Source organism: Streptomyces sp. NPDC050388 (assembly GCF_040655635.1).
In the GTDB taxonomy this organism is placed as follows: domain Bacteria; phylum Actinomycetota; class Actinomycetes; order Streptomycetales; family Streptomycetaceae; genus Streptomyces.
This window is the reverse complement of sequence record NZ_JBFAKH010000021.1, coordinates 1-57,671: the sequence shown is the minus strand read 5'-3', so window position 1 is coordinate 57,671 and position 57,671 is coordinate 1. Positions and strand designations below refer to the sequence as shown.

49 protein-coding genes and 2 pseudogenes (1 of these 51 running past the window's edge) are annotated in these 57,671 nt (G+C 70.7%); 15 read left to right on the top strand and 36 right to left on the bottom strand.

What is annotated here, in order from left to right:
* Positions 1–319, bottom strand: partial view of a hypothetical protein gene (locus AB0I73_RS14695; RefSeq protein WP_363037244.1) — the beginning only. Its footprint begins 1,265 nt before the window's first position; the window shows 319 of its 1,584 coding nt (coding positions 1–319); it begins with the start codon at positions 317–319; the stop codon falls past the left edge of the window.
* A 266-nt stretch (positions 320–585) separates the two neighbouring features.
* On the opposite strand from AB0I73_RS14695, the gene AB0I73_RS14690 reads away from it, so the two are divergent.
* The gene (locus AB0I73_RS14690; protein WP_363037242.1) at positions 586–1,788 is read left to right on the top strand and encodes an amino acid deaminase/aldolase; all 1,203 of its coding nucleotides are present in this window, start codon (positions 586–588) and stop codon (positions 1,786–1,788) included.
* Between the two features lie 25 nt (positions 1,789–1,813).
* On the opposite strand, the gene AB0I73_RS14685 is transcribed toward AB0I73_RS14690, so the two are convergent.
* Entirely contained in the window at positions 1,814–2,719 is a 906-nt protein-coding gene (locus AB0I73_RS14685; RefSeq protein ID WP_363037332.1) for a DUF2510 domain-containing protein, read from the bottom strand.
* Between the two features lie 176 nt (positions 2,720–2,895).
* On the opposite strand from AB0I73_RS14685, the gene AB0I73_RS14680 reads away from it, so the two are divergent.
* Positions 2,896–3,537, top strand: coding sequence for a gamma-glutamyl-gamma-aminobutyrate hydrolase family protein (locus AB0I73_RS14680; RefSeq protein WP_363037240.1), 642 nt, complete (start codon positions 2,896–2,898; stop codon positions 3,535–3,537).
* A gap of 49 nt (positions 3,538–3,586) precedes the next feature.
* Here AB0I73_RS14680 and AB0I73_RS14675 read toward each other — a convergent pair whose 3' ends face one another.
* The 5 genes from AB0I73_RS14675 to AB0I73_RS14655 form a co-directional block, all read right to left on the bottom strand.
* Positions 3,587–4,525 carry a LysR family transcriptional regulator gene (locus tag AB0I73_RS14675; RefSeq protein WP_363037238.1) on the bottom strand — a complete coding sequence of 313 codons (939 nt, stop codon included), beginning with the start codon at positions 4,523–4,525 and terminating at the stop codon, positions 3,587–3,589.
* A gap of 30 nt (positions 4,526–4,555) precedes the next feature.
* Positions 4,556–5,284: a helical backbone metal receptor gene (locus AB0I73_RS14670; protein WP_363037236.1), complete on the bottom strand. Its 729-nt coding sequence runs from the start codon at positions 5,282–5,284 to the stop codon at positions 4,556–4,558.
* Entirely contained in the window at positions 5,281–5,850 is a 570-nt protein-coding gene (locus tag AB0I73_RS14665) for an XRE family transcriptional regulator (RefSeq protein WP_109380448.1), read from the bottom strand. The genes AB0I73_RS14670 and AB0I73_RS14665 overlap by 4 nt, the downstream gene beginning before the upstream one ends.
* 427 nt (positions 5,851–6,277) lie before the next feature.
* Positions 6,278–8,902, bottom strand: coding sequence for an ABC transporter permease/substrate binding protein (locus AB0I73_RS14660; RefSeq protein WP_363037235.1), 2,625 nt, complete (start codon positions 8,900–8,902; stop codon positions 6,278–6,280).
* The gene (locus AB0I73_RS14655; RefSeq protein WP_109380449.1) at positions 8,895–9,983 is read right to left on the bottom strand and encodes a betaine/proline/choline family ABC transporter ATP-binding protein; all 1,089 of its coding nucleotides are present in this window, start codon (positions 9,981–9,983) and stop codon (positions 8,895–8,897) included. Before AB0I73_RS14655 ends, AB0I73_RS14660 begins: the two co-directional genes overlap by 8 nt.
* A 239-nt stretch (positions 9,984–10,222) precedes the next feature.
* Here AB0I73_RS14655 and AB0I73_RS14650 point away from each other — a divergent pair, with 239 nt between their 5' ends.
* From AB0I73_RS14650 to AB0I73_RS14635, 4 genes are all read left to right on the top strand, one after another.
* Positions 10,223–11,152, top strand: coding sequence for a 5'-3' exonuclease (locus AB0I73_RS14650; RefSeq protein WP_363037330.1), 930 nt, complete (start codon positions 10,223–10,225; stop codon positions 11,150–11,152).
* A gap of 93 nt (positions 11,153–11,245) precedes the next feature.
* Positions 11,246–12,103 carry a siderophore-interacting protein gene (locus tag AB0I73_RS14645; protein ID WP_363037232.1) on the top strand — a complete coding sequence of 286 codons (858 nt, stop codon included), beginning with the start codon at positions 11,246–11,248 and terminating at the stop codon, positions 12,101–12,103.
* 159 nt (positions 12,104–12,262) lie between these two features.
* A complete protein-coding gene (locus AB0I73_RS14640) occupies positions 12,263–12,550 on the top strand; it encodes a hypothetical protein (RefSeq protein ID WP_363037230.1) in 288 nt (95 codons plus the stop codon).
* Positions 12,551–12,569: 19 nt separating this feature from the next.
* On the top strand, positions 12,570–13,523 hold the full coding sequence (locus tag AB0I73_RS14635; protein ID WP_363037228.1) for a pseudouridine synthase: 954 nt from the start codon (positions 12,570–12,572) through the stop codon (positions 13,521–13,523).
* A gap of 180 nt (positions 13,524–13,703) precedes the next feature.
* Here the strand turns inward: AB0I73_RS14635 and AB0I73_RS14630 are convergent, their stop codons facing one another.
* From AB0I73_RS14630 to AB0I73_RS14550, 17 genes are all read right to left on the bottom strand, one after another.
* On the bottom strand, positions 13,704–15,269 hold the full coding sequence (locus AB0I73_RS14630) for a cytochrome P450 (protein ID WP_363037226.1): 1,566 nt from the start codon (positions 15,267–15,269) through the stop codon (positions 13,704–13,706).
* 91 nt (positions 15,270–15,360) lie between these two features.
* Positions 15,361–15,981 carry an ATP/GTP-binding protein gene (locus AB0I73_RS14625; protein ID WP_363037224.1) on the bottom strand — a complete coding sequence of 207 codons (621 nt, stop codon included), beginning with the start codon at positions 15,979–15,981 and terminating at the stop codon, positions 15,361–15,363.
* Entirely contained in the window at positions 15,962–16,366 is a 405-nt protein-coding gene (locus AB0I73_RS14620) for a DUF742 domain-containing protein (RefSeq protein ID WP_363037222.1), read from the bottom strand. Before AB0I73_RS14620 ends, AB0I73_RS14625 begins: the two co-directional genes overlap by 20 nt.
* Positions 16,363–16,770 carry a roadblock/LC7 domain-containing protein gene (locus tag AB0I73_RS14615; protein WP_363037220.1) on the bottom strand — a complete coding sequence of 136 codons (408 nt, stop codon included), beginning with the start codon at positions 16,768–16,770 and terminating at the stop codon, positions 16,363–16,365. The genes AB0I73_RS14620 and AB0I73_RS14615 overlap by 4 nt, the downstream gene beginning before the upstream one ends.
* Complete coding sequence (locus tag AB0I73_RS14610; protein WP_363037218.1) at positions 16,767–18,401, bottom strand: ATP-binding protein; 1,635 nt, start codon at positions 18,399–18,401, stop codon at positions 16,767–16,769. Before AB0I73_RS14610 ends, AB0I73_RS14615 begins: the two co-directional genes overlap by 4 nt.
* A gap of 538 nt (positions 18,402–18,939) precedes the next feature.
* Positions 18,940–21,795, bottom strand: a complete 2,856-nt coding sequence (locus AB0I73_RS14605; protein WP_363037216.1) for a DEAD/DEAH box helicase — start codon at positions 21,793–21,795, stop codon at positions 18,940–18,942.
* Positions 21,796–21,835: 40 nt separating this feature from the next.
* Positions 21,836–22,726, bottom strand: a complete 891-nt coding sequence (locus AB0I73_RS14600) for a diacylglycerol kinase (protein ID WP_363037214.1) — start codon at positions 22,724–22,726, stop codon at positions 21,836–21,838.
* Positions 22,727–22,757: 31 nt separating this feature from the next.
* Positions 22,758–23,711: a twin-arginine translocase subunit TatC gene (tatC, locus tag AB0I73_RS14595; protein WP_363037212.1), complete on the bottom strand. Its 954-nt coding sequence runs from the start codon at positions 23,709–23,711 to the stop codon at positions 22,758–22,760.
* Between the two features lie 48 nt (positions 23,712–23,759).
* Positions 23,760–24,047: a Sec-independent protein translocase subunit TatA gene (gene tatA, locus AB0I73_RS14590; RefSeq protein ID WP_055596761.1), complete on the bottom strand. Its 288-nt coding sequence runs from the start codon at positions 24,045–24,047 to the stop codon at positions 23,760–23,762.
* A 241-nt stretch (positions 24,048–24,288) separates the two neighbouring features.
* Positions 24,289–24,483 carry a hypothetical protein gene (locus AB0I73_RS14585; protein ID WP_109380462.1) on the bottom strand — a complete coding sequence of 65 codons (195 nt, stop codon included), beginning with the start codon at positions 24,481–24,483 and terminating at the stop codon, positions 24,289–24,291.
* Positions 24,484–24,517: 34 nt separating this feature from the next.
* Positions 24,518–24,811 carry a hypothetical protein gene (locus tag AB0I73_RS14580; RefSeq protein WP_363037209.1) on the bottom strand — a complete coding sequence of 98 codons (294 nt, stop codon included), beginning with the start codon at positions 24,809–24,811 and terminating at the stop codon, positions 24,518–24,520.
* Between the two features lie 61 nt (positions 24,812–24,872).
* On the bottom strand, positions 24,873–25,868 hold the full coding sequence (locus tag AB0I73_RS14575; RefSeq protein ID WP_363037207.1) for a WYL domain-containing protein: 996 nt from the start codon (positions 25,866–25,868) through the stop codon (positions 24,873–24,875).
* A gap of 17 nt (positions 25,869–25,885) precedes the next feature.
* Entirely contained in the window at positions 25,886–26,839 is a 954-nt protein-coding gene (locus AB0I73_RS14570; RefSeq protein WP_109380465.1) for a WYL domain-containing protein, read from the bottom strand.
* Between the two features lie 161 nt (positions 26,840–27,000).
* A complete protein-coding gene (locus AB0I73_RS14565; RefSeq protein ID WP_363037204.1) occupies positions 27,001–27,372 on the bottom strand; it encodes an FKBP-type peptidyl-prolyl cis-trans isomerase in 372 nt (123 codons plus the stop codon).
* A gap of 60 nt (positions 27,373–27,432) precedes the next feature.
* Complete coding sequence (locus tag AB0I73_RS14560; RefSeq protein ID WP_363037202.1) at positions 27,433–28,434, bottom strand: FKBP-type peptidyl-prolyl cis-trans isomerase; 1,002 nt, start codon at positions 28,432–28,434, stop codon at positions 27,433–27,435.
* A gap of 135 nt (positions 28,435–28,569) precedes the next feature.
* Positions 28,570–29,931, bottom strand: coding sequence for a Pup--protein ligase (pafA, locus tag AB0I73_RS14555; RefSeq protein ID WP_363037200.1), 1,362 nt, complete (start codon positions 29,929–29,931; stop codon positions 28,570–28,572).
* A 9-nt stretch (positions 29,932–29,940) separates the two neighbouring features.
* A complete protein-coding gene (locus tag AB0I73_RS14550; protein WP_363037198.1) occupies positions 29,941–31,200 on the bottom strand; it encodes an MFS transporter in 1,260 nt (419 codons plus the stop codon).
* 129 nt (positions 31,201–31,329) lie between these two features.
* On the opposite strand from AB0I73_RS14550, the gene AB0I73_RS14545 reads away from it, so the two are divergent.
* Positions 31,330–32,346, top strand: coding sequence for a LacI family DNA-binding transcriptional regulator (locus tag AB0I73_RS14545; protein WP_363037196.1), 1,017 nt, complete (start codon positions 31,330–31,332; stop codon positions 32,344–32,346).
* Positions 32,347–32,411: 65 nt separating this feature from the next.
* Here the strand turns inward: AB0I73_RS14545 and prcA are convergent, their stop codons facing one another.
* The 6 genes and pseudogenes from prcA to arc all read right to left on the bottom strand — a co-directional run bounded on the left by prcA (position 32,412) and on the right by arc (position 38,275).
* Positions 32,412–33,179 (bottom strand): proteasome subunit alpha, encoded by a 768-nt coding sequence (prcA, locus tag AB0I73_RS14540; RefSeq protein ID WP_109380471.1) that lies wholly within the window; start codon positions 33,177–33,179, stop codon positions 32,412–32,414.
* 64 nt (positions 33,180–33,243) lie between these two features.
* The gene (gene prcB, locus AB0I73_RS14535; RefSeq protein WP_363037194.1) at positions 33,244–34,089 is read right to left on the bottom strand and encodes a proteasome subunit beta; all 846 of its coding nucleotides are present in this window, start codon (positions 34,087–34,089) and stop codon (positions 33,244–33,246) included.
* Positions 34,041–34,232 (bottom strand): annotated as a pseudogene (locus AB0I73_RS14530) (endonuclease domain-containing protein); the annotation flags it as partial. The pseudogene AB0I73_RS14530 and the gene prcB, both read right to left, overlap by 49 nt.
* A 123-nt stretch (positions 34,233–34,355) precedes the next feature.
* Positions 34,356–34,574: a ubiquitin-like protein Pup gene (locus AB0I73_RS14525; RefSeq protein ID WP_109380473.1), complete on the bottom strand. Its 219-nt coding sequence runs from the start codon at positions 34,572–34,574 to the stop codon at positions 34,356–34,358.
* 188 nt (positions 34,575–34,762) lie between these two features.
* A complete protein-coding gene (dop, locus tag AB0I73_RS14520) occupies positions 34,763–36,274 on the bottom strand; it encodes a depupylase/deamidase Dop (RefSeq protein ID WP_363037191.1) in 1,512 nt (503 codons plus the stop codon).
* Positions 36,275–36,508: 234 nt separating this feature from the next.
* On the bottom strand, positions 36,509–38,275 hold the full coding sequence (gene arc, locus AB0I73_RS14515; RefSeq protein WP_202279065.1) for a proteasome ATPase: 1,767 nt from the start codon (positions 38,273–38,275) through the stop codon (positions 36,509–36,511).
* A 245-nt stretch (positions 38,276–38,520) separates the two neighbouring features.
* On the opposite strand from arc, the gene AB0I73_RS14510 reads away from it, so the two are divergent.
* Positions 38,521–38,826, top strand: coding sequence for a ferredoxin (locus AB0I73_RS14510; RefSeq protein ID WP_109380477.1), 306 nt, complete (start codon positions 38,521–38,523; stop codon positions 38,824–38,826).
* A gap of 70 nt (positions 38,827–38,896) precedes the next feature.
* On the opposite strand, the gene AB0I73_RS14505 is transcribed toward AB0I73_RS14510, so the two are convergent.
* The 3 genes and pseudogenes from AB0I73_RS14505 to AB0I73_RS14495 all read right to left on the bottom strand — a co-directional run bounded on the left by AB0I73_RS14505 (position 38,897) and on the right by AB0I73_RS14495 (position 42,351).
* Entirely contained in the window at positions 38,897–39,484 is a 588-nt protein-coding gene (locus tag AB0I73_RS14505; RefSeq protein ID WP_363037188.1) for a hypothetical protein, read from the bottom strand.
* A 216-nt stretch (positions 39,485–39,700) separates the two neighbouring features.
* A complete protein-coding gene (locus tag AB0I73_RS14500) occupies positions 39,701–40,603 on the bottom strand; it encodes a tRNA (adenine-N1)-methyltransferase (RefSeq protein WP_109380479.1) in 903 nt (300 codons plus the stop codon).
* A 57-nt stretch (positions 40,604–40,660) separates the two neighbouring features.
* Positions 40,661–42,351, bottom strand: a pseudogene (locus tag AB0I73_RS14495) (site-2 protease family protein).
* Positions 42,352–42,593: 242 nt separating this feature from the next.
* On the opposite strand from AB0I73_RS14495, the gene AB0I73_RS14490 reads away from it, so the two are divergent.
* Together AB0I73_RS14490 and AB0I73_RS14485 are read left to right on the top strand one after the other, a co-directional pair.
* The gene (locus AB0I73_RS14490; RefSeq protein WP_363037185.1) at positions 42,594–43,571 is read left to right on the top strand and encodes a RecB family exonuclease; all 978 of its coding nucleotides are present in this window, start codon (positions 42,594–42,596) and stop codon (positions 43,569–43,571) included.
* 14 nt (positions 43,572–43,585) lie between these two features.
* Positions 43,586–44,257, top strand: a complete 672-nt coding sequence (locus AB0I73_RS14485) for a response regulator transcription factor (protein ID WP_363037183.1) — start codon at positions 43,586–43,588, stop codon at positions 44,255–44,257.
* Positions 44,258–44,359: 102 nt separating this feature from the next.
* On the opposite strand, the gene AB0I73_RS14480 is transcribed toward AB0I73_RS14485, so the two are convergent.
* From AB0I73_RS14480 to metH, 3 genes are all read right to left on the bottom strand, one after another.
* The gene (locus tag AB0I73_RS14480) at positions 44,360–45,964 is read right to left on the bottom strand and encodes an ABC transporter substrate-binding protein (protein WP_363037181.1); all 1,605 of its coding nucleotides are present in this window, start codon (positions 45,962–45,964) and stop codon (positions 44,360–44,362) included.
* A 445-nt stretch (positions 45,965–46,409) separates the two neighbouring features.
* A complete protein-coding gene (locus AB0I73_RS14475; protein ID WP_363037179.1) occupies positions 46,410–47,138 on the bottom strand; it encodes an HAD family phosphatase in 729 nt (242 codons plus the stop codon).
* Between the two features lie 136 nt (positions 47,139–47,274).
* Positions 47,275–50,796 (bottom strand): methionine synthase, encoded by a 3,522-nt coding sequence (gene metH, locus AB0I73_RS14470; protein ID WP_363037177.1) that lies wholly within the window; start codon positions 50,794–50,796, stop codon positions 47,275–47,277.
* A 293-nt stretch (positions 50,797–51,089) separates the two neighbouring features.
* Here metH and AB0I73_RS14465 point away from each other — a divergent pair, with 293 nt between their 5' ends.
* The 5 genes from AB0I73_RS14465 (at position 51,090) to AB0I73_RS14445 (ending at position 57,569) form a co-directional block, all read left to right on the top strand.
* Positions 51,090–51,854 (top strand): IclR family transcriptional regulator, encoded by a 765-nt coding sequence (locus AB0I73_RS14465; protein WP_363037175.1) that lies wholly within the window; start codon positions 51,090–51,092, stop codon positions 51,852–51,854.
* A 425-nt stretch (positions 51,855–52,279) separates the two neighbouring features.
* The gene (locus AB0I73_RS14460; RefSeq protein ID WP_109380488.1) at positions 52,280–53,074 is read left to right on the top strand and encodes an MIP/aquaporin family protein; all 795 of its coding nucleotides are present in this window, start codon (positions 52,280–52,282) and stop codon (positions 53,072–53,074) included.
* Positions 53,075–53,184: 110 nt separating this feature from the next.
* Positions 53,185–54,720 (top strand): glycerol kinase GlpK, encoded by a 1,536-nt coding sequence (gene glpK, locus AB0I73_RS14455; protein WP_363037328.1) that lies wholly within the window; start codon positions 53,185–53,187, stop codon positions 54,718–54,720.
* Between the two features lie 29 nt (positions 54,721–54,749).
* Positions 54,750–56,366, top strand: a complete 1,617-nt coding sequence (locus AB0I73_RS14450) for a glycerol-3-phosphate dehydrogenase/oxidase (protein WP_363037173.1) — start codon at positions 54,750–54,752, stop codon at positions 56,364–56,366.
* A 216-nt stretch (positions 56,367–56,582) separates the two neighbouring features.
* Complete coding sequence (locus tag AB0I73_RS14445; RefSeq protein WP_363037171.1) at positions 56,583–57,569, top strand: PAC2 family protein; 987 nt, start codon at positions 56,583–56,585, stop codon at positions 57,567–57,569.
* The last annotated feature ends 102 nt before the right edge of the window (positions 57,570–57,671 follow it).

The window sequence follows — 57,671 nt, the reverse complement described above, 5'->3', positions numbered from 1 at the left end:
GGGGCCGGGACGACGCGGAGCCGGAAGGCGAGGGGCCGGAAGACGAGGAAGCGGCGGGCGGCGGTGCCGTCGGCCGACGCATGTCGAACGCGCCCGTTCCGCCCGAGGTCCTGCCCTTGGGCGGAACCGGCGCGGTGTCGTTCGCCGGTCCCCCGGCGGGTGTCCCCGGGGGCGTCTCCTCGGCGCCGGTTCCCGGCTGCCGCCGGTCCGGCTCCCGGGCGTCGCCGTCCGGTCTGCCCGACGGGCGCGGCGGCGTGGACGGTGGCGGAGGGGTCGCGGGGCGCGGAGGGTGGGAGGCGCGCTGCGCTTCCGTGCTCATGCACCCCCCGTTTCGTCGTGCCCGGACCGTTTCCTCGCGGCGGGCCGGTGTCTGCCGCCGGGCCCGGTGCGAAGCCGTCCCGGGCAGAGATACCCGCACGGGTGGAACGTCATCCCGGCACGAGCCTTCGTCCGGCATGGTTCTGCCGGGCGTGCGCGTCACTCTACGGCGTGATCCCGATCGAACGGGAACCAGTCGGCAGGGCCGCGGCATCTGCCCGGAACATCCCCCTACCCTGCGGTAATCCCGTCTGGCAGGCTTCGTTCATGACTGTGCGCGCCTCCGACCGGGCCCGTTACGACCAGGCCACCGCCCATCTCGACGCCCCGCTCGCGATCGTGGACCTGGACGCCTTCGACGCCAACGCGGACGATCTGCTCCGCCGGGCCGGCGGGAAACCGATCCGGGTGGCCGGCAAGTCCGTTCGCTGCCGTGCCCTGCTCGAACGGGTCCTCGCCCGGGAGGGTTTCGCGGGGGTCATGTCGTTCACTCTCGCCGAGTCCCTGTGGCTGGCCCGCTCCGGTTTCGACGACATCCTGCTCGCGTATCCCTCCGCCGACCGCGCGGGCTACGCCGAGTTGGCCTCCGATCCCGAAGTCGCCGCCGCCGTCACCGTCATGGTCGACGACCCTGCGCAGCTGGACCTGATCGACGCCGCGCGCGCGGGCGGCGGTGAAGTGGTGCGGGTCTGCCTGGAGTTGGACACCTCGCTGAAGCTGCTCGGCGGCCGGGTGCGGGTCGGGGCGCTGCGTTCCCCACTGCACTCCCCCGCACAGGTCTCCGAGATGGCACGCGCGGTGGTCCGGCGCCCCGGGTTCGAACTGGTGGGGATCATGGCGTACGAGGGCCATGTCGCGGGCGTCGGCGACGCGGTGGCCGGGCAACCGCTGCGCTCCCGGGCCGTGCGGCTGATGCAGGCCGCCGCACGGCGGGAACTGGCCGGGCGGCGTGCGGCGGTGGTGCGGGCGGTACGGGAGGTCGCACCCGATCTGGAGTTCGTCAACGGCGGCGGTACGGGCAGTGTGCAGTTCACCGCCGAGGAGGACGCGGTCACCGAGGTCGCGGCGGGTTCGGGGCTGTACGTGCCGCGGCTGTTCGACAACTACACGTCGTTCACCGGGCGTCCGGCGGCGCTCTTCGCCCTGCCCGTCGTACGGCGGCCGGGCGTGGGCGTGGTGACGGTGCTCGGCGGCGGGTACCCGGCCTCCGGCGCGGCCGGCGCCGACCGGCTGCCGGTTCCGTATCTGCCCGAGGGCCTGCGCTACGACCCGCGGGAGGGGCCCGGCGAGGTCCAGACGCCGCTGCTGGGCCCGCCCGCCGACGATCTGCTGATCGGCGACAAGGTGTGGTTCCGGCACGCCAAGGCGGGCGAGCTGTGCGAGCGGTTCGACGCGCTGCGGCTGATCGAGGGCGGCGAGGTGACGGCGACCGTGCCGACGTACCGCGGCGAGGGCATGACGTTCCTCTGACACCGGAGCCCCGGCCCGGCGCGGGTCACGGGCGGGGGCCGACGCTGCTGCCCACGCCGCCACCCGGGTCCGCGTCGCCGACCGCGCGGATGCCCTTGGTGATGCGGTCCATGTCGGACAGGGGCGGGGCGTCCTCACCGCTCTCGAAGACGTAGCGGACGACGATCGGCGACTCGGTGCCGACGCTGGACGGGAAGACCAGCGACTGCACGTGGCCGCCGGGCCCCTTGCCGGTCGTGACGCGCCAGCGGACGAGGTACCCGGCGCGGCCCGCCACCGCGACCGGGCCGGACCTGACGACCTCGTGGGACTCGATGCCGCCGTAGGGGCTCTGGTCGAGGGCGTCCTCCTCGAAGGCGTCCTCGGCCGCGTCGGAGATGTCCTCCTTGGCGAGCAGTTCGGGGGACGTCTCGTCGGTCGCGGTCACCGTGCGGGAGATGACCATGCCGGAGCGGCAGACGCTGCCCTCGCCGGGGCAGTCGTGGATGCCGGGGGTGGTCATGACCACGTCGTGCCGGCTGACGTGCTGCGGCCGGACCCAGCCGTCGAGGAGCGGGAAGGTGACGCCGTTGAGCTGGTCCTCGACGACGGCGGGGTCGCCGGCAGGCCCGGGCGCGGACTCCGGTGCGGACGGTGCGGGGGTCTCACCGTCCGGTGCGTGGGCGGACTCCGTTCCCGTGGGGCCGGTCCTGGTCTCCGGGTCGCCGTCGTCGCCCAGCAGCACCGTGCCGGTGACGACCGCGGTGACGAGCACGGCCGCCGCCGCGGTGAGGGCGATGGCCCGGGCACGGCCGGTGCCGCCGGGAGACGGGCGCACCGGCCCGCCGGGGACTTCGGGGGCGCGCCGGTGCTCGGTCCAGGCCGCACCGTCCCACCAGCGTTCCAGGTGCGGGGCGTGCGGGTCGGGATACCAGCCCGGTGCGGGCGTCATGCTCATCCGGGCACTGTAGGGGGAAAGCCGTCGCAGTCCCCAGTGCGATGGGACGTACGCCCCCGGGATCTCGCCGTTCACGAGGAGGCCGGTGGCATCGACGAAGGAGTACGGGCATGGTGGCCAGGCCGCTGATCGGCATCAGTACGTACGTGGAACCCGGGGTCCGTTGAGGTGTGTGGCGACTGGACGCCGCACTGCTGCCCCTCGGGTATCCGCGGCTGGTACAGCGGGCGGGGGGACTGGCCGCGATGCTCCCGCCCGACGCGCCCGAGCACGCCGCGGCGGCCGTGGCCGGGCTCGACGGGCTGGTCGTCGCGGGGGTCCGGACGTGGAACCGGTCCACTACGGCGCCGAGCCCGGCCCGCGCACCGGACCGCCCGCCCGCCCGCGCCCGGGACGCCTGGGAGCTCGCCCTGATCCGGGCGGCCCTCGACGGCCGTGTCCCGCTGCTCGGGATCTGCCGGGGCATGCAGCTGCTGAACGTCGCCCTGGGCGGCACCCTCGTCCAGCACCTCGACGGCCACGCGGAGGTGCCGGGGGTCTTCGGCCACCACCCGGTCAAGCCGGTGCCGGGCACCTTGTACGCCGGTGCCGTCCCGGAGGAGACCTCCGTACCGACCTTCCACCATCAGGCGGTGGACCGCCTCGGTGAGGGCCTGGTCCCGTCCGCGCACGCGGCGGACGGGACCAGTCGTATGCCGAGGCGATCGAACCCCCCGTCCGCCGACTGGGTGCTGGGCGTGCAGTGGCACCCGGAGAGGGACGAGGACCCACGCGTCGTACGCCACCTGATCCGAGCGGCCACAGCACTCTGACCCACCCGCCGCCTCCCTCGGCCCTCCCCGGTGCGCGGCGGGCAGGTGCTCAGCCGCGGGTCAGGGCCAGCAGGTCGCGGGCGGGCCCCGTGGGGCGGTGGCCGGTCGGCCAGACCGCGCGGAGGTCGCGGGCCAGGGCTATGCCGTGCACGGGAACGCGGATCAGACGGCGCATCGCCAGCTCCTCGCCGACGGCCAGCTCGCTGAGGACGGCCGGGCCGGCACCGCTCACCGCCGCGGCCTTCACGGCGGTCGTGGACGACAGCTCGATCAGCGGGCGGGCCAGCCCGCCCAGGGCGGTGTCCAGGACCTGCCGGGTGCCGGAGCCCTTCTCGCGCAGGATCAGCGGGGTGGTCGCCAGTTCCTCGGTGGCGAGCGGGCGACGGCGGCGGGCCCAGGCATGCGTCGGCGCCGTCACCACGATCAGCCGGTCGTGGGCGATCACCGCGGAGTCCAGGCCCGGCGGCACCGTCACCCCCTCCACGAAACCCACGTCCGCCTCGTCCGACAGCAGCCGCTCCGCGACCGACGCGGAGTTCCCGGCCAGCAGCGACACCGCCGTGTCCGGCCGCTGCGAACGCAGCACGAGCAGCCAGCCCGGAAGCAGGTACTCGGCGATCGTCATGCTCGCCGCCACCCGCAGCCGTGAGTCCCGGCGGTCCCGCAGTGCCTGCGCCCCCGCGTCGAAGGCCTCCGCCGCCTCCACGATCCGCCTGGCCCAGTCGGTGACCAGCGCGCCCGCGTCGGTCAGCCGCGACCCCCGCGGTGAACGGTCCACCAGTGCCACGCCGAGCTGCCGCTCCATGGACCGGACCCGGCTGCTGGCCGCGGGCTGGGTGATGCCCAGTTCGCGTGCCGCGCCGCCCAGGCTCCCGAGCCGTGCCACCGCCAGCAGCAGCTCCAGCGCCCCGAGGTCCGGCACCCGGTGGGTCAGGGTTCTGGCGCTCACGGACCTGGATCCCGCACGGTCGTCGCCCGTCTCGCTCATAAGGTCAGCTTATGCCCTGACGACGGTGCGTCAGCGGCGCGCTGCTCGCAGCTCCTGGGGCAGCACTGTCGCGGCTTCCGCCAACGACGGCCCGTACCAGGTGAGATGTCGACCGCCGACCAGCGCGCACGGCACTCCCGGGAAGGCGTCCGGGCCGTCGTCGGCGGTGAAGAGGTAGGGCTCGTCGGGCAGTACGACGAGGTCGGGGGCCGCCGCGCGCAAAGCCTCCAGAGGGACGCGGGGATAGCGTTCCCGGTGATCCGCGTAAAGGTGGTCGACACCGAGGCGGGACAGCAGATCGCCGGCGAAGGTGTCCCGGCCCAGCACCATCCAGGGCCGCCGCCAGACGGGCACGACCGCGGTCCGGCGCCTCTTCGGGGGCGCCACCGCGTCCCAGGCGGCTTCGGCCTCGTCCAGCCACCGGGGGCGCGCGTCCACACCGCACGCCGTGAGCACCCTGGCCAGCTCGTCGAAGGCCTGGGGCAGCGTCCGCACCTCCGTCACCAGCACCTCGAGGCCGGCCGCGCGCAGGTCGGCGAGGTCGGACGGGCGGTTCTCCTCCTCGTTGGCGATCACCAGGTCGGGGGCGAGGGCGGCGATCCGCTCCGCCTTCGGGTTCTTCGTACCGCCGATCCGTACGACGTCGAGATCGGCCGGATGGGTGCACCAGTCGGTGGCACCGACCAGGGCGCCGGGGGCGGAGAGCGCCACAGCTTCGGTCAGGGACGGGACGAGGGAGACGATCCGCGCGGAACTCATCGGCGCGGCTTGTCCCGGACCGCCTCGATGTGCTCCGCGACGGCGACGACGATCAGCCGGGTCTCCGCGACCGTGGCCCGCCACCGGTGCCGGACGCCTCCGGTGAGGTACAGGGTGTCGCCGCGACCGAGGCGGTAGGCGCGGCCCTCCGCCTCGATCTCCACGGCGCCGTCCGCCACGTACATCAACTGGTCGTTGCGGAACTGGAATTCGCGCCCGGCATCGTGGTCGCCGGTGAACTCGGAGGCGTGCATCTGGTGGTGACCGCGCACCAGGGACCGGACGCGCGGTTCGAGCAGCGGCTCGGTGTCCTCCGCGCGGACGACGTCGACGCTGCACGCCGGGTCGGCGGCGGCGAGCAGTTCCACCGCGGTGGTGCGCAGCGCGTCGGCGACCTTCTCCAGGGAGCTCTGGCTGGGACGCGCGCGCTCGTTCTCGATCTGGCTCAGGAACGGGACCGACAGGCCGCTGCGCTCGGCCACGACGGCAAGGGTGAGGTCCAGCGCCCGGCGTCGCCGCCGCACGGCCGCGCCCACCCGCAGAGGCTGCTCTTTGTGGTCGCCCATCGCTCCGGCTCCCTCCTTCGCCCGTCGTCCCGTACCCGGTGCGTGCGCCGCTGTCCGGCGCACTTCTTCTTTTGAGCTGTCTGCACCCTACGCATGTTCGGCAAACCGTTTCAGGCGCCTGTCACGTCGGCGCCCTGAGCGATCGCGTACGACCTCACGGTTCACGCCGGTCGGCGCCCGGCCTGTTCGGTTCGATGTGCGCAGGGTGCCAGGTGCTTCCGCCATTGTCGCCCGAAGTGGGGCGGGAGGTCACGGGGAGGTGCCCTGAGGCCGGAAGGGCCTCGCGGTGTGTGATGGTCCGGATGCTCACCGTGCTCCGGACGTGCCCGAGGGGCGGGCCCGGCCCCGCTGTCAGGTGCGGGGCCGGGCCCGCCCCTCGGGGCGGCCGGTGGCGGCCGGCGCGGTGGTCACCGCGGCGGCGTCACCCTCACTGCGGGGTCATGCGCTCCGGCACGTCCGGGTGTTCCTCCAGCCAGGCGGCGACGGCTTCCTCCTCCTGGCCCTGGCCGCGGTCCTTGATCTCCTTCTCGAGCGTGCCGAGTTCGTCCTCGCTCATCGTGAATCCCTTGATCCACTTCGTGAGTTCGGGGTACTGCTCGGGGAACTTCTTGCTCGCGATGGTGTGGATGGTGTTGTTCTCGCCCCAGGCGCCCTCGGGGTCCTTCAGCTTGGTCAGCTCGTACTCGCTGTACGTCCAGTGCGGCGACCAGAGGGTGACCGCGATGGGCTCCTTCTTGCTGTAGGCCCGCTTGAGCTCGGCCAGCATCGCCGGCGAGGAGCCGTCGACGACCTTGTACTCCTTGTCCAGGCCGTAGGCCGGCAGGACCTTGTTCTTGAGGAGGTCCATCTGGCCGGTGCCCGGCTCGATGCCGACGATCCGCCCGTTGAACAGGTCGGCCTTGCCCTTGAGGTCCTCGAGCGACTTGACGTCCTTGACGTACGAGGGGACGGAGACCTCCAGTGAGACCGGTTCGTACCAGGTGCCGAGGTCGGTGAGCTTGTCCTTGTTCGGCTCGTAGAAGTTCTTCTGGGAGTGCGGCAACCAGGCGTCGAAGTTGAGGTCGAGATCACCGGTGGAGAGGCCCGTGTAGACCGGCCCGACGTCCATCTGCTTCAGGTTCAGCGTGTAGCCGCGCCGCTCCAGGACGTTCTTCCACAGGTAGGTGATCGCGACGTCCTCCTCCCAGGGGAACCAGGCCACGTCCAGCGGACGCTTCGCCTCGGCGGGAGTGTCACCGGAACCGGACGACTGCACGGGCGCGAGCTTGTCGACGATGCCCGGGTTGTCCTTCAGCCAGGCGCGGACGGCGTCCTGCTGCTTGCCCTTGCCGGCCTTGTTGATCTCGGCCTCCAGGCTGGTGAGTTCCTCCTCGGTCATCGCGAAGTCCTTCAGCCACTTGCCGACGGTGGGGTGGTCGGCGGTGAAGTCCTTGCGGGCCAGGGAGTGCACGCCGTCGCCCTCGCCCCAGGTGCCCTTGGGGTCCTTCAGCTTCTTCAGGTCGAAGTCGCTGTACGCCCAGTGCGGGGACCAGAGCGTGACGACGATCGGTTCCTTCTTGCTGTAGGCCCGCTTGAGCTCGGCCAGCATCGCCGGCGTGGAGCTGTCGACGACCTTGTACTCCTTGTCCAGGCCGTACTCCTTGACGACCTTGTCCTTCAGCAGGCCCATCATTCCGGCGCTGGACTCGATGCCGGTGATCTTCCCGTTGAAGGTGCCGGCCTTGCCCTTGAGGTCCTCGAGGGAGTCGAAGTCCTCCATGTAGGCGGGCACGGCGAGTTCGAGCGACGTCTCCTCGTACCAGGTGCCGAGGTCCTCGAGCCGGTCGCCGTACTTCTTCCAGTACTCGGCGTGGGTGGTGGGCAGCCACGAGTCCGTCTGGAAGTCGATGTTGCCCTGCGCGAGCGCGGTGTAGAGCGGGCCGGCGTCGAACTGCGTGGCCTCGACCTCGAAGCCCCGCTGCTCGAGGACCTCCTTCCACAGGAAGGTGGAGGCGATGCCCTCGTCCCAGGGGATGTAACCGATGGAGATCTTCTCGCCCTTGCCGACGTTCTTGCCGTCGGCCGTGGTGTCCGTGCCACCGGTGGTGCCGCCGAAGATGCTCATGCCGCCGGCCACCAGGGCGAGGACGACGACGCCGATCACGGCGACCTGCGGGCGCGGCCGGTAGGACCAGATCTTGAGTCCTCCCTGTGCGACACGGGCCTTGGCGGCGGCGCGGCGGCCGAGCGGGGACACCTGGGTGCCCAGGGCACTGGTCATGCGGTCGAGGTAGATCGCCAGGATGACGATGGCGAGGCCGGCCTCGGCGCCCAGACCGATGTTGAGCTGGCCGATGGCCTCGATGACCGCGCCGCCCAGGCCGCCGGTGCCGACCATGCCGGCGATCGCGGCCATGGACAGCCCGAGCATGATCACCTGGTTGACGCCCGCCATCACGGTGGGCAGCGCCAGCGGCAGCTGGACGCGCAGCAGGGTGTTGCGGGGCGTGGTGCCGAACGCCTCGGCCGCCTCCACGAGGTCCTTGTCGACCTGACGGATGCCCAGCTCGGTCATGCGCACGCCGGGGGCGAGCGCGAAGATCAGGGTGGCGACGACGCCGGGGGCGGGGCCGGTCCCGAAGAACAGAATCGCCGGGATCAGGTAGATCATCGCGGGCAGCGTCTGCATGAAGTCCAGGACCGGCCGCACGACGGCGCTGACCCGGTCCGAGCGTGCCGCCCAGATACCCACGGGCACCGCGATGACCAGCGCGATGACGGTGGCGACGATGACCAGCGCCAGCGTGACCATCGAGTCCGCCCACAGTTCCATGGAATCGAGGAAGGCGAATCCCAGGAAGGTGAGGACACCGGCGAAGGTGCCGCGCAGCCAGAAGGCGATCACCGCGAAGATACCGGCGAGCAGCAGCGGTTCCGGTGCCTGCAGGACGGCGTTGACACCGTCGTAGGCGCCGGTGAAGACGGCCTTGAAGAAGTCGAACAGCCAGGTCACGTTGTCGAGCAGCCAGTCGACGCCGCTGTTGACCCATTCGCCGAGCGGGATCCTAGGCACGGGCCATCACCTTCTCGCCCTTGCCCCGCTGGGAGTCGCAGGTGCCGGGAGCGGCCTCCTCGTCACCGAGGAAGCCCACGAGCCGCTGCCGGGGCACGACCCCGACGACCGCGCCCTCGCCGTCGAGGACTGCCACGGGGTGCGCCGCGCGGGCGCTGATCGCGCACAGCTCGGTGAACGGCGTCCGAGGGGTCGCGGTCTCGCAGTCGCAGTCGGCCTCGTCGCCGCGCACCTCTTGGTCCATCACGGCGCCGGCGGTCAGCACCCGGGAGCGGTCGACGTCCTGGGTGAAGGAGGCGACGTAGTCGTTGGCGGGGCGGATCAGGATGTCCTGCGCGGTGCCGATCTGCACGATGCGGCCGTCACGCATCACCGCGATGCGGTCGCCCAGGCGCATGGCCTCGTTGAGGTCGTGGGTGATGAAGACGATCGTCTTCTTCAGCTTCTTCTGCAGCTCCACCAGCTGGTCCTGCATGTCGCGGCGGATCAGCGGGTCGAGCGCGCTGAAGGACTCGTCCATCAGCAGCAGGTCGGCGTCGGTGGCGAGCGCGCGGGCCAGACCCACCCGCTGCTGCATACCGCCGGACAGCTCGTCGGGCCAGGACTTCTCCCAGCCGGCCAGGCCACACAGAGCGAGCGCCTCGTCGGCGCGGCGTTCGCGCTCGGCGCGGGGCACGCCCTGCACTTCCAGTCCGTAGGCGGCGTTCTCGCGAACGCTGCGGTGCGGGAAGAGAGCGAAGTGCTGGAAGACCATGCTTATCTTCTTGGAACGGACGTCACGCAGTTCCCGGTCGGACAGCGCGGTGAGGTCCTCACCGCCGAAACGCACCTGCCCGGCGGTCGGCTCCGACAGACCGTTGAGCATGCGCAGCAGAGTGGACTTGCCGGATCCGGACAAGCCCATGACCACGAAGATCTCGCCCGGCTCCACCGTGAACGAGGCGTCGATCACGGCGGCCGTGGTCCCCTGGTCGCGCAACTCCTCACGGTCGGTCTCGTCGTTGCGCAGTCTCTCGACCGCCTGTCCCGGTCGTCTGCCGAACACCTTGTACAGATGCTCCGCTTCTAGCCTGGTTGACACGCGTACCTCTTGAGTCGACGGCAATGGAAGGAGCGACGCCCGGCAGTAGGCTCACGCGGTCTTGAACTGTCGAAGACAGTTGAACCTGCAACCGGCATCGCTCCGTGCCCGCGCCTCCCCTGTTTCAGCCAACGCAAACGTGTGTCCTGCTTCACAGAAGAAGCGCGTGACGCAACTCGTCGCGCATCCCGCACTCACCGTCACGCGGCTGCGGGGCGCTGTCGGTGGCGTACGGCATGATGCGGGACGTGACCGGACGACTCATGCTCCTCGACACCGCCTCCCTCTACTTCCGCGCCTACTTCGGCGTCCCGGACTCGGTCAGGGCCCCGGACGGCACGCCGGTGAACGCCGTGCGCGGGCTGCTCGACTTCATCGACCGCCTGGTCAAGGACCACCGGCCGGTCGATCTGGTGGCGTGCATGGACGCGGACTGGCGCCCGAAGTGGCGGGTGGACCTGATCCCCTCCTACAAGGCGCACCGCGTCGCCGAGGAGCGCCCGTCGGGCCCCGACGAGGAGGAGGTGCCCGACACCCTGTCCCCGCAGGTGCCGGTCATCGAGGCCGTCCTGGACGCCATCGGCATCGCGCGCGTGGGGGTCTCCGAGTACGAGGCGGACGACGTCATCGGCACGTTCACCGCACGGGCGCGCGGTCCGGTCGACATCGTCACCGGCGACCGCGACCTGTACCAGCTGGTGGACGACGCGCGTGGGGTGCGGGTGCTGTATCCGCTGAAGGGCGTCGGCACGCTCCAGGCCACCGACGAGGCCGTACTGCGCGAGAAGTACGGGGTCGGCGGCGCGGGGTACGCGGATCTGGCGCTGCTGCGCGGCGACCCGAGCGACGGCCTGCCCGGCGTGCCGGGCGTCGGTGAGAAGACGGCGGCCAAGCTGCTGGCCGAGTTCGGCGACCTGGCCGGGATCCTGGCGGCGGTGGACGATCCGCGGGCCCGGCTCACGCCGACCCAGCGCAAGCGCCTCACCGAGGCGCTGCCCTACCTGGCGGTCGCGCCCAAGGTCGTCCGGGTCGCGGACGACGTACCGCTCCCGGACGTCGACACGGCGCTGCCGCGGACGCCTCGCGACCCGGACGCCGTACGGGCACTGGCGGCCCGCTGGGGCCTGGGCGGGTCTCTGGAACGGCTGCTGGCGACCCTCGCGCGGTAGGGACCGAGCCGGGGCGGCAGCACGCGGGCAGGAGGTATTCCCTGGACAAAGCTGTTAGGTTAGGTAAACCTAACCGAACAACAGGGAGCCTCCATGGCAGAGCGACCGGGACGCCAGCCGCGCAAGCCGCACTCCGGGCAGGTGGTCCGCACCGAGCAGCTGACCCCGCACATGCGGCGCGTGGTGCTGGGCGGTGACGGCCTGGCCGACTTCTCGGCGGACACGGCCACCGACCACTACGTGAAACTGCTGTTCCCGGCCGAGGGCGTCACCTACCCGGAGCCGTTCGACATGAAGCGGATCCGCGAGGAGTTCCCGCGCGACCAGTGGCCGGTGACCCGGACCTACACCGTGCGCCACTGGGACGCCGAGCAGCGTGAGCTGACCCTGGACTTCGTGATCCACGGGGACGAGGGGCTGGCCGGCCCGTGGGCCCTGCGGGTCCTGCCGGGCGAGACCGTGTTCCTCATCGGGCCCGGCGGCGCCTACGCTCCCGACCCGGCCGCCGACTGGCATCTGCTGGCGGGCGACGAGAGCGCGCTGCCCGCGATCGCCCGGTCGCTCGAGGCGATGCCGAGCGGGGCCAGAGTGCATGCCTTCGTGGAGATCGACGGTCCCCAGGAGGAGCAGAAGATCGACTCCGAGGCAGCGGTCACCTGGCTGCACCGCGGGGACCGTCCGGTCGGCGAGGCACTGGTGGAGGCCGTGCGGGGCCTGGAGTTCCCCGAGGGCCGGGTGCAGGCCTTCGTCCACGGCGAGGCGCACTTCGTCAAGGAACTGCGCCGGCTGCTGCGGGTCGAGCGGCAGATCCCGCGCGAGGACCTCTCGATCTCCGGCTACTGGCGGCTCGGTCACAACGAGGACGGCTGGCAGGCCTCGAAGCAGGAGTGGAACACACAGGTCGAGGCAGAGCAGGAGCAGACACCGCGGCAGGCGACGGCAACCTCCTGACCCTCCGGACTCGAAACTCGAACCGGCGTCATCCGATCCGCCCGGCCGGGGCGGGTGCCCCGGGTTGCGGCGCCGGTCGGGTGAACCCTGGGCCCCGCGCCGCGGTGGGCGGCGTGGCGAGGCCGGCCGGGCCCGGGTGCTGACCGAGGATCCGGGCGCGTGGCAGACACCTTCGAAGAACTTGTGGCCAAGCAGCGCGCGGTGGACGAGGCGCATGTCCGCGTACGCCATCTGCAGGAGACCTATGGGCCGCCCACCCGGACCAGGTGGAGCGCGCAGCAGACCAGTACCTGGGAGACCGCCTGGCGGGCCTGGCGCGACCTCGCCCGTGACGTCCAGCTGGCGGTGAGCGAGTTCGCACGGGCCGAGGGAAAGCCGCGTCACGTGGTCGAGGCCGAGGTCAAACGGGCGGTACGGCGGGAGGAGGAGGGCGGGGCGGACGTGTAGCCCCGTAGCCTTGGCCCTCGTGAGACGCAGACGCCGGATCCTCCCGCCCTCCCCGCTGCCGCAGCGCGACGGTGTGGACCCGGTGCGGCTGCGGCTGCCCGCGGCGGGACCGGGGGCCACCGTGCGGGAGCATCTGGTGGCCCGGCTCCCGGTCGGCGCCGGTGTCATCGACGGCATGTTCGACGCGGGGCTGATCGTGGGGGCGGACGGGCGGCCCGTACCGGCAGACGCCCCGTACGCGCCGGGGCTGTACGTGTGGTTCCACCGGGAACTGCCCACCGAGGTTCCGGTGCCCTTCCCGCTGGAGGTCGTGTACCGGGACGAGCACATCGTCGTCGCCGACAAGCCCCATTTCCTGGCCACCACACCGCGCGGCAGCCATGTCGCCGAGACCGCGCTGGCGCGGCTGCGTCGCGAGCTCGGCATCCCCCTGCTGGGTGCCGCGCACCGCCTCGACCGGCTCACCGCGGGGCTGGTGCTGTTCACCGTGCGGCCCGAGGAGCGCGGCGCGTACCAGACGCTGTTCCGGGACCGGCGGATGCACAAGGAGTACGAGGCCGTCGCCCCGCACGATCCCTCGCTCGCCCTGCCCCGGACCGTGCGCAGCCGGATCGTGAAGGAGCGCGGGGTGCTGACCGCCCGCGAGGTCGCGGGTGAGCCGAACGCGCTCAGCCGGGTCGAGCTCCTGGACCACCGGGCGGACGGACTGGCCCGGTACCGGCTGGTGCCCGGCACCGGGCAGACCCATCAGCTGCGGGTGCACATGACCACTCTGGGCGTGCCGATCCTCGGCGACCCGCTGTATCCCGAGGTGACCGCGCCCGCCCCGGCCGGTGATTTCCGGCGTCCGCTGCAACTGCTGGCACGGACACTGGAGTTCACCGATCCGTTGACGGGTGTGGAGCACCGGCTGCGCAGTCGCCGGACGCTCGCGGCATGGACCTCGTACGAGCAGTGGACCACTGGTCGTTGACGCCCTCACCCGCGTGAGCGCAGGCGATTTCGGTCAGCACCGCTACGCGGCGCTCCCTCGGGTTCCTGCTTCCCAGGCCCTTGCCACCCGAAGGTGGTCCTGCAAGGCCTCCACAGGCCTGACTTCCCGCCCGGCCGGCGGTGGGTCCGTCACCTACGTCGTGGAGCACCGGGCACGTGTTCAGCAGCCGCCCCACCACCGCAGGAAGCGCTGCCAGGCACCGGGCGGGCGGGCGGGTTCGGCGGCCGCGGTCGCCGTCGGTTCCGCCACCGGCCCGGCGGGCTGCGGCACGGGCGGGGCCGGGGGCTGCGGCGCGGGCACGTCGTGGGGCCCGAACGGCTCCGGGCGGTCGGCCGCCCCGGGGCGGTCGGCGGGCGGCGGCGCGACCTGCTGCTCCGGCTCGGGGGTGCCGATGTGCCAGTTGGGCCGCGGGGTCGGCTGGTGGTCGTGGTTCGGCTGCTGGGTCACCTCCTGGGGCGGCCTGGGCATGAACTGGACGGGCAGCTCGATGAGATGCCGTGAGGCGATGGACTCGGCGTGGCGCAGGTCCTCGTCGTCGACGTCGAGTTCGAGGTCGGGCAGCCGCATCAGCAGCGCGTCGACGCCGACCTCGGCGATGGCGCGCCCGATGTCCTGCCCGGGACACTCGTGCGGGCCACCGCCGAAGGCGAGGTGGGAGCGGTTGCCCTGCATGTGGGCGGTGGGGTCCGGGCGGACCCGCGGGTCCACGTTGGCCGGTGCGGGGGCGAACAGCAGACCGTCGCCCTTACGGATGCGCTGGCCGCCGAGTTCCGTCTCCTGCTTGGCGAAGTAGGCGAAGACGGTACTGAACGGCGGTTCGTCCCACAGCAGTTGCTCGACCGCCTCCGGTACCGTCATCTGCCCGCCGTTGAGCTGGGCACGGAAACGCGGGTCGACCAGCACCGTGCGCAGCACGTTGGCGAGGAGGTTGGCCGTCGACTCGTAGGCGGCGATGAGCACCACCCGCAGGTGCTCCCTGATCTCGTCGTCGGTCAGCCCGGCCGGGTGGGTGACGAGATGACTGGCGAAGTCCTCCCGCTGCTCCGCCCTGCGGCGCGCGGTGAGCCGACTCAGGGCGCCCATGACGTACTCGTTGCTGGCGATGGCGGTCTCGGTGCCCCTGAGCATGTCACGGGCCGCCTCGACCATCCGGTCGTTGTACTCGTCGGGCATGCCCAGGACGTGGCACATCACGGCCATCGGCAGGTGCTCGGCGAACTGGCTGACGACCTCGGCCTCGCCCACTTCGCAGAACCGGTTGACGAGACGCTGGGTGCAGCGGTTGATGTGTCGGCGCAGACTGCGGAAGTCGATGGTCGACACGGCGAAGTCGATCACGCCGCGCAGCCGCTTGTGTTCGTCGCCCTCGGCGTGGGCGCACATCGGCTGCCAGGCGATGTGCGGCATCAGCGGGTGGTCGGGTTTGACCAGGCCGTCCCGGAGCGGGGACCAGATACGGCTGTCCTTGGTGTACTGCGCGGGGGTGCGCACCATGTGCAGGTTCTCGGCGTGGCCGAGGACCACCCACACGGGCACGTCGTCGTGGAGCAGCGCCGGGGCCACGGGGCCGTGTTCGGCGCGGAGTTCCTCGTACAGCTTCTTCAGGTCCGCCGACTCGTGCAGCCGGGGCAGCCCTCCGGGGCCCAGGCCGTGCGCGGGGCAGCCGGGGGGCGGGCCGAGCCGGGGGGCGTCCGTTCCGGTCGGGGAGTGGGATTCAGGCGTCACAGTGGTCGCTCCGGAAAGGGAGGGAGAGCAGGGGGCGGGGGTGAGGCGGTTCGGGGCACACGTCGCGAAGGGGCGGACCGGACGGCGGGTGTCAGGCGAGCGAACCCGTCATGGCCAGTGAGTGCAGGAACCGCATCAGCGTCATCAGGACGTCCCGACTGGAGGTCCGGCGTCGCACATCGCACTCCATGATGGGGACGTCCTCGGACAGGTCGAGCGCCGTGCGCAGCTCCTTCAGCGGGTAACGGGGCGCGTCCGGGAAGGAGTTGACGGCGACGACGAACGGCACCCCGCGTTCCTCCAGCCGGCCCATGACGTCGAAGCTGACTTCGAGGCGCCGCGTGTCGACCAGCACCACCGCGCCGAGCGCTCCCTCGAACAGCCCGTTCCACAGGAACCAGAACCGCTCCTGGCCCGGGGTTCCGAAGAGGTAGAGCACCAGCTGGTCGGTGATCTTGATGCGGCCGAAGTCCATGGCCACCGTGGTGGCCGTCTTGGTCGCGGACCCGAAGTTGTCGTCGACTCCGACGCCGGCCTGGGTCATGGTCTCCTCGGTGGTCAGCGGCTTGATCTCACTGACCGACCCGACCATGGTCGTCTTGCCGACCCCGAACCCGCCCACGACGACGATCTTCGCCGCGGCCTCGGCCGTGTGCGGCAGCTGATCCTCGGCCCGCGGGCCCGGGATGGTCTCAGAGCCTTTGAAGTCCATGCATCACCGCTTCGAGAAGGGAACGGTCGGGGAGCGCCTGACGGACGATCGGAGCGCGCGCCTGTACCAGTTCCGCCGTCAGCATCTCGGTGAGCAGCACGGTCACCACGCTGAACGGCAGGCTGAGATAGGCCGACAGCTCGGCCACGGACAGGGGGGCGGCACAGAGCCGGAGCAGTGCCGCCTGCTCGGGTGTGGCGGAGGGCGGCAGATCCTCGACCCGCGCCACGATCAGCGTGACGAGGTCGAGGTTCGCGCGGTTCCCGTCCGCCCCGGCGACGACGTACAGCCGTTCCGGGTTGGGCAGCTCGCCGTCCTCGGCCTGGGCCTGTTTCGGAGGGGGGCCCTCCCTGGGGGTGCGCCTCTGGCGTTGCGGAGGCGTCATACGGTCTGCCCGTTCCGGCGGGGCGGGCTGGTGAGGTGGGCGCCGATGCGGACGACGAGGTCGCGCATCATGGCCCCCATCCGCCCGGGTTCACAGGTCATGTCGGAGAGCACCGCGAGGTAGGCATTGGCGCCGGCGGCCATCAGGTAGAAGTAGCCGCCGTTGATCTCGATGATCACCATCTTCATCTCGCCGTCGCTGCGCGGGAGTTCCCCGGCGACGGCACCGGCGAGGCTCTGCACGCCGGCGCAGGCCGCGGCGACCCGGTCGGCGGCGTCCGGCTCGCCGCCGAAGCGGGCGATGCGCAGGCCGTCCGCCGAGAGCACCACGATCATCTCGACGCCGGGCACGCCGTCGGCGAGCTCCTTGAGCATCCAGTCGAAGTTGGCGCGTTGCTGGATCACTTCAGGTCCCCCTCGTCGTCGGCCTCGGTACGGGCCGGTTCGTTGATCAGATGCAGGTACGCGGTCGGGTTCCGGGTGAAGTCGGTGGGGTGGACGCCGGGTTCGAGGTCCTTCTTCAGGCCGTCCCAGAAGGCGTCGACCCACAGCCCGGGTTCGCGGTCGTCCTTCGGCTTCGCGGGCTCGGGTTCGGGCGTCGCCCAGGGGGACCGGACGGTCTCGCCCCGCTCGGCGGCCTCCCGTTCGGCCCGTTCGGCGGCGGTCTGTTCGGCGTACCGCTGGGACAACGGGGTCTTCACCCGACTGCGGCGCTGCGGCAGGCCGCCCGCGGTCCACTCGGTGACCACGGGGACCTCGTCCTCCATGGAGACGGTGGTGGGGACGGTCGGGCTGGTGGGGCGGCGCTTCTTGGGGGCGCGCTCGGGGCCCGGCAGCGCGTCGATCTGCATGGGCACCGCGGTCGCCCCGATGCCGTGGGCGAGGCCGACGCCGGGTTCGGTGGTCATCATGTCGCTCGGCACGATGAGGACGGCGCGGACGCCGCCGTAGGCGGAGGCCCGCAGCGAGACCTGCATGTCGTAGCCGGAGCAGAGCCTGCCGATGACGGCGAGACCCAGGCGCGGGCTCACCCCGAGGTCCTGGAGGTCGACGCCGGCCTCGGCCTGCTCCAGCTTGGTCTCGATCCGGGTCCGGGCCTGCTCGTCGAGGCTGACCCCGGCGTCCTCGATCTCGATGGCGACGCCGGTCTGCACCTCGATGGCGGTGACGTGGACCTTGGTGTGGGGCGGCGAGTACCGCGTGGCGTTGTCGAGGAGTTCGGCGACGGCGTGGATGACGGGCTCGACGGAGATGCCCTTGATGTTGACCTTGGCGATGGACTTCAGGTCGATGCGGCGGTACTCGAGGATGCGGGACATGGCGCCGCGCAGCACGCTGTAGAGGGCGACCGGCTGGGGCCACTGGCGTCCGGGACGGCCGCCGCCGAGTACGGAGATGGAGTCGGCGAGCCGGCCGATCATCGCGGTGCCGTGGTCGATGCGGAGCAGGTCGTCGAAGACCTCGGGGTTGCGGCCGTGGTCCTCCTCCATCTCCCTCAGTTCCTTGGCCTGTTGATGGACGATCGCCTGGACGCGGCGGGCGATGCTGACGAAGGAGCGCTGGGAGGAGTCGCGCAGTGCTTCCTCGTCGTCGATGATCTTCAGCATCGTCTTGAGGAGTTTGATCTGGTACTGGGGCAGATCACGCCAGGCCGGGTTGACCTCCTTGAGGTGGAGAAGCACTTCCCTGGGGGTGTTTCCGCGGTGCAGGAAGTCCAGGGCCTCGGGTACGACGGCGTCCGCGAAGTGCAGCGTCTCCGTGTCGTGGGCGGCGATCCGCTCCTCCAGATACGCACGGTGACGATCGTGCCCGGCACGCTCGTCCCGCAGGAGTCGGCCGCGGCGCACCGCCTCGGCTGCGGCGGCGGCCACCAGCAGGGTGGCGAGGGCGCCGCACGCACCGACGGCGATCCGGGCGGGCTCCGTCACCAGGGCGACGGCGGCTCCGGTTGCCGCGGCCATCAGTATGGCGGGGAGCAACAGCACGCGTGCATATGGAAGTTCACGGCGAACGGGCGGGGGTTGGACACTCACCATGTAGGCCTCTGAAACGAATCGGCTGGTGGTCGGGAGGACATGCGGGAGGTGATGGATCAGGAAACCGAATGAAACATCCACACAACGGGGAACAAGCGCACGAATTCACCCCAACTCGGTGCGCTGCGGGCGAGCTTAGTCCGACCGGATCATCGCCGTGTCATATTCAGCGAGTGCCGGAAATGGCCGATGGGACAGGAGTACCCTCGGACTCATTTGCACGCTGGGATTCCGGTCGAACACCATGCGTAACGACGCACGGGCGTGCGGTGTTCACTCATCGTGAGGGGTGAAGGGCGCCCGCGCCGCGCGGTGTCGCGAGGAAGCAGCGAGGTGCCCGGGGCGTGCTCGTCGGAGGAGCCAGGGGTGGTGCCGGGTCCGTGCGGGTCCCGTTCCTGCCCACGGAATCACCACGTCATGCCCCCGGCAGGGGCGCACCGGACGCAGAAGCCCGGCGCGCACGGAGCGCGCCGGGCTTCACGGCGTACCGGACGGGCCGGTCAGGGCCGGGACCGGGCGGGGTGGAGCGCCGGGGTGGTCAGCCCACGGACGAGTAGGCCACCACTCCCCTCAGCAGCGCGTCCACCGCCCTGCGGGCGTTCTTCGCGACCGTCGAGCCCTCCCCCGCCGGTGCAGCGGCCGAGATCTGGCCCAGCACGTCGATGACCTGCTTGCACCAGCGCACGAAGTCCCCCGCCGGCATCTCCGCCTCGCGCAGCACCTCGTCGAGGCCCTTGCCGGACGCCCACATGTAGGCGGCCCAGGCGAAGCCGAGGTCGGGCTCGCGCTGTCCCACGCCCTCGGTCTGGGTGATCCGGAAGTCCTCCTCCAGGGCGTCGAGGCGCCCCCAGATGCGGACCATCTCACCGAGCGCGGCCTTCGCCTTGCCGGTGGGCACCTTGGGCGCCATCGCGTCGTCGCTGACCCGGGCCTCGTACACCAACGCCGAGACACAGGCGGCCAGTTCGGCCGGACTCAGCTGCTCCCAGACGCCCTCGCGCAGGCATTCACTGGCCAGCAGGTCGAGTTCGCCGTACAGCCGGGCGAGCCGCTTGCCGTGCTCGGTGACCTCGTCGCCCCGCAGATAGTCCAACTCGGTCAGCAGGGCGACGATGCGGTCGAAGGTGCGGGCGATGGTGTTCGTCCGGCCCTCGATGCGCCGCTCCAGCTGCGCGGTGTCCCGCCGCAGCCGGTGGTAGCGCTCGGCCCAGCGGGCGTGGTCCTCCCGGTCGTCGCAGCCGTGGCACGGATGCGCCCGGATCTCCTTGCGCAGCCGGGTGATCTCCCGGTCGTCGGCCGCCTGGGAACGCCGCTTGCGGTGCCGATCCGGCACGATGTGCCCGGCCTTGGTGCGCAGGGCGGACGCCAGGTCCCGACGGGACTGCGGTGAGCGCGCGTTGAACGACTTCGGGATGCGCATCCGCTCCAGCGCCTCGACGGGCACCGGGAAGTCGATCGACGCCAGCCGCTTGACCTGCCGCTCCGCGGTCAGCACCAGGGGGCGCGGGCCGTCGTGGTACTCGACGCCGCGGTGGCCGCCCGCGCGGCCCGCGGGCAGTCCCGGGTCGAGGACCAGCGCCAGTCCCGCGTACTTGCCGGTGGGCACGTGGATGACGTCACCGGGCTTGAGCTTCTCCAGCGCGACGGCCGCCTCCGCACGCCGCTGCGCCACGCCCTCGCGGGCCAGCTCCGTCTCCCGGTCCTTGAGGTCGCGGCGCAGCCGCGCGTACTCCTCGAAGTCACCGAGGTGACAGGTCATGGAGGCCTGGTAGCCCTCGAGGCCCTCCTCGTTGCGCTGCACCTGCCGCGAGATGCCGACCACCGACTTGTCCGCCTGGAACTGCGCGAACGACGTCTCCAGCAGCTCGCGCGAGCGGTGCCGGCCGAACTGCTCGACCAGGTTGACCGCCATGTTGTACGACGGCTTGAAGCTGGACCGCAGCGGATACGTACGCGTGCCGGCCAGTCCCGCGAGGTGTTCGGGGTTCATGCCGCGCTGCCACAGCACGACCGCGTGGCCCTCGACGTCGATGCCGCGCCGGCCGGCCCGGCCGGTCAACTGGGTGTACTCGCCGGGGGTGATGTCGGCGTGCTGCTCGCCGTTCCACTTGACGAGCTTCTCCAGCACCACCGAGCGGGCGGGCATGTTGATGCCGAGGGCGAGGGTCTCGGTCGCGAAGACCGCCTTGACCAGGCCGCGGACGAACAGTTCCTCGACGACCTCCTTGAACGTCGGCAGCATGCCCGCGTGGTGGGCCGCGATGCCGCGCTCCAGGCCCTCCAGCCACTCGTAGTAGCCGAGGACGTGCAGGTCCTCGGCCGGAATGGAGGCGGTGCGCTCCTCGACGAGGGAGCGGACCTGCTCCCGCGCCCGGTCGTCGTTGAGCCTGAGGCCCGCGTACAGGCACTGCTGGACGGCGGCCTCGCAGGCGGCACGGCTGAAGATGAAGGTGATGGCGGGCAGCAGGCCCTGGGCGTCGAGCCGCTCGATCACCTCGGGGCGGCCCGGTGTCCAGACCCGTGAGCGCTGTCTGCGCTCACGCTCCCGGTCCGCCTCACGCACGGCGCGGCCGCGGCGCCGGTCGCCCCACGACGGGCGGGTCGCCTCCATCCGGGCCATCCGCACGAGGTCGGGGTTCACGGCCTTCTTCTGGCCCTCGCCCTCCTCGAACAGGTCGTAGATCCGGCGCCCGGCGAGCACGTGCTGGAACAACGGCACGGGCCGGTGCTCGGAGACGATCACCTCGGTGTCGCCGCGGACGGTGTCCAGCCAGTCGCCGAACTCCTCGGCGTTCGACACCGTCGCCGACAGTGACACCAGGGTCACCGACTCGGGAAGGTGGATGATCACTTCCTCCCAGACGGCACCACGGAAGCGGTCGGAGAGGTAGTGCACCTCGTCCATGACCACGTACCCGAGGCCGAGGAGCGTCTGCGAGCCCGCGTACAGCATGTTCCGCAGCACCTCGGTGGTCATCACGACCACGGGGGCTCCGGAGTTGACGCTGTTGTCGCCGGTGAGCAGACCGACCTTGTCGGTACCGTAACGGCGGCACAGATCGGTGTACTTCTGGTTCGAGAGCGCCTTGATGGGCGTCGTGTAGAAGCACTTCTTGCCCTGCTGGAGGGCGAGGTGGACGGCGAACTCGCCGACGATCGTCTTGCCGGAGCCGGTGGGCGCGGCCACCAGCACGCCCTTCCCCGCTTCGAGCGCCTGGCAGGCCTCGATCTGGAAGGGGTCGAGGCCGAAGTCGTACATCTCGCGGAAGGAGGCGAGCGCGGTGGCCTGCTCGGCAGCGCGCCTGCGTGCTGCCGCATACCGCTCGGCCGGTGAGAGATCCTCTGTCATCGTGCTCTCGAGCGTACCGGGCCGCACTGACAACAGGACGATCATTATCCGGATCCGTTCCCGTCGGGCCCGCGGTACGCCCAGCTCAGGGGCCCACGACCCGTACCGCGCCACGGACACAGTGCGCGGTCAGCGGCAGCGGCCCGACCGGCTCGCCGTCCGCGTATCCGGTGACCTCCTCGGCCGCCAGCTCCACCCGCGACGCCCGGAACACGCTGACCTCGGGGAGGTGGACGTGGGTGCCCCGGTACACCGTCGGGAACACCCGCAGCAGCCTGGCCCGGCCGCAGTCACCGACCACGGTGACGTCGAACAGCCCGTCCGTGAGGTCGGCGCCGGGACAGATCCGCATGCCGCCGCCGTACGACGCCCCGTTGCCGACGGCGACCAGCGTCGCCTCGATCTCGCGGACCTCGCCGTCGTCGAGGGTGATCCGGTACGGGATCGGGCGCAGCGCCGCGAGTTCGGCGACGACGGCGAGGTCGTACTTGAAGCGTCCCGCCGGCAGCCGCATCCGGTTGCCGCGGTCGTTGACCCGGGAGTCGAACCCGGAGGCGAGGACGGCGCCGAACCAGCGGTCGCCGACCCGTCCCAGGTCGATGTCGCGCACCCGTCCGCACTTGAGGGCGTCGGCGATCATCCGGCCCGCGGCGGCCGGTTCCCGCAGGGGCATGCCCAGCGAGCGGGCGAAGTCGTTGCCGGTGCCGACGGCGATCAGGCCGAGCGGGGTGCCGGTGCCGACGACGGCCTGCAGGGCCAGGTTCACCATGCCGTCCCCGCCGACGGCGATCAGGGCGCCGGTGCCCTCCTCGACGGCGCCCCGAGCGCGGGCGAGCGCGTCCGCCGCGTCCTCGCCGAGAACGGTCCGCACGGAGAAACCGGCCGCACGCAACGCGGAAGCGGCCGGTCGCGCCGCACGGGCGCCCCGGCCGCGACCCGCGGTGGGGTTGACGAAGAGGGTGATCTCGCTGGTCACGGAAGTGACCTTACGAGCTTCGACCCGGTCCTCAGGTCACGTCGTCATAACCGTTGATCCGGTCCGTTCCCCCCTGCTCGGGCAGGGCGCGCCGGGCCGAGACGGGTTCGACCTCGCCGATGTCCTCGGGGGTGAGGTCCAGATCGGAGGCCTCGTCGTCGGCGGGGCCCATCGCCTCCAGGCGGCGCCTGCGGCGGTCGTTGAACAGGGAAATGCCGACGGCACCGAAGTACAGGATCCAGATCGGCGCGGCGAGCATCATCATGGTCAGCGGGTCCGTACTGGGCGTGGCGATGGCCGCGAACAGCGTGATGCCCATGATCATGCCGCGCCACCAGCCGAGCATGCGCTTGCCGGTCAGCACTCCGCTGAAGTTGAGCATGACCAGCAGCAGCGGCAGCTCGAAGGAGAGGCCGAAGACGACCACCATGCGGGTGACGAGGTCGAGCAGGTCGTCCAGCGGCAGCAGGTTGTCGACGCCGAACGGCGTGAACTCGATGAGCACCTTCGCCGTGGTCGGCAGCACCCGGTAGGCGAAGTAGGCACCGCCCAGGAAGAGCGGGAAGCCCGTGGCGACGAACGCGTAGGCGTACTTCTTCTCGTGCTTGTGCAGCCCGGGGGCGACGAAGGACCACAACTGGTACAGCCAGACCGGCGAGGCCAGTACGACACCGGCCATCAGGGAGACCTTCAGCGCCAGCGTGAACGGCGTGAGCAGACCGTTGATCGTGATCATCGCGCACGGCTGCCCCTTGTCCTGTGTCGAGCGGGCCAGTTCCTCGAAGGACTGACCGCACCCGACCGACTTGAGCACCGGTTCGGTGAAGAAGTTGATGATGTCGTTGTAGAAGAAGGCTGCGGCGACCGTCACCAGGACGATGGCCAGCAGCGCCTTCGCGAGCCGGTTGCGGAGTTCACGAAGGTGCTCCGCGAGGGGCATCCGCCCCTCGGGATCCCTCTCCTGCTTGCGGGCAGACTTGAGCAACCCACGTTCCCATCTCGTGCGGCGGGCCGGAGATCGTCCGGCCCTGCGTCAGCGCTTGGTCGTGTCCGTCGGCTCCGTGACGGGGCGGGAGCTGGTCACGTCGCCGGGGGCGGCCTGGATGGTGCGCTGCGCCGGGGACTCGTCGCCGGGGGCGGGCGGGTCGGCCGGGGCGGAGGACTTGTCCTTGTCCTCCTTCATGGCCTTCGCCTCGCTCTTGAGGATGCGGGCGGACTTGCCGAGGGACCGCGCCATGTCCGGAAGCTTCTTCGCGCCGAACAGCAGGATGATGACGACGAGGATGAGAATGATCTCGGGAGCTCCGAGCCTTCCGAACATAAGTGTTTACCTTCTCACCGAGGCTGCTGGGGTGGGGGTGCTGCCCTGTCCGACCGTTCGGAAATGTGCCCGACGATCACATTGCCAGCAATCGTAACGCTCAGGGGTGAACGTGAGGCAATCCTCAGGCGTACTCCCGTTCGCGGTCCGGGCCTCGTTCTCCGGTCCGCGTCAGCAGCGTACCCGCCCGGATCGCCCGGGTGACAGGGCGAAGCGGCCAGGAAGGCGGTCCGGGCACCGATCAGAGGGCCTCCGCGGAACGGGCCGCGCCGGTCGCCGCCCGCTCCAGGTCCTCCGCGGCCCGGCTGATGCGCCGCGCCGATTCACCGACCTGTCTGCCGAGCCGCTCCGCCTCGACGAAGACCCGTACGGCGAACACCCCGAGCACCACAAGACCCAGGAACCCCACAGCAACCGCGAACATCGGCCAGAACATGGGGTCGAGCCTAGACCGTCCCGCCGCGGAGGTCCTACGCGGTGGAGTGCAGCCGCAGGGTGCTGACCCCGCCGCCGGTGAGCAGCTCGACGACCCGCTCCCCGGCCGGCTTGCGGACCGCGGTCTCGCACGCGGGGCAGGTGAACGAGTAGAAGGTGGTCCGTCTGCTGGCGCCTATGACCAGACGCAGCGCGCTCGCGGCGAGCTCGAAACGCCCCCGGCAGTCCGGGCAGCCCGCCCGGAACACGACCGGCGCCACGCTTCTCATCCCGGAGAACGCGGACGCCACCGTCACGCCCCGAACACCAGAGGTCGCCGACTCGCTCACAGTCCTCGCTCCTGCCTGTCGTCCTGCCCGCCCCGGACCACGCGTACGGCGCGCGATCCGCTCATCCGGCCGCCTCGGCCCCGTCGTACGCCGCCAGCGCCTCGCGGGCCGCCCGCCGGGCACTCTCGGCGAGATCGTGCGGCGCGACGATCCGGCCGTCCCGCCCGAGCCGCAGCGCCAGCCGTCTCAGCGACGCCGGGTCGGGCGTCCGCAAGGTGATACGCAGCCCGCCGTCGGCCAGCTCATCCGCGCTGTCGTGCGGGTAGTACTCGGCGACCCAGCGCCCGCCCGGCCCCACCTCGACCACGACCTCCGGGTCCTCCGCGGACGGCTGTACCAGCCCTTCCGACAGGTCCCGCAGTTCGACCTCGGGCGGCGCGGACGGTTCGTCGAGGATGCGGATCTCGGCGACCCGGTCGAGCCGGAACGTGCGCCGCGCCTCGGAGCGACGGCACCAGGCCTCGACATAGGTGTGCCCGACGCTGACCAGGCGGATGGGATCGATCTCACGCTCGGTGAGCTCGTCACGCGCGGGCGAGTAGTAGCGGATCCAGAGTCTGCGGCGCTCGGCGATGGCCCGGTCGACGTCCGCGAACACGCCGCCCTCGGACTCGAAGGTCACCGACAGCCGGGAGCTGGCGCCCGCCGCCTCACCGGCCGCCGCCTCCACCTTGGCGGTGGCCCGCAGCAGCGCCTGCCGGTCGCTCTCCCGCAGACCGGGCAGCGTGGCCACGGCCCGCGCGGCGACCAGCAGGGCGGTGGCCTCGTCGGCGGCGAGCCGCAGCGGCTCCGCGGCCTCCGCCCCGAGCGCGGCCGGGTTGTGCCACCAGATGCGCTCCCCGTCGGTGTCGATGTCCAGCAGATCGCCGCCGCGGAAACTGGTGCCGCACATGGGCAGCACGTCGAGGTCCGAGACCAGCTCGTCCTCGGTGATGCCGAAGGCGCGCGCCACGTCCTCGATCCGGGCGCCGGGGCGCTCCCGCAGGTAGGTCACCAGGGAGAGCATCCGCCGGGTCTGGTCGATGGCGTTGACTGGCCTGACCGGTTTGCCTGCCACGTTCTTGTCCGTCCCCCTCAGCCCTTGGCGACGGCGCGCAGCCGGTCCACCACGTCGGCCCGCAGCTCGGCGGGCTCCAGGACCACCACGTCCGCTCCGAACTCCACCAGCCAGGCATCCAGGCCGTGCCCGTACGGAATCTCCAACTCTTCCCAACCGTCACCGAGTTCCCGCACCGCGGTGGCTTTCGCCCGAAGGGGGTACCCCGCGTCGGAGCGCAGCCGGATGCGCGCGGAGCGGTCGGCACTCTCCCCCGCCCAGCTCGCCACCGTCTCGCGGACGGTGACGACGTCCGGCACCGGGGTGGTGTAACGAGTGCCGCGGGAGCGCACCTTGCCGGTGATCCGGGACAACCGGAACACCCGCTCGGCGCCTCGGTCGCGGTCCCAGCCCGCCAGGTACCAGTGGCCCCGCCAGCATTCCAGCGCCCATGGCTCGACATGGCGGGATTCGGGTTGTACGGCGTTGGCCTTGCGGTAGTCGAAGACGACCGGCCGACGGTCGCGGCAGGCCAGCATCAGCGGTTCGAAGGCTGCCTCGTGCACGGGGATGCGCGGCTCGAGCGCACCGTGCGCCCCGTAGGGGTCGACGTCCTCGGGCAGCCCCGCCGCCCGCAGCTTCTGCAGGGCACCGCTGGCCGCGCCGGCCAGCCTGGCCTGCTGCCACACCTTGGCCGCCAGCCCCAGGGCTGCGGCCTCCTCCGCGTCGAGGGTGATGGGTGGCAGGCGGTTGCTGTCCCGCCGGGCCAGATAGCCGACCTCGCCGTCGAGGTTCTCGACGGTCTCGATGACGAGCCCGAGTTCGCGCAGATCGTCCTTGTCGCGCTCGAACATCCGGTTGAAGGCGTCGTCGGAGGCCGCCTCGAGGTAGGCCTCGACGGACTCGCGCAGCTCACGCTTGCTCAGTGGCCGCCGCGTCCCCAGCAGACACAGCGCCAGGTTCATCAGCCGCTCGGCCTTGGCAATGGCCATCGACGCCCTTCGCCTCCTATGGTGCTCAGTCCGATGACCGTACCGCCCCGTGGTGGCGCGGCAAAAGCCGAGGGCCCATGCCCGGGCAGGCATGGACCCCAGATGATCGACTCCGGTCGCCACCCGACCCGACGGTGATCAGGCCGCGATCGAACGGGCGATCACACGCCGAGCAGGTCGACCACGAAGATCAGCGTCTCGCCGGGCTTGATCGCCGGAGTCGGGCTCTGGTCGCCGTAGGCGAGGTGGGCGGGAATGGTCAGCTGGCGACGGCCGCCGACCTTCATGCCCTGCACGCCCTGGTCCCAGCCCTGGATGACCCGACCGCCGCCCAGCGGGAAGCGGAACGGAGTGCCACGGTTCCAGCTGGCGTCGAACTCCTCACCCGTGCTGAAGGCGACACCGACGTAGTGGACGGTGACGGTCTGACCCGCCTGCGCCACCTCTCCGTCGCCCTCCCAGATGTCCTTGATCTCGAGCTCCGCCGGGGGCTCGCCGCCCGGGAAGTCGATCTCGGGCTTGTCGATGCTCACGTCTAACGCTCCTGCTTGTCTGCGGAAAGGCGAACACACACAGTCTTACATCACGCGCGGTCACAACTTCGCGAGGATGTCGACCGAGAAGACCAGCGTGGAGTCCTTCTTGATGTCACTGCCCTGCGGCGGGTTGTCGCCGTAACCCAGCTCCGGCGGAATGACGATGAGCACCCGGCTGCCCACCTTCTTCCCGGTGAGTCCCTGCGCCCAGCCCTTGACGACCTGCTGCAACGAGAACGAGGTCAGCTGCTTCCGGGAGTACGTCGAGTCGAACTCCTTGCCGCCGTCCCACAACACGCCCTTGTACTGCACGAGCACGCTGTCCTCGGCACCGACCTCCGGGCCGTCGCCCTCGAGGACGTAGCTCGACACGAGCTTCTTCGGGGCGGCCGTGTCGGGCACCTCGATGGCGGGGGCCTTGCCGTCGGTGTTGGTGCCCACCTTGGGCAGACCGGTGTCGTCCTGGGCGACCTCGGTGCCCTTGGCGGAGCTCTTGGCGTTGAACGCGTCCTGCACGTCCACCACGAACACCAGCGTGTCGGTGCCCTTGATGCCCGCCTGCTCATTGCCCTGCATGCCGTATCCCCAGGTGGGCGGGATCGCCATCTCGACCCGGCTGCCGGCCTTCCGGCCGGTCAGCGCGTACCGCCAGCCGTCGATGATGCTGCCCTGGGCCAGCTGGATCGCCAGCGGGCTCTTGCGGTCGTAGGAGTTGTCGAACACCTTCGCGGTGCTCCACACCTGGCCCAGGTAGTGGGCCACCACGAAGTCGTTCTCGGCGATGGTCCTGCCGCCGCCCGCGATGACCGTCTTCACCGCGAGGTCCTTGGACGGCTCACCGCTGCCCTTCTCCACCGTGGGCTTCTCGCCGAACTTCACGCCCGCGGTGATCGCCGGCAGCGGACCGTCGACGATCTTCGGCGACGGCGCGGCCGAGGTGTCCGGAGCCGACGGCGAGGCGCTTTCGCTGGCCTTGCTCGAATCGGACTCACCGTCGCCGCACGCGGCGAGAGTGACCAGTCCGGCGGGTACGGCAATGAGGAGTGAGCGTCGGCGCACGGTGGGGGCCTCGTAATCGTCGATCCTGTGGGTGGCGTCCGCGCAACTCTACGGCGTGAGAAGGGCGCCGCACTGAGTAACGTGCGGCGCCCGTGTGACGTTCCGCGGTTCGTGGGATCCGCGGAACCCCATGTCTCACATTCCGGCGATCAGCTTCTCCACCCGCTCGTCCACCGACCGGAACGGGTCCTTGCACAACACCGTCCGCTGTGCCTGGTCGTTGAGTTTGAGATGGACCCAGTCGACGGTGAAGTCCCGCCGCTGCTCCTGCGCCCGGCGGATGAAGTCACCGCGCAATCGCGCCCGGGTGGTCTGCGGCGGAACGGATTTGCCCTCGAAGATCTTCAGATCGTCGCAGATCCGGGCGGCCTGTCCCTTCCTCTCCAGCAGGTAGTAGAGACCACGACGGCGGTGGATGTCGTGGTAGGCGAGGTCTATCTGCGCGACCCGCGGATGCGACATGGTCATGTTGTGCTTGGCCCGGTACCGCTCGAGGAGCTTGTACTTCATGACCCAGTCGATCTCGGTGTCGATGCGGTCGAGGTCCTCGGCCTCGATCGCGTCCAGCGTACGGCCCCACAGTTCGAGCACTTGCTCGACGGTGCCGGTGCGGATACCGCGACGCTCGCAGAAGTCCAGCGCCTTCTCGTAGTACTCGCGCTGCACCTCCAGCGCGGAGGCCTCACGGCCGCTCGCCAGGCGGACCTTGCGGCGGCCGGTGATGTCATGGCTCACCTCGCGGATCGCCCGGATCGGGTTCTCCAGGGTGAGGTCACGCATCACCGTGCCCGCCTCGATCATGCGCAGCACCAGATCGGTGGCGCCGACCTTCAGCAGCATGGTCGTCTCGGACATGTTCGAGTCGCCCACGATGACGTGCAGCCGGCGATAGCGCTCGGCGTCCGCGTGCGGTTCGTCGCGCGTGTTGATGATCGGCCGGGACCGGGTCGTCGCCGAGGAGACGCCCTCCCAGATGTGCTCCGCCCGCTGGCTGACGCAGTAGACGGCACCACGCGGCGTCTGCAGCACCTTCCCGGCACCGCACAGCAGCTGGCGGGTCACCAGGAACGGGATGAGGATGTCCGCGAGTCGCGAGAACTCCCCGTGCCGCGCCACCAGATAGTTCTCGTGGCACCCGTACGAGTTGCCCGCCGAGTCGGTGTTGTTCTTGAACAGGTAGACGTCGCCTGCGATTCCCTCCTCGTGCAGGCGACGTTCGGCGTCCACCAGGAGCCCTTCGAGAATGCGCTCCCCGGCCTTGTCGTGCGTGACCAGCTCGGTCACGTTGTCACATTCGGGCGTGGCGTATTCCGGATGCGACCCCACGTCGAGATAGAGACGGGCGCCGTTGCGCAGAAAGACATTGCTGCTTCGGCCCCATGACACAACACGGCGGAAGAGGTACCGCGCCACCTCGTCAGGAGACAGGCGCCGCTGTCCCCTGAACGTGCACGTGACGCCGTACTCGTTCTCCAGCCCGAAAATGCGGCGGTCCATGACTGAACATTACGCCCGATCCCCTGAACCCAAACGAGGTTCGAGGGCACGGTTCGGATCATTTTCCGAACCGGCCGCAACGACCGCTCCGTGAGCGGCGACTGCCAATACCCTTCCGGTGGAAATCAAAACCAGCAAAGCCACAGCGCCCGCGGCGGCCGGAACCGCGAACCCCCACTGCGCGCCGCCCGCCTCGACCACCGGGCCCGCCAGGCCCGTTCCCACCGAGGCGCCCACCGTGAACGTCGTCACCAGCCACGAGAACGCCTCCGTGACCGTCCCGGCCGGCGCGTGCCGGTCCACCAGCACGAAGGCGCAGGCGATCACCGGGGCCAGGAACACGCCCGCGAGCACCGCGAGGAAGGTCATCGCCACCGCGCCCGGCATCAGCGGCAGCGGCAGGTAACACACCGCCAGGAACGCGACCAGCACCTGAAGTCGCCGCGCCGGCTCCCCCGCCCACTGCCGCGCCCCGTACGCCATACCGCCGATGAGCGCGCCGAAACCGAGACCCGCCATCAGCCAGCCGTACACATGGTCGCCCCCGTGTCCGTCCGCGTACGGCACCGCCGCCACCGTGATGGACCCCATCGCGATCCCGACGAACAGGAAGGCCCCCAGCAGCGCCAGCAGCCCCGGTGAGCGCAGCGCGCCCAGCCAGTGCGCCTCACGCGGCGCCGACCGCCACGCCCGCGAGGGCGCCGACACGACCACGGACAGGGCGCCCAGCACCCCCAGCACGTTCAGCACCAGCAGCGCGGCCCGGGGCGACCACAGCGACGCGCACACCGTCACCAGCAGCGGCCCGACGGTGAACATGACCTCCTGCGCCACCGCGTCCATCGCGTACGCCCGGTGGACCTGCTCCTCCCGGTGCAGCACCGAGGACCACAGGGCCCGCAGACCGCCCTCCAACGGCGGTGTGAACAGCCCGGCGGCGGCCACCGACGCGTAGGCCGCGGCCCGCGGCTCGATCCCCACGAAGGCGAAGACCGCCATCGCCAGCGCCGACAGCACCGCGGCCGGCAACTGCACCCGCGGCTGCCCCCGCAGATCCACCAGGCGCCCCAGCACCGGCTGGCCGACCGCGTTGGCGACGCCGTACACCGCCGCCAGGGCACCGGCCAGACTGTACGAACCGCCCTGCGCACGGACGAACAGCACGATCGCGATGGCCGCGGTCGCGTTGGGCAGCCGCCCGACCAGCGTGCCCACCAGCAGCCGAGTGGCGTGTCGCGCCCGGAGGATCTCCAGGTACCCCGTGGCCATGCCGCTCCTCCACTCACTACCGGCGTCCACCGGAATCATCGACGTTGTACGTATAACGAGCGTCCCCATACGTACCATGTCGGCTGTTCGCCAGTCCAGACGGAGTCCAGTCGAAGGAGCGGCCCCACGGTGGCCCGAGCCCAGATCCGCCCCACGAGCAGGGACGTCGCCCAAGCCGCCGGCGTCTCCCAGGCCGCCGTGTCCCTCGTCATGGGCGACAAATGGCGCGGCCGCGTCTCGGAGGCCACCGCGCAACGCGTACGCGACGCCGCGCACCGCCTCGGCTACCGCCCCAACCTCGCCGCCCGCAACCTGCGCCTCGGACACACCCGCACCGTCCTCCTCGTCGTCCCCGCCCTCACCACCGAGTTCTTCGCCGGCGTCTACACCGGAGCCGCCCGCATCGCCGCCCAGCACGGCTTCGGCCTGGTCCTCTACCCCTCGCCCGAGGGCGTCGGCCCCGCCCGCAACCCCTTCGCCTCGGCGCAGGCCGCGCTCGACGGCGTCATCGCCTCCTCCATGGCCGCCGACGCCCTGACCGACATCCGCGGCGACCAGCTCCCCCTGGTCATGCTCGACAGCGACCCCGAGAGCAACCCGGGCGCCGCCACGGTCAACCTCGACATCGCCGACGGCATCCGCCGGATCACCCGCCACCTCGTGGCCCTGGGCCACCGCAGTTTCCTGCACCTGGCGGCCGACGTCCCCTCCTGGACCTTCGAGGTACGCGCCCGCGAACTGACCACCCGCCTGGCCGCGACCCCCGGCACCACGCTCCGCACGGCCCGCTCGCCCATCTCCATCCGGGGCGCCGTCACCGCCGCCCAGGCCGCCCTCGCCGGACCCGAGCGCCCCACCGCCGTCATCTGCGACGACGACCAGCTCGCGGCCGGCACCTACAAGGCGGCCCGGCGTCTTGGCCTGCGCATCCCCGACGACCTCTCCGTCACCGGCTTCGACGACCTGGCCCTGGCCACGGCCCTCGACCCGGAACTCACCACGGTCCGCCTCGACGCGGAGCTCTTCGGCGAACGCGGCATGCAGGCCCTCCTCGCGGTCCTGGACCACCGCGCCCCCGAGGCCGGGGACATCCCCGTCCACCTCGTGCCCCGGGGCTCGACCGGCCCGGCCACCGCACACTCCTGAGGCGGAAAGGTGACGGGGCGGGGGTGGCCCCCGCCCCGTCACCGACAGATCCGCTCCGGACCTGCCTACTCCTCGCTCCCGGCCCCGGTCTCCGTGTCCGCCTCGGCCTCCGCCTCGGACACCGTCTCCGCGCCGCCGGCCTCCAGCAGCCTCGCCAGCTGCCGCCCCGTGATCCGCCGGAACTTCCGCTGCTGCGGCCGCGTGCGGTCCAGCACCGCCACCTCCAGCCGCTCCGCGGGAATCTCCCGCTCACCGCCGTTGGTGTCCCGCGACAACGACTGCACCGCCAGCTCCAGCGCCTGGGCCAGCGTCATCCCGTCCCGGTGGCGCTGATCCAGGTACCCGCTGATCTGCTCCGCGTTGCCCCCCACCGCGACCGAGCCGTGCTCGTCCACGATGGAGCCGTCGTGCGGCAGCCGGTAGATCTGGTCGCCCTCCGGGGTCTCCCCGACCTCGGCCACCACCAGCTCCACCTCGTACGGCTTCTCCGCCGCACTCGAGAAGATCGTCCCCAGCGTCTGCGCGTACACGTTCGCCAGGCCCCGGGCGGTCACGTCGTCACGGTCATAGGTGTAACCCCGCAGATCGGCGTAGCGCACACCGCCGATCCGCAGGTTCTCGTACTCGTTGTACTTACCGGCGGCGGCGAAGCCGATCCGGTCGTAGATCTCGCTGAACTTGTGCAGCGCACGGGACGGGTTCTCACCGACGAACACGATGCCGTCGGCGTACTGCAGCACGACCAGGCTGCGGCCACGGGCGATCCCCTTGCGGGCGTACTCCGCCCGGTCGGCCATCGCCTGCTGGGGTGAGACATAGAACGGCGTCGACACGGTTCAACCGTCCCTTTCTGTCGAAGTCACTGGATGGAGGTCCCTCGGCATCGAACCGCCTGCCCTACAGCAGCGAGGCCCGCGGGCCGTCCGGCTGCTCCAGCCGCCGCTCCAGTACGGACCGGGCGATCCCGGACGCCTCGTCCTCGGAGAGCCTGCGGTAGCCGTCCTCGGTGATCACCGTGACAATCGGGTAGATCCGCCGGGCGACATCGGGACCGCCGGTCGCCGAGTCGTCGTCCGCCGCGTCGTACAGGGCCTGCACGACCAGTGTGGTCGCCTCGGCCTCGCTCAGGTCGTCCCGGAAGAGCTTCTTCATGGCGCTGCGCGCGAAGACGGACCCGGAACCGGTGGCGGCGTACCCCTGCTCCTCCGAGCGCCCGCCCGTGACGTCGTAGGAGAAGATCCGCCCCTTCTCCCGGTCCGTGTCGTACCCCGCGAACAGCGGGACCACGGCCAGGCCTTGCATCGCCATCGCGAGGTTGGACCGGATCATGGTCGACAGCCGGTTCGCCTTGCCCTCCAGGGACAGCTGCGTCCCCTCGACCTTCTCGAAGTGCTCCAGCTCCAGCTGGAACAGCTTCACCATCTCCACGGCGAGCCCCGCCGTACCGGCGATGCCCACCGCCGAGTACTCGTCCGCCGGGAACACCTTCTCGATGTCCCGTTGAGCGATGACGTTGCCCATGGTGGCCCGGCGGTCACCGGCGAGCACGACACCACCGGGAAAGCTCGCGGCCACGATCGTCGTGCCGTGCGGCGCCTCGACCGCTCCCTGGAGCGGCGGTAGCTTCCGCCGACCCGGCAGCATCTCGGGCTGATGATCGGAGAGGAAGTCCATGAAGGAGGAAGACCCTGGCGTCAGGAAGGCGGCCGGCAGCCGCCCGGTGCTAGGAGTGTTGGCTTCCACGAGGTTCCCTCCAGATAGGCGGCAGCCCGACGGATGGCGTCGGGATCGTCTCCCAACTTGCCGATGGCCGAATTGCAGTTGATGCACGGTACGCCACGGACCCTACCCGTCTTGCGGCAGTGATCCACATGTATGGCCGGGGCATTCCGCCACCGGCGAAGGCTGCCCGCGGTGCGGACCGACCGCACCGCGGGCAGCTCTTCACCAGCTACTCCCCCGTACCCACGACCCTGACCTGCGACCTTCGATTCGAAGGTCGATCCGGCCTACTGGCCGCCCTTTTGGACGAAGGACCGCACGAAGTCCTCGGCATTCTCCTCGAGCACGTCGTCGATCTCGTCGAGTACGGAGTCCACGTCATCGTTCAGTTTTTCCTGGCGCTCCTTGAGGTCCTCGGAGGCCTGCGCGTCCTGCGTCTGCTCCTCGACCTCCTCCGTGGAGCGTGTGGCCTTCTGCTGCCCGCCGCCGGTGTCCTTCGTTGCCATAACCCTCACCCCGCTCAGCTCGCCCGACATGGTCGGCATTGCGCCGATCAGTGTTGATCAGACCCTACAAGCCCGGCCCGACCGTGCCCCCGTACTTGCTCCAACGTACGGGGACCGTCTCGATGATTCCCGGCTCCGGGGTCTTCCACCCTGTCCGGCCGGCCCCTCCCGGGTTCCCGGATCGTGGTTCAGTTCCCGGACAACACCCTGACCAGGTCTTCTGCCGTGCGGCAGCGGTCCAGGAGCTCCTTGACGTGATTACGCGTTCCGCGAAGCGGTTCCAGGGTTGGGACGCGCTGGAGCGAGTCCCGGCCCGGCAGGTCGAAGATCACCGAGTCCCAGGAAGCCGCCGCCACATCGTCCGCGTACTGCTCCAGGCAGCGTCCGCGGAAGTAGGCGCGGGTGTCCTCCGGCGGCTTCGTGCGGGCCCGCTCGATGTCCCTCTCGTCCAGCAGCCGCTTCATGCGGCCGCGGGCGGCCAGGCGGTTGTAGAGCCCCTTGTCGGGGCGCACGTCGGCGTACTGGAGGTCGACGAGGTGCAGTCGGGCGGCGTCCCAGTCCAGGTCGTCCCTGCGCCGGTAGCCCTCCATGAGTTCCCGCTTGGCGACCCAGTCCAGCTCGCCGGCCAGGCTCATGGGGTCGTTCTCCAGGCGGTTGAGGGTGTCCTCCCAGCGGGCCAGGACGTCCTTGGTCTGGTCGTCGGCATCGGCCCCGTACCGTTCCTCTACGTATTTGCGGGAGAGCTCGTAGTACTCCATCTGGAGCTGGACGGCGGTGAGTGTGCGACCGCTGCGGAGGGTGACGAGCCGTTTCAGGGCCGGGTCGTGCGAGACCTGGTGCAGCGTCCGTACGGGCTGGTCGACCGCGAGGTCCACGGCGATGAAGCCGTCCTCGATCATCGACAGGACGAGCGCGGTCGTGCCGAGCTTCAGGTAGGTGGAGATCTCGGACAGGTTCGCGTCGCCGATGATCACGTGGAGCCGACGGTGTTTCTCGGCGTCGGCGTGCGGTTCGTCGCGGGTGTTGATGATGGGGCGCTTCAGCGTGGTCTCGAGGCCGACCTCGACCTCGAAGTAGTCCGCGCGCTGGCTGAGCTGGAAGCCGTGCTCGTGGCCGTCCTGGCCGATGCCGACGCGGCCCGCGCCGGCGAAGACCTGGCGGGAGACGAAGAACGGGGTGAGGTGGCGGACGATGTCCGAGAACGGGGTCTCCCGCCTCATCAGGTAGTTCTCGTGGGTGCCGTAGGAGGCGCCCTTGTTGTCGGTGTTGTTCTTGTACAGGTGGATGGGCTGGGCCCCGGGAAGCGCCGCCGCCCGCTCCGCGGCCTCGGCCATGATGCGTTCGCCGGCCTTGTCCCAGAGGACGGCGTCGCGGGGGTTGGTGACCTCCGGGGCGCTGTACTCGGGGTGCGCGTGGTCGACGTAGAGTCGCGCGCCGTTGGTGAGGATGACATTGGCGAGGCCGATGTCCTCGTCGGTGAGCTGGCTGGCGTCGGCGGCCTCTCGTGCGAGGTCGAAGCCTCGCGCGTCGCGCAGCGGGTTCTCCTCCTCGAAGTCCCAGCGGGCCCGGCGGGCCCGGTGCATCGCCGCCGCGTAGGCGTTCACGATCTGGGACGAGGTGAGCATGGCATTGGCGTTGGGGTGGCCGGGGACGGAGATCCCGTACTCCGTCTCGATGCCCATTACTCGCCGTACAGTCATGCGGCCCTCCTTGCCCGGCGGCGTCCCCGGTCGGGGGCGCTGCTCAAGTACCGCTGGCGCTCCGTGCGTGTGCGGTGCCCGTCCCCGCACTGCGCGACTCGGCGGTACCGAAGAGCCTAGAACGCCTTTGCGCTGGTGGGGAGATCATTTGCGTCTTTGCCGTGTTCCCGGTCGTGTCCCGAAAAGCGGTCGGCTGCGGGTACCCGTCGAGGGCACCCGCAGCCGCCCTGCTTTTTACAGGTACTGACCGGTGTTTGCCACCGTGTCGATGGAGCGTCCCGTGTCCGCGCCCTGCTTTCCGGTGATGAGGGTGCGGATGTAAACAATCCGCTCACCCTTCTTACCGGAGATCCGGGCCCAGTCGTCGGGGTTGGTGGTGTTGGGCAGGTCCTCGTTCTCCTTGAACTCGTCCACACACGCCTGGAGCAGGTGGGAGACGCGGAGACCCTTCTGGCTCTTCTCGAGGAAGTCCTTGATCGCCATCTTCTTGGCGCGGCCGACGATGTTCTCGATCATGGCGCCGGAGTTGAAGTCCTTGAAGTAGAGGACTTCCTTGTCTCCGTTGGCGTACGTGACTTCCAGGAAGCGGTTTTCCTCGCTTTCGGCGTACATCTGTTCCACCGCGGTCTGGATCATGCTCTGGACCGTCATGCCCCTGTCGCCGCCGTGCTCGGCGATGTCGTCGCCGTGCAGCGGGAGGCGCTGGGTGAGGTACTTGCCGAAGATGTCCTTGGCCGCCTCGGCGTCCGGACGTTCGATCTTGATCTTCACATCGAGCCGGCCGGGCCGCAGGATGGCGGGGTCGATCATGTCCTCACGGTTGGAGGCACCGATCACGACCACGTTCTGCAGGCCCTCCACGCCGTCGATCTCGGCGAGGAGCTGCGGGACGATGGTGTTCTCCACGTCGGAGCTGACGCCGGAGCCGCGGGTGCGGAAGAGGGATTCCATCTCGTCGAAGAAGACGATGACGGGCGTGCCCTCGCTGGCCTTCTCGCGGGCCCGCTGGAAGACCAGGCGGATCTGCCGCTCGGTCTCGCCGACGTACTTGTTCAGCAGCTCGGGGCCCTTGATGTTGAGGAAGAAGCTCTTGCCCGCGGCCTGGCCGGTGACCTCGGCGACCTTCTTGGCCAGCGAGTTGGCGACGGCCTTGGCGATGAGCGTCTTGCCGCATCCGGGAGGCCCGTAGAGCAGTACGCCCTTGGGCGGGCGCAGTTCGTGCTCCCTGAACAGGTCCGGATAGAGGTAGGGCAGCTCGACGGCGTCGCGGATGGCTTCGATCTGGTTGCCGAGGCCACCGATCTGCTCGTAGCCGATGTCGGGGACTTCTTCGAGGACGAGCTCCTCGACCTCGCTCTTCGGGACGATCTCGTAGACGTACCCGGAGCGGGGCTCGAGCAGGAGGGCGTCACCGGGGCGGATGGTGATGCCCAGCAGGGGTTCGGCGAGCCGGACCACCCGCTCCTCGTCGGTGTGCCCGAGGACGAGGGCTCGTTCCCCGTCCTCGAGGATCTCCTTGAGGGTGACGATGTCACCGACGCGCTCGAACTCCATGGCCTCGACCACGTTGAGCGCTTCGTTGAGCATCACTTCCTGGCCGCGCCGGAGCTCGTCGAGGTCGACGCTCGGGCTGACGTTCACCCGGAGCTTTCTGCCGCCGGTGAAGATGTCGGCGGTGCCGTCCTCGTTCGCCAGGAGGAAAACTCCGAAGCCGGCCGGTGGCTGGGCCAGCCGGTCCACTTCCTCCTTGAGGGCCACGATCTGGTCGCGGGCCTCCCGGAGCGTGCCTGCGAGTCGTTCGTTCTGGGCGGACACGCCGGCCAGGTTGGTCTGCAGCTCGACGATCCGCTCTTCGAGAATCCTCGTGTGTCGCGGAGAGTCGGCGAGCTTGCGGCGCAGGACGGCGATCTCCTGCTCAAGGTAGGCGATCTGCCCGGCCGGGTCGTCGGACCCGCGTCCCGGGCGGATGCCGCGGTTCATGTCGTCGTCGTGGGCTGCCACGGTCCTCACCTCCTCCAAGGGGAGCTGGACGCTTCCAGACCCTACCTGGGCGGGTGTCGATTGAAACCCCTAGATCACAAAGACTGTCGAGGTGTGTCCGATCTTCACCCTTGCGCTCTCCCTCACGCCAGGGGAATACCCATCGAGGGTGACGGGAACCCCGGCGGAGGTAGGGTCGATGTGTTCAACACCCGTCGGAGCTGGCCGGATTCCCGCTCGGCCCGACGCGGGAGACGGCAGGGGAGATGAGCGTGCAGCAGGAGGCCGGAGTCGACGCCGAGGCCCTGGAGGTCTGGATCGACCAGGACCTGTGTACCGGTGACGGCATCTGCGCGCAGTACGCGCCCGAGGTGTTCGAGCTGGACATCGACGGTCTGGCTTATGTGAAGGGTCCGGACGACGAGTTGTTGCAGGCCGAGGGGGCGACGGCGCGGGTGCCGCTGCCGGTTCTCACGGATGTGGTCGATTCGGCGAAGGAGTGTCCGGGCGAGTGCATTCACGTGCGGCGCGTGGCCGACGGCGTGGAGGTGTACGGTCCGGACGCCGGGTGACCGGTTCGACGCCTTCCGTCACCACTGTCCGGCTTCTCGCATGTTCGCTCTCGGCTCACGCGCGCGTGGTTCACACGCTCCGGGCGTCGGAGGGCGTGGAGCGGACGAACGCGCCGTTGTCCCAGTGCCACTTCAGGCTCTTGCGCACGTCGGGGCAGCAACTGGGTATGTCGGAGGACGAGTAGCCGAGGAGTGCCGCGGTGATCTCGCCGTCGCGCACGGCGAAGTCGTCGACGTTGGTGCGGTCCTTGGGGTCGACGAGGGTGGCCACCACGCGTGGTGTGCCGGCTCCGGCGGCCTCGGTCAGGACGTACATGCCGTCGGGTGGGGTGCCCATGGGTGCGTCGCAGTGGACGACCACCACGGTCTCGGGCCGTCCGTCGCCGTCGAGGTCGCCGGCCGCCTCCTTCTTGACCACGGCCTGCACCGGACCGCACTCGATCGGGAACTCGACGTCCGCGGGGTCCGGCGGGGCCACGTGCGCCGGGGCACTCCTGGTCTGCGGGGTCTGCGGGCCGGGTGTCTGGGCCGCGGTCGCGGCCGGGGGCTGCAGCAGGCCGGAGAGCGCCACGACTCCGGCGACGGCCGTGGCGGTGGCGACCCAGTGGATCGGGCGGGTGTGCGTGTGGGCGAGTTCCGGGACGGCGGATGACTGCACGAGGAGTGTCTCCTGTGAGGGCTGTGCCGGTGGGGGTGGCCAGCATCGTGCCACACGTCACAGTGCGGGGGAACGCCGGGGTGTGCGGTTCCGGTGCGGGGCCCGGGAGGACGTCGGCCGCCGTCGCGTCAACATGAGGGCGCCGTGGCGCAGTTCCCGGTGCGGTCCGGGAACTGCGCCACGGCGCCGGTGCGTTGGCGTGGTGGCTGGGACGGGTCAGCGGGCGGTGCCCGCGTCGGCGTTGGGTCCCGAGTAGTCCTCGCCGTAGGCGCCCTTGGCGGGGCGGCGTCGGCGCATGGGGGGCTCGACCCCGTCGGCGAGGCGGCGGGCGGTGAGCAGGAAGCCGGTGTGGCCGATCATCCGGTGGTCCGGGCGGACGGCCAGTCCTTCGATGTGCCAGTTGCGGATCATGGATTCCCAGGCGGTCGGCTCGTTGAAGGAGCCGATCTCGCGGATGGACTCGACGGTCCGGGCGAGCTGGGTGGTGGTCGCGACGTAGCAGCAGAGGATGCCGCCGGGGACGAGCGCCTTGGAGACGGCCTCCAGGCACTCCCAGGGGGCGAGCATGTCGAGGACGACACGGTCGACGTCGGTGTCGGACAGGTTGTCCTGGAGGTCGCCGACGGTGAGCTGCCAGGCCGGGTGCGGGCCGCCGAAGTAGCGCTCCACGTTGGCCTGGGCGATCTCGGCGAAATCCTCGCGGCGTTCGTAGCTGTGCAGCATGCCCTGGTCGCCGATGGCGCGCAGCAGGAAGCTGCTGAGCGAGCCGGAGCCCACGCCTGCCTCCACGACGCGGGCGCCGGGGAAGATGTCGGCGAAGGCGAGGATCTGTCCCGCGTCCTTGGGGTAGACGACGGCTGCCCCGCGGGGCATGGACAGGACGTAGTCGGGGAGCAGGGGGCGCAGCGCGAGGTAGGCGACGTTCCCGGTGGTGCGGACAACGCTGCCCTCGGGTGCGCCGATCAGTTCGTCGTGGGGGAAGGAACCCTTGTGGGTGTGGAAGTTCTTCCCGGCCTCGAGCGTGAACGTGTAGTGGCGGCCCTTGGGGTCGGTCAGCTGTACCTGGTCCCCGACCTTGAAGGGCCCACGGCGGCGGGCGGCACCGGTCGGTTCGGACATGTGACCAGCCTACCGGTCCCGACGTGGGCCACTGACCACTCGAGGGCGGGGCGGATGTCAGGCGGGGCGGGCCATGGCCTTGACGAAGGCCCGCTCGACGTCGGCCGCGGACAGGACGCCGTAGATCTCGCCGGTGGTCTCGACGACCAGGTACTCGGTGGCGGGAGCGGCGCGCAGGGCATCGAGGAGGTCCTCTCCCGCGAGCTCGGCGGAGACGCGCATGCCGTCGGTGAGGTCCTGGGCGAGTCCGCTGACCGGGACCCAGGGGCGGCGGTGTTCGGGTACGCCGACGATGGCGGCCTCGCGCACCAGGGAGAGCGGGGTGCCGTCGGGGTCGACGACGACGAGGGCCCGGGCTCCGGCGGCGTTGGCGCGTCGCAGGGCCTCGGAGAGCGGGGTGTTCGTCTCGACGGGCACCGCGCGGCGGGTGAGGGCGCGGGCACGCAGTTCGGGAAGGTGTTCGCGCAGGCGGGCCATGCGCAGGCTGTTGCCGGCACCGGTCCAGATGATCGCGGCGAGGATGGCGGCGAGCAGCGCGTCGAGGACGGTGTCCATGCCGACGCTGTCCTCGGCGGCGGAGCCGAGGGCTCCGGACTGGGTGAGCAGGGGAAGGCCGATCAGGACGGAGACGGCGAGGGCTCGGCCCACCCAGGCGGCGGCGATGGTGCCGCTCATCGGCTTGCCGGTGAGTTTCCAGACGACCGCGCGGAGCATGCGTCCGCCGTCGAGGGGGAGGCCGGGCAGGAGGTTGAAGGCGGCCACGATGAGGTTGGAGATCATCAGGCCGGCCAGCAGGACGCCGGGAACGGAGCTGGGTTCGACGGCGAGCAGGGCGACGTAGAACAGGCCGGACAGGGCGAGGGAGAGCAGGGGGCCGACGAAGGCGAGCACGAACTCCCGCCCGGGGGTCTCCGCCTCCTTCTCGATCTCGGAGACGCCGCCGAAGAACTGGAGCTGGATGCGGCGCACCGGCAGCTTGAAGCGGAGGGCGGCGAGGGTGTGGGCGAGTTCGTGGACGAGTACGGAGGCGTAGAAGGCGACGGCGAAGAACAGCGAGACCAGATAGCTGGCGGCGCCGAGTTCGGGCAGCACGCGGTCGATCTGGCCGCCGAAGACCCAGGTGATCAGGATGGCGACGAGGAACCAGCTGGGGGCGACGTAGACGGGCACGCCGAACGGGCGTCCCATCAGCAGTCCGCCGCGCTGCTGCTCCCGTGGACGCGGTGCGGGCCCCTTGCCGGATCCGGAGTGGGCGAGGGTGCGGTCGGCGCTGTGGGGCTCGGAGGGCGCGGACCGGTGGTCGTCCCGCGGAACGCCCGTGGGAGCGGAGGGCTCGGACCGGCCGTCGTCCGGGGTCCGCGGGCCGTGGTGCTCGGCGGGCCGGCTCGGTTCGTCCGGCTCCCCCGGACGGTCCGGGCCGGCCGGACCCGACGGGTTCTGCGGGTGGGTCTCGGTGTCCGGAGCGGGAGGTTGCGCGGGCTCCCCGTTCCGGGGCGTGGCCCCGGTGTCCGCCGGAGCCGGGGTGCCCTCGGTCTCCGCCGGGGTACCGTCGGTCCGCCGTGACGGAGCGGCGCCGGGGGCGACGGGTCACCGTCGGCGGTGTGGCCGCCGGGGGTGCTCGGGGTGGTTTCGGGCGGGTCGAAGCGGCCCCCGTCCGTGGGGGGTGCGCTTGCCGGGGCCCCGGCGTGGCGCTCGGCCGGCTCGTCGTTGCCGGATCGCGGCTGCCCGCGTCCGCCGCTTGCGTCCACCGGTGTCCCCTCGTCGCTGCGTTTCCCGTGCCTGCCGGACGGGAGGGTCTGGTACCGATGGTATGCGGCCGTCGCCACACGTCTCGCCTCGGCACCCCTGATCTCTCGCCGTCCGGCACCGTGCCTGCCGACCCTCTTCTCTCCTTCTCCCTTCCCTCCCTCTTTCCCTCTTTTCCCTTCCCTCCCTGTGGTCACCCCTGGTGTGCGGGTCCTGTCAGTACCGGGCCGTAAGGTCTGTGGGCATGGAGACGAGCACCGAGGGCACGGTACGGCCCTCCAGCATGCCGGTCGTGGCGGCGGATCCGCCGGTGGCGGCCGGGGCCCCGCCCGGGGCGGTCGCCGCGCCGCCCGCCTCGCTGTCCCCGTCGCGTGCCGGTGACTTCATGCGGTGTCCGCTGCTGTACCGGTTCCGGGTCATCGACCGCCTGCCGGAAAAGCCGAGCGAGGCGGCGACCCGGGGCACGCTGGTGCACGCCGTGCTGGAGCGCCTCTTCGACGCCCCGGCCGCCGAGCGCACGGCGCCGCGGGCGAAGGAACTGGTCCCGGGCCAGTGGGACCGGCTGCGGGAGTCGAGGCCGGAGGTCGTGGAGCTGTTCGCCGACGACCCGGAGGGTGAGCGGCTGGCGCGCTGGCTGGCGGAGGCGGAGCTGCTGGTCGAGCGCTGGTTCGCCCTGGAGGATCCGAGTCGGCTGGAGCCCGCCGAGCGGGAGCTGTTCGTCGAGGCCGAGCTGGATTCCGGGCTGAGGCTGCGCGGCATCATCGACCGGGTGGATGTGGCGCCCACCGGCGAGGTGCGGCTCGTCGACTACAAGACGGGCAAGGCGCCCCGGCCGGAGTACGCGGAGGACGCGCTGTTCCAGATGAAGTTCTACGCCCTGGTGGTGTGGCGGCTGAAGCAGGTGATCCCGCGCCGGCTGCAGCTCGTGTACCTGGGCAGCGGTGATGTGCTGACGTACGACCCGGTCCGCGCCGATCTGGAGCGTGTGGAGCGCAAGCTGCTGGCCCTGTGGGAGGCGATCCGGCTGGCCACGGAGACGGGTGACTGGCGGCCGCGTCCCACCAAGCTGTGCGGCTGGTGCGACCACCAGGCGCACTGCCCGGAGTTCGGCGGCACTCCCCCGCCGTATCCGCTGCCGGTGCGGGCGTCCGGGGCGGCGCCGGCCGATGTGCCCCGGAGGCAAGGGGGGCAGGGCGCGCAGGGCACAATGGGGGCGGACTAGCGAAGGAGAGTCACGTGGCCATCCGCGTCCTACTGGTTGACGACCAGCCGCTGCTGCGTACGGGCTTCCGGATGATCCTGGAGGCCGAGCAGGACATCGCGGTCGTCGGTGAGGCCGGAGACGGCCTCCAGGCCCAGGACCAGGTGCGGGCGCTGCAGCCCGATGTGGTGCTGATGGACATCCGCATGCCGCGGATGGACGGGGTGGAGGCCACCCGGCAGATCACCGGCCCGGAGCGGGACGGCCCGGCGAAGGTGCTGGTGCTCACGACGTTCGACCTCGACGAGTACGTGGTGGAGGCGCTGCGGGCGGGTGCCAGCGGCTTCCTGTTGAAGGACGCCCCGGCCGATGAACTGGTGCAGGCGATCCGGGTGGTGGCCGCCGGTGAGGCGATGCTGGCCCCGAGCATCACGCGCCGGCTGCTGGACAAGTACGCCACGCATCTGCCGTCCGGTGACGAGCCGGTGCCGGACACACTGCACACCCTGACCGACCGTGAGGTCGAGGTGCTGAAGCTGGTGTCGCGGGGGCTGTCCAACGCGGAGATCGCCGCGGACCTGTTCGTCAGTGAGACGACCGTGAAGACGCACGTCGGTCATGTCCTGACGAAGCTGGGGCTGCGTGACCGGGTGCAGGCCGCGGTGTACGCGTACGAGAGCGGTCTGGTGCGCCCGGGGGCGCAGTAGCTCCCGCTCCGGTCCGCACGACCGAGGGCGCCTCCGACTTCCCTTCTTACGGAAGTCGGAGGCGCCCTCGGTGTCTGCGCGCCCGCTCGGGGCTCCGCGGCGTCAGCCGCTCACGCCTCGTCCCAGCTCCCACAGCTGGAGCGTGGAGGAGGAGTTGAGCATGTAGGCGGTGCCGGTGATGTCGTCACGTGCGGCGCTGTACTGCTTGCCCTGCCACAGGGGCAGCACGGGCACGTCCTCCGCGACGATGTCCTGGATGTCGTTCAGGCTGCCGGCCGCGGAGAGCCGGTCGGCCTGGCGGCGGGACTCCGGGATGAGTTCCTTGCGGATCTCGCTGTTGGCGTACGGCGAGTTGAGGAAGTTGTCCTCGTCCAGGAACGGGGCGAGGAAGTTGTCGGCGTCCGGGTAGTCGGGGAACCAACCCATGCCGTAGACGTCGAACTTGCCCTTCTGTCCGTCCGGCCGGAAGGTCTCCCAGGCCGCTCCCTTGATGTCGGTGTCGAACAGGCCGCTGTCGTTGAGCTGCTTGCTGAGCTGCTCGAACTCCGCCTTGGTGGCGGGACCGTAGTGGTCGGTCGTGTAGTGCAGCGTCATCTTCACCGGGGTGGTGACACCGGCCTTCTCCAGCAGCTGGCGGGCCTTGGAGACGTCGGGGTCGCCGTACTTGTTGAAGAACGCGTTGGAGTGACCGGTGACGGTCGCGGGGACCAGTGAGTACAGCGGCTCGGCCTGGGAGCCGTAGACCTTGGCGACCAGTTCGCTGCGGTTGATGATCTGGGCCATGGCCTGGCGGACGGCCTTGGTCTCCACGCTGGGGGCCTCGGTGTTGAAGACCAGGTAGCGGATCTCCAGACCCGGCGACTCGACGAGGTCGATGGCGTCCTCGTTGTCGTTGCCGAGTTCCCGAATCTGCTCCGGCGACATGCTGCGGGACATGACGTCGATGTCATCGTCCTCGAGCGCCTGGCCCATGGCCTCGGCGCTCTCGAAGCTGCGCATCTCGACCTTGTCGTTGCCCACTTCCAGGGTCCCCTTGTAGGAGGGGTTCTTGACGTAGGTGGCGCGGACCAGTTCACCGTCCTCGACCTCGGTCTTGAGGGTGTACGGACCGGAGCCGTCGACGTCGAACCCTTCGCGCAGCTTGCCCTTGTCGTACTTCTTCTCGCTGATGATGCCCGCGACCGGGGTCGACAGCTTGTAGGGGAAGGTGGCGTCGGCCGACTTGAGGTGGAAGATCACCTCGCGGTCGCCCTTGGTCTCGATGGTGTCGATCGTGGACAGCAGTGCGAACACACCGCTGTCGGACTGGATCGAGAGGGCGCGCTCGATGGAGAACTTCACATCGGCGGCGGTGACGGGCGAGCCGTCCGAGAACTTCAGGCCTTCACGCAGGGTGCAGCTGTACCGCTCGTTGCCGGAGTCGGTGAAGCCGCAGCTCTCCGCGGCCTCGGGCACCGGCTCACCGTCGCCACGCGGCTGGATCAGCAGGGTCTGCACCGTCTGGCGCAGGATGTTCCAGGTGCCGACGTCGTAGGCGTACGCCGGGTCGACCGGAGCGGGCTCCTCCTTCGAGACGGTGAACCGGTCCGTGGTGCCCACGACGATCGCGTCGCCGCCGCCGCTCCCACCACCGGTGTCGCCACAGCCGGCGAGTACCGGCGCGAGCAGGCCGATCGCGGCCGCCAGCACCAAAGTCTTGCGGTTCATGCTCGAGTTTCTCCAGAGCTGTCGACTCCGTGTATGCGGCATACGGGGTTGTTACTGCCGGCCACGGGGATGGGGGCGATGTTCTCGCGATGAGATTAGTCCGCACCCGCAGGGAGGGTCGCAGCGACCGGAGTTGAGCTTCCATCACGCAGTGGAGCCAGGTGTGAACGCACCGGCGAACGTGGACGGAGCAGGATTGGGGCAGCGTTCCACCAATCGGGACACAAGGGAAAGCGAACGACCTCGAAAACGGCGCGGACACCACACGCCGACCCCCCTGTCGACCCCTTCGGGGGTGGTGAACATCACAGGAGAACCAGGCCGGGCGGTACCGGAATTCACCAGCCGGTAGCGCTCCGAATTCCTTCGGACACACGACCCGCCGGCCGGAACGCGGGCCTTGGGAAATTCCGGTCCCGCAGGCCGCTCCACACTGGGTGAACCCCTAGCGCATTTCCGTCATCAGCCCGCGCAGAAAAGTCAGGTCGACCGTTTCCAACGACGGTACGACGGTCCGCCGGGCGGCCGGCGTGATGGGGGCCACCGAGGGCACCGCCACGACGTGGCAGCCCGCGGCCTCGGCGGCGGCCACGCCGGTCGCCGTGTCCTCGACGACGGCACACCGCGTGGGATCCACGCCGAGACCGAGGGCGGCGGTCAGGTACGGGTCGGGGTGGGGCTTGGTGCGCGGGACCTCGTCACCGGCGACCGACAGCGCGAAGTGGTGGGCGCCCAGCGAGGTCAGTACGCGGTCGATGATGCGCCGGTGCGAGGCCGAGACCAGGGCCGTGGGGACGCCGTGCTCGGACAGCTCGGCGAGCAGCCGGGCGGCACCGGGCATCAGCGGCAGGGCACTGGAGATGCGGTCCTCGAACCCGTCGTTGAGCAGTACCGTCAGTTCGGCCAGGGGGATGTCGGCCCCGGTCGCCTCGATGAGGAAGCCCGCGCTGCGGGTCATGGGGCCGCCGACCACGACATGGCGCCACGAGTCGTCGAGGGCGTGGCCGAGGGAGGCGAACACCTCGACCTCGACGTCCCACCAGAAGCCCTCGGTGTCGACCAGGGTGCCGTCCATGTCCAGGAACACCGCCTGCAGCGGGGAGCCTTCGGCCGGGGGGGAGCCCAGGGCCTGGGGAAGAGAGCCGAGCGCGGTAACCGGAACCGTACTGGTCATCCACGTACCTCCTTCAAGGGACGATCAGGCCGGTTCCCCTGAGGGGAACCGGCCTGCGGTGGACCGACCAGTGTACGTCGTGCGCGACGCAGCCGCTCATTGCCTCCCGTGAGCCCGGGCGAACCGCCGGGCGGGATCAGCGGGCGTTGAAGTACTTGGCCTCCGGGTGGTGGATCACGATGGCGTCCGTGGACTGCTCGGGGTGCAACTGGAACTCCTCGGACAGGTGGACGCCGATGCGCTCGGGCTGGAGCATTTCCGCGATCTTGGCACGGTCCTCCAGGTCGGGACAGGCGCCGTAGCCGAGGGAGAAGCGGGCGCCCCGGTACTTCAGGGCGAACATGTCCTCCATCGCGGCCGGGTCCTCACCGGAGAACCCGAGCTCGGAGCGCACGCGTGCGTGCCAGTACTCGGCGAGCGCCTCGGCCAACTGCACGGACAGCCCGTGCAGTTCGAGGTAGTCGCGGTAGGCGTTGGCCGCGAAGAGCTTGGCGGTCTCCTCGCCGATGCGGGAGCCGACGGTGACGACCTGGAAGCCGACGACATCCGTCTGTCCGGACTCCTCCGGGCGGAAGAAGTCGGCCAGACACAGGCGCCGGCCGCGGCGCTGTCGCGGGAAGGTGAAGCGGGTGCGTTCGTTGCCCGCCTCGTCCAGGACGATCAGGTCGTCGTCCTTGGAGACGCACGGGAAGTAGCCGTACACGACGGCCGCCTCCAGCAGGTTGTCCGTCTGGAGCCGGTCCAGCAGGCCGCGCAGCCTGGGCCGGCCCTCGGTCTCCACCAGCTCCTCGTACGTCGGCCCGTCGCCCGTGCGGGCCTGCTTCAGGCCCCATTGGCCCTTGAACAGGGCGCCCTCGTCGAGCCAGCTCGCGTACTCCTTGAGCTGGATGCCCTTGACCACCCGGGTGCCCCAGAACGGCGGCTCGGGTACCGGGTTGTCGGTGGCGACGTCCGAGCGGACGTGCCCGGCCTCGGGGCGCTCGTCGATCTCCACGGTGGTCGCGCGGACCCGGCGCTGCCGCAGCTCGGGCAGCTTGGCGCCGGGCACACCGCGCTTGATGCCGATGAGGGCGTCCATCAGGCGCAGGCCCTCGAAGGCATCGCGGGCGTAGCGGACCTCGCCCTGGTAGATCTCGTGCAGGTCCTGCTCGACGTAGGCGCGGGTCAGGGCGGCGCCGCCCAGGATGACCGGGTAGTCGGCGGCCAGTCCGCGCTGGTTGAGCTCCTCCAGGTTCTCCTTCATGATCACCGTGGACTTCACCAGCAGCCCGGACATGCCGATGACATCGGCCTTGTGCTCGTCGGCGGCGTCCAGGATCGCGGAGACCGGCTGCTTGATGCCGAGGTTGACGACGTTGTAGCCGTTGTTCGACAGGATGATGTCGACCAGGTTCTTGCCGATGTCGTGCACGTCGCCGCGGACCGTGGCCAGCACGATGGTGCCCTTGCCCAGGTCCTCGCCGTCCTCGACCTTCTCCATGTGCGGTTCGAGGTGGGCGACGGCCGCCTTCATCACCTCGGCGGACTGGAGCACGAACGGCAGCTGCATCTGGCCCGAGCCGAACAGCTCGCCTACCACCTTCATGCCGTCCAGCAGGGTGTCGTTGACGATGTCGAGGGCCTTGCGGGTCTCGAGGGCCTGGTCGAGGTCTGCCTCCAGGCCCTTGCGCTCACCGTCGATGATCCGCCGCTTGAGGCGCTCGTCCAGGGGCAGCGCGGCCAGTTCCTCGGCCTTGCCGGCCTTCAGGGACTTGGCGGTGGCTCCCTCGAAGAGCTGCATCAGCTTCTGCAACGGGTCGTAGCCCTCGCGGCGCCGGTCGTGGATCAGGTCGAGGGCGCAGGTCACCTCCTCCTCGCTGAAGCGCGCGATGGGCAGGATCTTCGACGCGTGCACGATCGCCGAGTCCAGCCCCGCCTTGACGCACTCGTCCAGGAAGACGGAGTTCAGCAGGATGCGGGCGGCCGGGTTGAGGCCGAAGGAGATGTTGGACAGTCCCAGGGTGGTCTGCACCTTGGGATGGCGCCGCTTCAGTTCCCGGATGCCTTCGATGGTGGCGAGGCCGTCCTTGCGGGACTCCTCCTGGCCGGTGCAGATGGTGAAGGTGAGGCAGTCGATGAGGATGTCCTCCTCGCGGATGCCCCAGTTGCCGGTCAGGTCGGCGATGAGGCGCTCGGCGATCTCGACCTTCTTCTCGGCGGTGCGGGCCTGGCCCGCCTCGTCGATGGTCAGCGCGATCAGCGCGGCACCGTGCTCCTTGGCCAGTTGCGTGACGCGCGCGAAACGGGACTCGGGGCCGTCGCCGTCCTCGTAGTTGACCGAGTTGATGACCGCCCGGCCGCCGAGCTTCTCCAGACCGGCCTGGATGACGGGGACCTCGGTGGAGTCCAGCACGATCGGCAGGGTGGAGGCGGTGGCGAACCGGCCGGCCAGTTCCTCCATGTCGGCGACGCCGTCGCGGCCCACGTAGTCCACGCACAGGTCCAGCATGTGCGCGCCCTCACGGATCTGCTCCCGGGCCATCTCCACGCAGTTGTCCCAGCGGCCCTCGAGCATCGCCTCACGGAACTTCTTCGACCCGTTGGCGTTGGTCCGCTCACCGATCGCCAGGTAGGAGGTGTCCTGACGGAAGGGAACGGTCTGGTAGAGGGAGGCCGCACCGGGTTCCGGGCGCGGGTCGCGCTCCGCCGGGGCGAGACCGCGCACGCGCTCCACGAGCTGCCGCAGATGCTCGGGCGTCGTACCGCAGCAGCCGCCGACCAGGGACAGGCCGTAGTCGCGGACGAAGTTCTCCTGGGCGTCCGCCAGCTCCCTCGGGGACAGCGGGTACCGTGCGCCGTCCTTGGTGAGTTCCGGCAGACCGGCGTTCGGCATGCACGACAGCGGGACGCGGGAGTGGCGGGCCAGGTAGCGCAGGTGCTCGCTCATCTCGGCCGGGCCGGTCGCGCAGTTCAGGCCGACCATGTCGATGCCCAGCGGTTCCAGCGCGGTGAGCGCGGCGCCGATCTCGGAGCCCAGCAGCATGGTGCCGGTCGTCTCCACCGTGACCGACACGATCAGCGGGACCTCGTGTCCGGCGATCTCCATCGCGCGGCGGGCGGCGATGACGGAGGCCTTGGTCTGCAGCAGGTCCTGGGTCGTCTCCACCAGCAGCGCGTCCGCGCCGCCCGCGAGCAGGCCCTCGGCGTTCTGCTGGTAGGCGTCCCGGATGGCGGTGAAGGTGGTGTGGCCGAGGGTGGGCAGCTTGGTGCCGGGGCCCATCGAGCCCAGCACCCAGCGGGGGCGGCCGTCCCGCGCCGCGAACTCGTCCGCCGCCTCGCGGGCGATGCGCGCACCCGCCTCGGACAGTTCGACGACACGGTCCGCGATGTCGTACTCGCCCAGTGCGGTGAGGTTGGCGCCGAAGGTGTTGGTCTCGACGCAGTCGACCCCGGCGTCGAAGTAGGCGGAGTGGACCGAACGGACGATGTCCGGCCGGGTCAGGTTCAGGACCTCGTTACAGCCCTCGAGGTCCTCGAAGTCCTCGAGCGTGGGGTCCTGTGCCTGGAGCATGGTGCCCATCGCTCCGTCGGCGACCACCACTCGGGTGGCGAGCGCCTCTCGGAGAGCGGACACACGGGTCCGGCTGTCGGCGGAAGGGGTCAGCGGCAACGAGGCCATGTACGGGGCTCCCTCAGGTGCGACGGCTGTCGGCTTTGCGTCTGTCCGAAAAGCACCCTCGTGGTGCTCCCGGGCAGAGGCACGCCGCCAGGGTATCGGGGACCGCGCCCCGATGTTCAGGACGTCCACTGGTCGGACGAAGATGGCCGGGTCCCGACGTACCGCACGCGGGTGACACGACGGATGGCGGCGGACCGTTGGCGGGAGGTCGGCACCGAGCGGTAGTGTTCGGCATTGCCGAACAGTGGCAGCGGCCGCGTGCGACGGTCGAAGGGGACGGAGGCAGCACGGCGATGGCACGGAACATCCAGTCGCTCGAACGGGCGGCGGCGATGCTGCGCCTGCTGGCGGGCGGCGAGCGGCGGCTCGGCCTGTCGGACATCGCCTCGTCCCTGGGCCTCGCCAAGGGCACCGCCCACGGCATCCTGCGCACCCTCCAGCACGAGGGCTTCGTCGAGCAGGACGACGCCTCCGGGCGCTACCAGCTGGGCGCCGAGCTGCTGCGCCTGGGCACCACGTACCTCGACGTGCACGAGCTGCGGGCACGCGCCCTGGTCTGGACCGACGACCTGGCCCGCTCCAGCGGCGAGAGCGTCTACCTCGGCGTGCTGCACCAGCGGGGCGTGCTGATCGTGCACCACGTGTTCCGCCCCGACGACAGCCGGCAGGTCCTGGAGATCGGGGCCATGCAGCCGCTGCACTCCACGGCCCTGGGCAAGGTGCTGTCGGCTTACGACCCGGTGGCGCACAGCGAGGCCCTGGAGGCCGACCGCAAGGCGTTCACCGACCGCACGGTGTGCGAGCCGGACGCCTTCGAACACATCCTCGACCTCACCCGCGCGCGCGGGTACGCGGCGGACGTCGAGGAGACCTGGGAGGGCGTGGCCTCGATCGCGGCCCCCGTCCACGACCGGCGGCGGATGCCGGTCGGCGCGGTCGGCGTCACGGGCGCGGTGGAGCGGCTGCGGCAGGGCGGCGAGCTGCGTCCGGAGCTGATCGCGGCGGTGCGGGACTGCGCCCGCGCGGTCTCGCGGGACCTGGGCGCCCGGCGGTTCTGAGCGGGCCGGGCAGGCACGGGCGGGACGAACACACTCCGAAGAACGGACCGGGACGCCGTACGGCACCCCGGCCGTCGCCGCGCCCGGAACCGGGCGAATCGGCCGGACCCCGACGCGACAGGAACTCCGACAGAACAGACGGATCCCGCAGGCCCCCGGCGAAGACCGGCGACTCGACGCAGCCGGTGCAGCCGGCGCAGCCGGCGCAGCCGGTAACAATCGCACTTTCGACAGCCAGGCCCTTGACGTGTGTGCGAGGCGGAGAAAGACTCCCGTCCATCGGTCGGCATTGTCGAACAACTACCGGCAATACGCGTTAGGGTGTGACAACGCCAAGGGCCGACATCGCTCTCACCCCTGAGTGCGCCGATCCCCGGCGGGACCCGGGGGTCGGCTTCCCTGGACGAAGGACAAAGGAGTCGCGGGTGTCCAGCTCCGACATCTTCATCGGCGAGACCCTCGGTACCGCCGTACTCATCCTGCTCGGCGGCGGTGTCTGCGCCGCCGTGACGCTGAAGGCCTCGAAGGCCCGTAACGCCGGCTGGCTCGCCATCGCCTTCGGGTGGGGCTTCGCCGTCATGACGGCGGTGTACATCGCGGGGCCGCTCTCCGGCGCCCACCTCAACCCGGCCGTGACCCTGGCTCTCGCCGTCAAGGACGGCGAGTGGAGCAACGTTCCGGTCTACTTCGCCGGAGAGTTCCTCGGCGCGATGATCGGCGCGGCGCTGGTCTGGGTGGCGTACTACGGACAGTTCCAGGCCCACCTGACCGACCAGGAGATCGTCGGCGGTCCGGGCGCGCAGGCCGCCGCGGCCAAGGCCGTGGAGGCACAGGAGAAGGGCGCCGGCCCCGTGCTCGGCATCTTCTCCACCGGTCCGGAGATCCGGAACGCGGTGCAGAACCTCGCCACCGAGATCATCGGCACCATGGTGCTGCTGCTCGCCGTGCTCACCCAGGGCCTGAACGCCGAGGGCAACGGCCTCGGAGTGCTGGGCGGTCTCATCACGGCGCTCGTGGTGGTCGCCATCGGCCTGTCCCTCGGCGGCCCGACCGGCTACGCGATCAACCCGGCCCGCGACCTCGGTCCGCGCATCGTGCACGCCCTGCTGCCGCTGCCCAACAAAGGCGGCTCCGACTGGTCCTACGCCTGGGTCCCGGTCGTCGGTCCGCTGATCGGCGGCGCCCTCGCGGCAGGCTTCTACAACATCGTCCTCGCCTGACGGCGACCCTGCTGCCGCGCAACCCCGAGTCTTGTGGAAGCGCCGTCCGTACAGCCCCGTAACCAAGGAACCCCCAGGAGCACACAGTGACCGACGACCAGACCGCCGGCATCGCCTCCCACGGCCACGGCCCGTTCATCGCCGCCATCGACCAGGGCACGACCTCCTCCCGCTGCATCGTCTTCGACCGCGACGGCCGCATCGTCGCCGTCGACCAGAAGGAACACGAGCAGATCTTCCCCAAGCCGGGCTGGGTCGAACACGACGCCACCGAGATCTGGACCAACGTCCAGGAGGTCGTCGCCGGCGCCGTCGAGAAGGCCGGCATCACCCGGGACGACATCAAGGCCATCGGCATCACCAACCAGCGCGAGACCACCGTCCTGTGGGACAGGAACACCGGTGAACCCGTCCACAACGCCATCGTCTGGCAGGACACCCGCACCGACGCCCTCTGCCGCGAACTCGGCCGCAACGTCGGCCAGGACCGTTTCCGCCGCGAGACCGGTCTCCCCCTCGCCTCCTACTTCGCCGGCCCCAAGGCCCGCTGGCTGCTCGACAACGTCGAGGGTCTCAAGGAGCGCGCCGAGGCGGGCGACATCCTCTTCGGCACCATGGACACCTGGGTCATCTGGAACCTGACCGGCGGTACGGACGGCGGCCACCACGTCACCGACGTCACCAACGCGTCCCGCACGATGCTGATGAACCTGCACACCATGCAGTGGGACGAGCGGATCGCCGAGTCCATCGGCGTCCCGACGGCGATGCTGCCCGAGATCCGCTCCTCCTCCGAGGTCTACGGCGAGATCAAGGGCGGCAGCCTGGGCGAGCTGCTCGGCGGCATCCCGGTCGCCTCCGCGCTCGGCGACCAGCAGGCCGCCCTGTTCGGCCAGACCTGTTTCGCCGAGGGCGAGACCAAGTCGACGTACGGCACCGGCACCTTCATGGTGATGAACACCGGTGACAAGATCATCAACTCCTACAGCGGCCTGCTGACCACCGTCGGCTACCAGATCGGCGGCCAGAAGCCGGTCTACGCCCTGGAGGGCTCCATCGCGGTCACCGGTGCGCTGGTGCAGTGGATGCGCGACCAGATGGGCCTGATCTCCACCGCCGCCGAGATCGAGACGCTCGCGCTCTCGGTCGAGGACAACGGCGGCGCCTACTTCGTGCCGGCCTTCTCCGGTCTGTTCGCCCCCTACTGGCGCTCCGACGCCCGCGGTGTGATCGCCGGCCTGACCCGGTACGTCACCAAAGCGCATCTCGCGCGCGCCGTCCTGGAGGCCACCGCCTGGCAGACCCGGGAGATCGCCGACGCCATGACGAAGGACTCCGGCGTCGAGCTGACCGCCCTCAAGGTCGACGGCGGCATGACCTCCAACAACCTGCTGATGCAGACCCTCTCGGACTTCCTGGACGCGCCCGTGGTGCGTCCCATGGTCGCCGAGACCACCTGCCTCGGCGCCGCCTACGCCGCCGGACTCGCCGTCGGCTTCTGGAACAGCACCGACGACCTGCGCGCCAACTGGCGGCGGGCCGCCGAGTGGACCCCCCGCATGGACGCGGAGATCCGCGACCGTGAGTACAAGAGCTGGCTCAAGGCCGTCGAGCGGACCATGGGCTGGCTCGGCGACGAAGACTGACACAGCCCGACGAGGAGCAAGAACCCGACATGACCACTCAGTCCACCCTGCAGTCCGTGCCTGCCCTGGGGACGCGCCCGGCCTCCTGCTCGAACCCGAGCCGGGCCGAGACCCGGGAGCGGCTCGCCAAGGCGTCGTACGACCTTCTCGTGATCGGCGGCGGCATCCTGGGCATCTCCACCGCCTGGCACGCCGCGCAGTCCGGCCTCAGGGTGGCACTGGTGGACGCCGGCGACTTCGCCGGCGCCACCTCCTCCGCCTCCTCCAAGCTCCTCCACGGCGGTCTGCGCTATCTGCAGACCGGCGCGGTGAAGCTGGTGGCGGAGAACCACTTCGAGCGCCGTGCGGTCTCCCGCCAGGTGGCCCCCCACCTGGCGAACCCGCTCAGGTTCTACCTCCCCGTGTACCGCGGCGGGCCGCACGGCGCGGCGAAGCTCGGCGCCGGCGTCCTCGCGTACTCGGCGCTCTCGGCGTTCGGCGACGGCGTCGGCCACCTGCTCTCCCCCGCCAAGGCCGCGCGGGACGTGCCGGAGCTGCGCACCGACAACCTCAAGGCCGTGGCCGTGTACGGCGACGACCAGATGAACGACGCGCGGATGGCGCTGATGACGGTCCGCGCGGCGGCCGATTCGGGCGCGGTCGTCCTCAACCACGCCGAGGTGACCGGTCTGCGGTTCACCCGGGGCCGGGTGACCGGCGCCGAGCTGCGCGACCGGCTGTCGGGCGACGAGTTCGGCGTCGACGCCCGCCTCGTGCTGAACGCGACCGGACCGTGGGTCGATCACCTGCGCCGGATGGAGGACCCGAACGCGGCACCGTCCGTCCGGCTGTCGAAGGGCGCGCACCTGATCCTGAAGCGGACCTCCCCGTGGAAGGCCGCCCTGGCCACGCCGATCGACAAGTACCGCATCACCTTCGCCCTCCCCTGGGAGGACATGCTGCTGCTCGGCACGACCGACGAGGAGTTCGAGGGCGACCCGGCGGATGTCGCGGTCACCGAGAAGGACACCGCCCAGATACTCGACGAGGCCGCGTTCTCCCTCCGCGACCAGCAGCTGGACCGCGATCTGATCACGTACTCGTTCGCGGGCCTGAGGGTGCTTCCGGGCGGCCCCGGGGGCACGTCGAAGGCCAAGCGGGAGACGGTCGTCAGCGAGGGCCGCGGCGGGATGCTGTCCGTCGCGGGCGGCAAGTGGACCACCTTCCGTCACATCGGCCGTACGGTGATGCGCAAGCTCCAGGAACTGCCGGGCCACCCACTGGGCGACGACTTCGAGCCGGTCGCGTCGCTGCCGAGGAAGCTGCCGCTGCCCGGTGTGGCCAACCCGCGCGCGGTCGCCCACCGGCTGCTGGTCGACCACCCGGCACCCGGCCCGCGGATGGCGGCGGACACCGCCCGGCACCTGGCGACCCACTACGGTTCGCTGGCCTTCGACATCGCCCGGCTGGCCAATGACGACCCGCGGCTGGCCCGGCGTGTCCACCCGGACGCCCCGGAGATCTGGGCGCAGGTCGTCTGGGCCCGGGACCACGAGTGGGCCGAGACGGCGGACGACGTGCTCCGCCGCCGCACGACCCTGACGATCCGGGGGCTGGCCACGGACGAGGTCCGCGCCGGGGTCCAGGAGCTGCTCGACGAGAAGTAGGGGGCGGGGCGCCGGCACCGGTTCCCCACGGGAGCCGGTGCCGGGAAGGGGCGCCACCGGCCGCTCGCGCTCCCGGACGGCTCCGCCCCGCGGGGTGTTTCCGGGTGTCTCCCGGGGCAGTGTTCGGTCATTCTCCCTGCGAGGGGGCTGCGTACGCCCGCTTGGCACGCCGTAAGGTTGGTGCGTACGCGAGGGCACGTCGGAAGGAGGCGCTGGGTGATCGAGCTCGAGGGGGTTCCCGAGCTGATCGACCCGGTCATGGTGGCCGCGTTCGAGGGCTGGAACGACGCCGGCGACGCCGCCTCCACCGCGGTCGCGCATCTGGACAGGGAATGGAAGGGCGAGGTGTTCGCGGCGCTGGACGCCGAGGACTACTACGACTTCCAGGTGAACCGGCCCACGGTGTTCATGGACGGCGGGGTCCGCAAGGTCACCTGGCCGACGACGCGGTTGTCGGTGGTCCGGGTCGGCGGCGACAAGCCACGCGATCTGGTACTGGTCCGTGGTATCGAGCCGTCCATGCGCTGGCGTTCGTTCTGCAACGAACTGCTGGGGTTCGCCCATGAACTCGGGGTGGAGATGGTGGTCGTCCTGGGCGCCCTGCTCGGTGACACCCCGCACACCCGCCCGGTCCCGGTCAGCGGGACCACGTCCGATCCGGACCTGGCCCGCCGTATGGATCTGGAGGAGACCAAGTACGAGGGTCCCACGGGGATCGTCGGCATCCTCCAGGAGGCGTGCACGCACGCCGGTGTCCCGGCGGTCTCGCTGTGGGCCGCGGTCCCGCACTACGTGTCGCAGCCGCCCAACCCGAAGGCGACGCTGGCCCTCCTGAACCGGCTCGAGGACCTGATCGACGTGCGCATCCCGCTGGGCGAACTGTCCGAGGACGCGCGCGCCTGGCAGGTGGGAGTGGACCAACTGGCCGCCGAGGACAGCGAGGTCGCCGAGTACGTCCAGTCGCTGGAGGAGGCCCGGGACACCGCCGAGCTGCCGGAGGCGTCGGGCGAGGCGATCGCCCGCGAGTTCGAGCGCTATCTGCGCCGCCGTGACGGTGGGTCCGGCCTGCCGCAGCCCGGTGGGCACGCCACGGCCGACGGCGGGGACGGCCCGCCGTTCCGGCGGGAGGGCCCGGGCAGCCGGCCCCGCTCGCCGAATCCGCCGAAGCCGGACGCGGACGGCGAGGATTCCTCGGAGGACTGACCGGAACGAGGGGGGGTGGGGCCGGCGGCGGGGGGGGGCCCCCCCCCCCCCCCGGCCGCCCCCGGGGGGGGGGCGGCGGGCGCCGGGGGCCCGCCCGCCCGC

What these genes read in the sequence shown, in the direction of transcription:
- AB0I73_RS14490 (WP_363037185.1), top strand. Translation starts at nt 42,594, where the DNA reads ATGGAGACGAGCACCGAGGGCACGGTACGGCCCTCCAGCATGCCGGTC.
- AB0I73_RS14450 (WP_363037173.1), top strand. Translation starts at nt 54,750, where the DNA reads ATGACCACTCAGTCCACCCTGCAGTCCGTGCCTGCCCTGGGGACGCGC.
- AB0I73_RS14620 (WP_363037222.1), bottom strand. Translation starts at nt 16,366, where the DNA reads ATGACGCCTCCGCAACGCCAGAGGCGCACCCCCAGGGAGGGCCCCCCT.
- AB0I73_RS14690 (WP_363037242.1), top strand. Translation starts at nt 586, where the DNA reads ATGACTGTGCGCGCCTCCGACCGGGCCCGTTACGACCAGGCCACCGCC.
- AB0I73_RS14570 (WP_109380465.1), bottom strand. Translation starts at nt 26,839, where the DNA reads ATGGCCATTGCCAAGGCCGAGCGGCTGATGAACCTGGCGCTGTGTCTG.
- AB0I73_RS14675 (WP_363037238.1), bottom strand. Translation starts at nt 4,525, where the DNA reads ATGAGCGAGACGGGCGACGACCGTGCGGGATCCAGGTCCGTGAGCGCC.
- AB0I73_RS14670 (WP_363037236.1), bottom strand. Translation starts at nt 5,284, where the DNA reads ATGAGTTCCGCGCGGATCGTCTCCCTCGTCCCGTCCCTGACCGAAGCT.
- AB0I73_RS14585 (WP_109380462.1), bottom strand. Translation starts at nt 24,483, where the DNA reads ATGTTCTGGCCGATGTTCGCGGTTGCTGTGGGGTTCCTGGGTCTTGTG.
- AB0I73_RS14480 (WP_363037181.1), bottom strand. Translation starts at nt 45,964, where the DNA reads ATGAACCGCAAGACTTTGGTGCTGGCGGCCGCGATCGGCCTGCTCGCG.
- tatA (WP_055596761.1), bottom strand. Translation starts at nt 24,047, where the DNA reads ATGTTCGGAAGGCTCGGAGCTCCCGAGATCATTCTCATCCTCGTCGTC.
- AB0I73_RS14665 (WP_109380448.1), bottom strand. Translation starts at nt 5,850, where the DNA reads ATGGGCGACCACAAAGAGCAGCCTCTGCGGGTGGGCGCGGCCGTGCGG.
- AB0I73_RS14605 (WP_363037216.1), bottom strand. Translation starts at nt 21,795, where the DNA reads ATGATCGTCCTGTTGTCAGTGCGGCCCGGTACGCTCGAGAGCACGATG.
- AB0I73_RS14500 (WP_109380479.1), bottom strand. Translation starts at nt 40,603, where the DNA reads ATGTCCGAACCGACCGGTGCCGCCCGCCGCCGTGGGCCCTTCAAGGTC.
- AB0I73_RS14625 (WP_363037224.1), bottom strand. Translation starts at nt 15,981, where the DNA reads ATGGACTTCAAAGGCTCTGAGACCATCCCGGGCCCGCGGGCCGAGGAT.
- AB0I73_RS14475 (WP_363037179.1), bottom strand. Translation starts at nt 47,138, where the DNA reads ATGACCAGTACGGTTCCGGTTACCGCGCTCGGCTCTCTTCCCCAGGCC.
- AB0I73_RS14550 (WP_363037198.1), bottom strand. Translation starts at nt 31,200, where the DNA reads ATGGCCACGGGGTACCTGGAGATCCTCCGGGCGCGACACGCCACTCGG.
- AB0I73_RS14525 (WP_109380473.1), bottom strand. Translation starts at nt 34,574, where the DNA reads ATGGCAACGAAGGACACCGGCGGCGGGCAGCAGAAGGCCACACGCTCC.
- AB0I73_RS14645 (WP_363037232.1), top strand. Translation starts at nt 11,246, where the DNA reads ATGGCAGAGCGACCGGGACGCCAGCCGCGCAAGCCGCACTCCGGGCAG.
- AB0I73_RS14510 (WP_109380477.1), top strand. Translation starts at nt 38,521, where the DNA reads ATGAGCGTGCAGCAGGAGGCCGGAGTCGACGCCGAGGCCCTGGAGGTC.
- AB0I73_RS14465 (WP_363037175.1), top strand. Translation starts at nt 51,090, where the DNA reads ATGGCACGGAACATCCAGTCGCTCGAACGGGCGGCGGCGATGCTGCGC.
- AB0I73_RS14685 (WP_363037332.1), bottom strand. Translation starts at nt 2,719, where the DNA reads ATGACGCCCGCACCGGGCTGGTATCCCGACCCGCACGCCCCGCACCTG.
- pafA (WP_363037200.1), bottom strand. Translation starts at nt 29,931, where the DNA reads ATGGACCGCCGCATTTTCGGGCTGGAGAACGAGTACGGCGTCACGTGC.
- AB0I73_RS14610 (WP_363037218.1), bottom strand. Translation starts at nt 18,401, where the DNA reads ATGGTGAGTGTCCAACCCCCGCCCGTTCGCCGTGAACTTCCATATGCA.
- metH (WP_363037177.1), bottom strand. Translation starts at nt 50,796, where the DNA reads ATGGCCTCGTTGCCGCTGACCCCTTCCGCCGACAGCCGGACCCGTGTG.
- dop (WP_363037191.1), bottom strand. Translation starts at nt 36,274, where the DNA reads ATGACTGTACGGCGAGTAATGGGCATCGAGACGGAGTACGGGATCTCC.
- AB0I73_RS14650 (WP_363037330.1), top strand. Translation starts at nt 10,223, where the DNA reads ATGCGGGACGTGACCGGACGACTCATGCTCCTCGACACCGCCTCCCTC.